The following is a 55,493-nucleotide window of genomic DNA, read 5'->3' as shown; positions in this document are numbered from 1 at the left end:
GCGCGCACGCAGGAGGTGACCGAGTGCCGCAGCTCGGTCACCTGTGCCTGGTCGAAGGCGTCGGCGATCAGGAGGGTGTGTTCGATGGGCACCACCGTACGCGGTGTGCGGGGTTCTGCGTTCGTCATGGCCCCGTCCCGAGAGGAGATCGCAGAGCTTTACGCGGCTTTTACCACCGTACGTCAGGGTTCGGTGCGCCGCATCGCCGAGGACTCCCCGAACGGGCTGTGGCATGGTGACGGGCGTGTCCGCCCCCGGTGGTTTCGAACTCCCCCTCTGGCGGGCCGTCGCGGTCTTCCGGGTGGCCTCGCTGGCGTACGTCTGCGTGGTCGTGCTGCGCGACGCGGACCGCTACGCCCACCCGTTGCTCGCCGGGATGCTGGTGCTGGTGATGGCGGTCTGGACCGCCGTCACCGCGATCGGCTACGCGACTCCGTCCCGGCGCGGCTGGCCGCTGCTCCTGGCCGATCTCGGCGTCGTGGTGGCGATCCTGCTGGCCACCCCGTGGGTGATGGGCCGCGACGCGCTGGACGCCGGACTACCGACCATGGCGGTGGCCTGGCTGAGCGGTCCGGTGCTGGCCTGGGCGGTCTGCGGCGGGCGGCGGCGCGGGGCGCTGGCCGCGCTGGTCGTCGGTGCCACCGACGTGGCCACCCGGGGGATGGCCACCCCGACCGCGATCAACGGCGCGATCCTGATGCTGCTCGCCGGCGTGGTGGTCGGGCACGTCGCCCGGCTCACCGTGACCGCCGGAGAGCGGTTGCAGCGGGCGGTCGAGATCGAGGCCGCCAACCGCGAACGGGAACGGCTGGCCCGCGACATCCACGACTCGGTGCTCCAGGTGCTCGCCCTGGTGCAGCGACGCGGCGAGCGGCTCGACGGCGAGGCCGGTGAACTGGCCCGGCTCGCCGGTGAGCAGGAGGCGGCGCTGCGCATGCTGATCTCCGGTACCGGCCCGTTGTCCGGCGACGACGTGGACTCGCCGGTGGACCTGTGCGCCCTGCTCGGCCGGTACGCCTCGGGCAGCGTGTCGCTGTCCGCGCCGGCCACCCCGGTGCCGCTGCCACCACAGGTGGCCCGCGAACTGGCCGCCGCGATCGGGGCCGCGCTGGACAACGTCGCCCGACACGGCGACGGACGCGCCTGGGTGCTGGTCGAGGACGAGGGGACGGCGGTGACCGTGTCGATCCGGGACGAGGGGCCCGGCTTCACCCCGGAACGACTCGCCGAGGCCGCCGCCCAGGGCCGGCTCGGCGTCACCCACGCGATCCAGGGACGCCTCGCCGACCTCGGCGGGACCGCCCGGATCAGCTCCACCCCGGGCGCCGGCACCGAGGTCGAGCTCACCGTGCCGAGGAGGGGATTGTGAACGGCCTACGCGTGATGGTGGTCGACGACCACCCGATGTGGCGGGAAGGGGTGGCCCGCGACCTCACCGAGGCTGGCCACGAGGTGGTCGCGAGTTGTGGCGAGGGCCGTCAGGCGGTCCGGGTGGTCGCCGCGGCCCGCCCCGACCTGGTGGTGCTCGACCTGCAACTGCCGGACATCTCCGGGGTACAGGTGATCCGGGGACTACGGGCGGAACGACCCGAGGTGCGGGTGCTGATGCTCTCGGCCAGCGGCGAGCAGCAGGGGGTGCTGGACGCGGTGAAGGCCGGTGCCACCGGCTACCTGTTGAAGTCCGCCGGGCTGGCGGAGTTCCTGGACGCGGTCCGGCGGACCGCCGCCGGTGAGCCGGTCTTCACGCCCGGCCTGGCCGGGCTGGTGCTCGGCGAGTACCGCCGGCTGGCCGCCGTCCGGGAGCAGGCCCCGGCCGGTACGCAGGACGCCGCACCCCGGCTCACCGACCGGGAGACCGAGGTGCTGCGGCTGGTGGCCAAGGGGATGTCCTACAAGCAGATCGCCGAGCGGCTCGGACTGTCGCACCGGACGGTGCAGAACCACGTGCAGAACACGCTCGGCAAGCTGCAACTGCACAACCGGGTCGAACTGACCCGGTACGCGATCGAGCGCGGCCTCGACGAGTAAGAGCGACCGGCAACAGGGCGGTGGAGGCGAGGCGGGTCCTGGCCGAGGATGGCAAGGCGGAGGAGGAGGTCATGCCGGTGTTGCATGGCCGACGACGACAACGCCGCCAGCCGATGTGCCAGGGCTCGCCGCAGCCCCGCCAGTCCTATTGCCGGTCGCTCTAAGCGAGGGTAGGCGCTCAGACGGAGTGCGGCGGCCGGGTCTCGTGCACGGCCAACTCCTCCGCGCTGGCCCCGCCACCGGCCGCTCCCGCGTCGTACGCGATGGAGTCGGTCTCCTGGTCGGTGTGCGTACCCTCGTCCGGTTCGACCAGTCGGCCCACCGTGGCGTCGGCGACGGTGCCCAGCCGGTCGTGGTCGTAGAGCGACACCGGGGAGTTCGGGTCGGAGGTCGGGCCCGGGTCGATCACGTCGGCGTCGAGCTGCGCCTGCGCCGCCTGCTCCCGACTGTCCGCCTCGGCCGCGATGTCCGGGTCGACCGGGCCGGCCAGCGGGTCGTCGACCGGCAGCTCGAACTGCTCCCGGCCGAGCTTGTAGTCCAGCGACTCGCCGTCGAGCTGCTCCTCGGCGGTGGTGCCGAACTCGTCCACCGCCACCGGGGTCCGGTCGCCGGGCAACTGGGCCGGCGCCGGGCCGTCCGCTTCCCGGCCGGTCAGCACGTCGTCACCGGCCGTCGAGTCGTCGTCGGCGGTGTCCGGCAGGCCGTCGGCCTCAGGGTCGGACAGGGGAGTCGGGTACTCGTCGTCGCGCATGACTGACCACTACCCGTTGCCCTCCGGCCGTAACCGGTCCCGTCCGCGCCGTTCGGGCAGCCGCCGCTGCCGGGCCACGGCGGCGACCGCACTCCTGACGCCTCAGGTGAGTGCTCAACTCCATGATCGACGCGGGTGGTGGCGGGGTGCCGCGAACGGCGTCACGGTCGCGCTCGAAGCAGGATCGAGTGGCTTCCCGTGCACGCCGGCACCACTCGATCCGGGATCGAGCGTGATCAAGGGCGGCCCGTGGCCCGTGGCCGGTGCCGTGGCGGTTCGGCGAGCTTTCGGGCGAGGGGCATTCCTCATCGGTACCCCCTGGTGTCCGGGTCATGCGCGCCGGACAACGCCGGATCTGCCATGTTTCGGCTCGTCGGAGCCCGGTTAATGGGACGCTCTGACCGGAGACCACCGCCCCATCCGCATGGAGGTGACCCATGCGCGTCGGCCTCGTCTGCGCCCACGCCGCTTCGCCGCCGTCCGGCGACGGAACCGTCGTCGGCACCTACCAGCACATCGCACGGGTCGCCGCCGAACTGGCGGGGAGAGGGCACGACGTTCGGGTCTACACCCGACGGGACGATCCGGAGGCGGTCGAGAGCGACCTCGTCGACGGCTACCGGGTGGAGCGCGCCCCGGTCGGCCCGATCACCCCGATCCCCACCGCCGAGCTGGTGCCGTACGTGCCGGCGTTCGGCCAGTGGCTGGCCGACCGGTGGTCCGGCGACTGGACGCCGGAGGTGGTGCACGGCCACTACTGGGTCGGCGGACTGGCCGCCGCGCAGGCGGTCCGGGAGACCGACATCCCGGTGGTGCAGACGTTCCACTCCCTCGGCATGGAGCAGCTCCGCCACCTCGGTTCGCAGTACGACGGGCCGGGCACCCGCATCCCGCTGGAACGGGCGCTGACCCGGGCGGTGGACATGGCGGTCGCCCAGTGCAACGACGAGGTGGACGAGCTGACCCGGATGGGTCTGCAACGCAGCTCGGTGGCGATGGTGCCGACCGGAGTGGACATCGACCGGTTCCACCCCGACGGCGAGGCGGCCCCCCGGGACCAGCGTCCCCGGATCCTCTCCGTCGGCGGGCTCTCCCGGGGCCACGGGCAGGACGACCTGATCCGCGCGATGCGCCTGGTGGGCGACGCGGAACTGGTGATCGCCGGTGGCCCGCCGGCCGAGGGGCTGGCCCGGCACACCGAGGCCCGTCGGCTGCGTGAACTGGCCGAGCGGATCGGGGTGGGGGACCAGGTGCACCTGGTGGGCGCCGTGCCGCACGAGCAGATGGCCACCTGGTACCGCTCGGCCGACGTGGTCGCCTGCACACCGCACTACTCCTCGGCCGGGCGGGTGTCGCTGGAGGCGATGGCCTGCGGGGTGCCGGTGGTCGGCTACGCCATGGGCGGCATCGCCGACGCGGTGGTGGACGAGGTGACCGGCAAGCTGGTGCCGCCGGGCGACGTCCGGACGCTGGGGATGACGCTGCGCCGGCTGCTCACCGACAACGCGGGCCGGTTCGCGTACGGGCACGCGGCGGTGGACCGGGTCCGGTGCAGCTACACGTGGGAGCGAACAGCCTCCGCACTGGAACGGCTCTACGAGCGGGTGGTCGGCCGGCGTAAGCCCGTCGAGGCGGCCTGAGGCGGCCCGGAGGCGGCCTGGGAGAGCTGGGCGGCCGGCTGCGGCAGTGGGCCCTCCGTGCCGCCCAGACGGGACCCGGTGGGCTGCGGCCCGATCAGTGGCTTGCCGGCGACGACCGCCCGCGAGGTCTCCTGGGCGACGGCGTGGTGGTGCTGGGGCTCGGCGTACCGGGTCAGGCCGATGACCGAGGCGAGGGTGACCAGGAATCCGACTCCGGCCAGCCACTCCCGGCCGGGCCAGATCTTGTCGTTGAGCAGCAGCAGCCCGATGATCGCGGCGGGGACCGCCCCGGCGGCGTCCATCGCGGCCACCGCGGCCGTGGTGGAGCCGCGCTGCATGGCCAGGCCGAGCAGCAACTGCCCGACCACGGAGTGACCGACCAGCAGATAGAGCAGCGGGTCGGCGAGGAACGCGTCCCAGGTCGGTGCGGAGGCGAGCGGGCGGGCGGCGACCGCGGCGGCGGAGAAGGCCAGCCCGGCCAGCGAGCCGAGCGCCACCGAGCCGGGGGCACCGCGCAGCCGGACCGCGAAGAAGCCCAGCACCGCGATCACGCCGAGCGTCACCAGCAGGGCGATCATGCCGGCGGTGCCGAGCGGCTTGGACTGTGCCGGCCGGGCGGAGAGCACCAGCGCGGTGATCCCGGCGAAGAGCAGGAGCAGCAGCACCACCTCGGCGACCGGCAGCCGCCACTTCAGCACCAGCACACCGAGGATCGCGGTGACCCCGAGCCCGGCCGCCACGCTGGCCTGCACCAGGAACAACGGCAGGTCCCGGCGGGCCAGGAAGGCGAGCACGAAGCCACCCACCTGGCAGACCAGGCCGACCAGGTAGGCGCGGTGTCCGGCCAGGCGCAGCAGCAGACCGGGATCGAAGGTGTGCTGCACTGTGGTGCGGGCCGCGGCGACCGACTGCAACAGGTTGGCAACGCCGTACGCGACGATCATCGCCGCGAGAAAACACCAACCCGAGGTAGCCACCTGGCGAGGATAGAGGTAACCCGACGTCAGTGCGCGGCGGGCCGACCGAGCCTGCCGAGGATGTCTGCGTGCAGTGCTCCGTTGCTGGCCACCGCGCTGTTTTCGCCTCCGGCGGGGGCCGGTCGACCGGCCAGATCGGTGAAGACACCCCCCGCCTCGGTCACGATGGGTACCAATGCGGCCACGTCCCAGAGCGACAGCTCGGGTTCGACCATGACGTCCAGTGCGCCCTCGGCCAGCAGCATGTAACCGTAGAAGTCGCCGTAGGCGCGACTGCGCCAGGTGTCGCGCATCAGTTGGAGCATCGGCTCCAGCCGACCGGCCTCCTCCCAGCCGCTGAGGGAGGAGTAGCAGAAGCTCGCGTCGGCCAGCGCCGTCACGGCGGAGACCCGGATCGGCTCGCCCGAGGCGGCGTCCGGACCCGCGTACGCGCCGATGCCGGTCGCCGCCCACCAGCGGCGGCCCAGGGCAGGTGCGGAGACCAGCCCGGCGACCGGTCGGCCGTCCTCCAGCAACGCGATCAGGGTGGCCCAGACGGGCACTCCCCGGACGAAGTTCTTGGTGCCGTCGATCGGGTCCACCACCCACTGCCGGGTGCCGGCGGCCGGCGACGCGCCGTACTCCTCGCCGAGCAGCCCGTCGTCCGGCCGGTGCTCGGTCAGCAGGGCACGGATCGCGCGCTCCACGGCGGTGTCCGCGTCGGAGACGGGGGTGAGGTCGGGCTTCGCCTCCACCCGCAGGTCGAGCGCGCGGAACCGGGCCACCGAGATGGCGTCGGCGGCGTCGGCGAGCCGGTGGGCGAGAGCGAGGTCGTCGGCGTACCCGGTCATGCCGGACACGGTAGCGACGCCGACCCCGGGCCTTCCCGCCGGGCCGGGGTGGCCTCGGCGCGGCTCAGGGGTGGCCGCGCGGCTCGGCCTCACCGCGCGGCTCCAGGTCACCGGCCCGGGAGGCCAGTAACCGGCGGTACGAGGCCAGCCGGCGTGGATCCGCCCGCCCCTGCGCCACCCAGGCGTCCAGCGCGCAGTCGGCCTCGTCGGCGGTGTGCGGACAGTTGGCTGGGCAGTCGACGGTGGCCTCGACCAGGTCGGGGAAGCCGTGCAGCAGGCTCTCGGCCGAGACGTGCGCCAGCCCGAAGCTGCGGACGCCCGGCGTGTCCACGATCCAGCCCGGGTCGTCCGACGCGTCCGGCAGGGCGGGCAGCCGCAACGCCACCGCGCTGGTCGAGGTGTGCCGCCCCCGGCCGATCGCGCTGACCACGCCGACCGCCCGGTCGGCCTCCGGGACCAGCCGGTTGACCAGCGTCGACTTGCCCACCCCGGAGTGCCCGACGAGCACCGACACCCGACCGGCGAGCAGGCCGCGCAGGGCGTCCAGCGACGAGTCCGGCCGGATCAGCACGTACGGCAGTTCCAGCTCGGTGTAGTAGTCGAGCACCGCCTCGGGGCCGGCCAGATCGGCCTTGGTCAGGCAGAGCAGCGGCTCGATGTCCGCGTCGTACGCGGCCACCAGGCAGCGGTCGATGAACCCGGTACGTGGCGGCGGGTCGGCCAGCGCGCTGACGATCACGAGCTGGTCGGCGTTGGCGACGACCACCCGTTCCAGCCGCCCCTCGGCGGTGCTGGCGTCGTCCTCGGCGGTCCGCCGCAGCACGGAGTGGCGGGGCGCGATCCGGACGATGCGGGCCAGCGCACCGTCCGCGCCGGAGACGTCGCCGACCAGGGCGACCCGATCGCCGACCACCACCGACTTGCGCCCCAGCTCGCGGGCGCGCATCGCGGTGACGGTGGGGTCGTCGGGCCCGGCTCCGGTCAGCACGCAGGTGTAGCGGCCCCGGTCCACCGCGATGACGAAACCGTCCTGGGCGTCGGCGTGCCGGGGCCGGGTGCGGGTACGCGGACGCGAGGACTTGCCGGGCCGGACCCGGACGTCGTCCTCGTCGTACTCGCGTCGCCTGGTCGCCAGGTCCGCTCCTCCGTCGTCGGTCAGCTCTTGCCGGTCACCATCGCCGACCATAGTGCCGGAAACTCGGGCATGGTCTTCGAGGTGCACGCCACATCGTTCAACTCGACGCCGGGGACGGCCAGGCCGGTGATCGCCGCGGCGTGCGCCATCCGGTGGTCGTCGTAGGTGTGGAACACCCCGCCCCGCAGCGGTCGGGGACGGATCTCCAACCCGTCGGACGCCTCGGTGACGTCGGCGCCCAGCGCGGCGAACTCCCGGGCGAGCGCCGCCAGCCGGTCGGTCTCGTGCCCCCGGATGTGCTCGACACCGGTGAACACCGACGGGGAGTCGGCCAGCATCGCCAGCGCGGTCAGGGCCGGGGTCAGCTCGCTGACGTCCGAGAGGTCGGCGCGCAGTCCGTGGACCGTCCCGGTGCCGCGTACGGTGAGCCCCTCGGTGGTGAGCGCGACCTCCGCACCCATCAGCTGCAACAGCGAGCGGAGCCGGTCCACCGGCTGCACGCTGCTGCCGGGCCAGCCCTGCAGCGTCACCTCGCCGCCGGTCACCATCGCGGCGGCGAAGAACGGCACCGCACCGGAGAGGTCGGGCTCGATCTGCCAGCCGCGCCCGGTCAGCGGGCCCGGCTCGACCACCCAGACGTCCGGCGTGCTGTCGTCCACCGCCGCCCCGGCCGAACGCAGCATCTGCACGGTCATCCGCAGGTGGGGCGCGGAGGGCACCGGCGGGCCGACGTGGCGTACCACCAGGCCCCGGTCGAAGCGCGGGCCCGCCAGCAGCAGGCCGGACACGAGTTGGCTGGAGGCGGAGGCGTCGATCACCACCTCGCCGCCGGTCACCCGGCCGGTGCCGAGGACCGCCAGTGGCAGGCTGCCCGGACCGGTGGTGTCGATCCGGACGCCGAGCGAGCGCAGCGCCTCGATCAGCGGACCCAACGGCCGGGTGCGGGCGTGCGGGTCGCCGTCGAAGGTGACCCGGCCGTCGGCCAGCCCGGCGACCGGCGGTACGAACCGCATGATCGTGCCGGCCAGGCCGACGTCGACGTGGGCCGGACCGGCCAGCGGATGCGGCCGGACCAGCCAGCGCTCGTCGTCGGCGATCGACACGTGCGCGCCCATCGCCCGCAGCCCGCCGGCCATCAACTCGGTGTCCCGGGCGCGCAGCGGCGCGGCCAGGGTCGAGGGGCCGGTGGCCAGCGCGCTGAGCACCAGGGCACGGTTGGTCATCGACTTGGACCCGGGCAGGCGCAGCGACGCCGACACCGGATCGCTGGCCGTCGGGGCGGTCCACGGCTGTAGCGGCCGGGTCGCGGTCAGGTTCCCCACGGTGCCATTCTGCCGTGTGCGGGGCGTCGGCGGACCTCGCCGTTACCCACTCCCGGTGAACGGGACAGCCGGGCGGGCCGGTGGCGCGCTAGCGTGTCTGGCATGTGCGGGAGGTACGCCACGACCCGGAGCTCCGGTGACCTGAGCGGGCTGTTCGAGTCCGCCGACGAGACCGGTGGCGACCTGGTGGTCGACTACAACGTGGCGCCGACCGATCCGGTGCCGTTGGTGCGGGTCACCTCCGAGGGGCACCGGGTGCTCTGTCTGGCCCGCTGGGGGTTGGTGCCGCCGTGGTCCCGGTCGCCCGCAGGCGCCGCGCGCATGATCAACGCTCGCGCCGAGACGGTCGCCACCAGCCGGGCGTACGCGCCGTCCTTCGCCCGCCGCCGGGCCCTGGTCCCGGCCGACGGCTGGTATGAGTGGGTCCGTCGGTCGGACGGCACGAAGCAGGCGTTCTACCTGACCCCACGCGACGGGTCGGTGCTCGCCTTCGCCGGCATCTGGTCGGTCTGGGGCGGGCCCGACGACCCGCTGCTGACCTGCAGCGTGGTGACCACCGACGCCCTGGGTGAGCTGGCCGAGGTGCACGACCGGATGCCGTTGCTGCTGCCGCCCGAGCGCTGGGCGACCTGGCTGGGCGGGGGCGGCGAGCCGACCGAGCTGCTCGTCCCGCCGTCACCCGAGTGGCTGGCCGGGCTGGAGGTACGCCCGGTGGGCCCGGCGGTCGGCGACGTGCGCAACGACGGCCCCCGGTTGACCGCCCGGGTGCCGCTGTCGGCCCCGACCGGGCCGGAAGAGGCGACCCTGTTCTGATTGCACCCCCATATTGTCGGGAGTGATTTGCCGCAGTTGCGGGTGAAAGGTGCCGGGCTCTTTCTGGCAACTTCCCGGCAGACCCTTGTCCCCGTGCCGGTAAATGCGATAGAACACAGCGCCGGTGGTGGGTGTCGTTCACGTCGGGTGAACGATGCTCATCGATATTGCTGGCCCCACGGGGGAGGTGGGTGGATGACACGGGCGCGTATGCCCCGTCCGCACGAGGTGGCCGCCGCACGGCGTGATCCACGACTGTTGAAAGCGCTGCGTGAGCGGCGACAGGACGAAGCCTGGCGCACCAGGGGGACATGTCAGAGCGTCGATCCGGAGACGTTCTTTCCGGCGCCGAACGAGCCGGCCGACGCGGCGGTGGCGCTCTGCAACAGCTGTGACGTGCAGGGCTCCTGTCTGGCCTGGGCGCTGGAGGTGGGCGACTGCCACGGCGTGTGGGGCGGCACCACGCCCCGCGAGCGGCGGGCGATGCTGGTGGCCTGGCGTGACGAGGTCCAACCGGACCCGGACGCCGCCAGCGAGGCGGGTCCGCCGGTCCGCGACCGGCTGCTCACCCTGGTGCCGCTGAGCTGATCGGAGAAGCCGGTCCGGGGCCGGACGGTACGTCGTCGACGTGGTCGTCCCGCCCCGGTGCCGGCGATCGCGCCATTTCACGCAGCACTGCGACTGCGGTCGACGCGACATCTCCACGGCCGCGTGCAGTCGGCGGCGTGGACGGCAATGCGTGCCGCCGTCGGCCTGGCCGTCGGCGTGCAGTCGGCGGCCCGCAGAATGGAGCCGTGCCGCACGACGACCTCATCGAGACCCCACACGGCCCGGCGCGGGTGGACACCGACCAGCCGACCGGGCCGGCCGGCGCGCTGCTGCTGCTCGGGCACGGGGCGGGCGGCGGAGTCGACGCGCCGGACCTGCTCGCGCTGCGCGACGCGGCGGTGGCCGCCGGGCTGGTCGTGGCCCGGGTGACGCAGCCCTACCGGGTGGCCGGTCGGCGTGCCCCGGCCCCGGCCGGACACCTCGACACGGCGTGGACTGCCGTGTCGACCGTGCTCCGCGAGCGCCATCCGGGCGTACCGGTGGTGGTGGGGGGTCGCTCCAGCGGCGCGCGGGTGGCCTGCCGGACGGCGCGTGGCGTGGGCGCCGCCGGGGTGGTCGCGCTCGCCTTCCCGCTGCATCCGCCCGGCCGCCCGGAGCGCAGCCGGGCCGCCGAGTTGACCACCGGGGTGCCGACGCTGGTGGTCAACGGCGACCGGGACCCGTTCGGGGTGCCCGAGCCGGGGCCGGACGTCCGCGTGGTGATCCGGCCGGGCCAGCGTCACGACCTGCGTGGCGACCCACCCGGGACGGCGGCGCTGGTGATCGACTGGCTGCGCGAGCACGGCTGGGTGCGGTCCTGATCGCCTGCCGTCCGGTCGACTCCGAGGCGGCAGTCGACGGCGCCTGCCGGGTCCGCGCCGTTTCCGGTGGCCGCGCCGGGTCGTTGCATCCGATGGTGTCGCCCGCCCGTTCCGGGCGGTGGCACCGGGCTCCCAGGCCCTTCCTGGTCCCAGCCGTGTGATCCGCGCGGCCGGGACCAGGATCGGGAGTCGGATCCGGAATGCCCTGGCCTGCGGTGGGTGTTGAACCCCTCGGATGACCACTGTGCGAGGGGGTGACCGGTGCCGACCGAGATCCGGAACCGGGAACGCGACGAGCGGGACGCGCGGCAGCTACGGCAGTTGCTGGCGGGCCCGGACTGGCCGGCGACGGTGTCACCGGCCGAGGTGGCGACGGGCACACCCGTCGGAACCGAATCTCCCGGCAGGTCCGTGCGCGTATCCTCGGCGGGGAAGCATCCGACCCGAGGGGATGTGCGGTTGACCACCGAGAAGACGGACGAGCGCAGGGCCCGGTTCGAGCGGGACGCGATGCCATTCGTCGATCAGCTGTACGCGGCCGGCCTGCGAATGACGCGTAACCCGGCGGATGCCGAGGACCTGGTCCAGGAGACCTATCTGAAGGCGTACGCGGCCTTCCACCAGTTCGAACAGGGTACGAACCTGAAGGCCTGGTTGTATCGGATCCTGACCAACACCTACATCAACTCCTACCGGAAGCGGCAGCGGCAGCCGGTGCAGGCGCCCACCGACGAGATCACCGATTGGCAGCTCGCCGAGGCCGAGTCGCACACCTCAAGCGGGTTGCGCTCCGCCGAGACCGAGGCGCTCGACCGGCTGCCCGACAGCGACGTCAAGGAGGCCCTCCAGCAGTTGCCGGAGGAGTTCCGGCTGGCGGTGTACCTGACCGACGTCGAGGGGTTCTCCTACAAGGAGGTCGCCGACATCATGGGTACGCCGATCGGCACCGTGATGTCACGGTTGCACCGCGGTCGTCGTAATCTGCGCAAGCTGCTCGAGGGCTACGCCGCGGAGCGCGGCTTCTCCGCCGCGCCGTCGTCGGCCCGGAGTTCCGCTGCCACCGGCCGGGAGGTGTGACGTGAGCTGTGGAGACCCGCACGAGACGGACTGCCGCGAGGTCCTCGCCGAGGTCTACCTCTATCTCGATCTGGAGTGCGCCCAGGAACGGCGTTCCCGGATCCGTCACCACCTCGACGAATGCGGGCCCTGCCTGCGGGAGTACGGCATCGAGCAGGAGGTGAAGGCGCTGGTGGCCCGGTGCTGTGGCAACGAGTCCGCGCCGGACGAACTGCGTGAGCGACTGCGGGTACGCCTCAGCGAGATCGTGGTCTTCGAGAGCACCGAGTCCCGCGAACTGGCCGACTGACTCGGTCGACGCGCCGGAGACGACGACGCCGGTGGCCCCTGCGGGCCACCGGCGTCTCGCTGTCCGGTCCGGCGGGACCGGAGCGTCGTCGTCAGGAGTTGGGGCGCTTGCCGTGGTTGGCGGCGCTCTTCTTCCGGGCCTTCTTCTTGCGGGCCTTCTTCGCCATACTGACCTCCTCGTGATGATCGCCTGCGCGCGACCTCGACCCCGGGGCACGCTACCGGCCCTCCCGGAGTCAGGGTCCGACCCGTTGATGCTAGTGCGGTCGGCGTCGAAGCATCCCGGCCGGGGCTGCTGCTCGCCGCCCGGGGACGACCGTCACGTGATTGGATGTGGCGCAGGCAGTCGCGAGAGAAGGGGCCGGGAGATGGCCGAGGAGATCCGCGCCGAGATGGTGGCGAACGTCTGGAAGGTCGTCGCGTCGACCGGGGACACCGTGTCCGAGGGGGACACCCTGGTGATCCTGGAGTCGATGAAGATGGAGATCCCGGTGATCGCCGAGTCCGACGGCGTCGTCCAGCAGCTCGCGGTCAACGAGGGCGACGTGGTGCAGGACGGTGACCTGATCGCGGTGATCGGTTGACCGGCGTCCTGGTCCGACCGGCCGCGCCGGCCGACTTCGCCGCGGTGGCCCGGCTGACCGTCGCGGCGTACGAGGCCGACGGCCAGCTCAAGGGCGAGCACGGCTACGCCGAGGTGCTGGCCGACGTCAGCGGTCGGGCGGCGCACGGCCGGATCCTGGTCGCCGTCGACTCCGCCACCGGCCAGGTGCTCGGCACGGTCACCTTTGTGCTGCCCGGCAGCAGGTACGCCGAGATGTGCCGGCCGGACGAGGCGGAGTTCCGGATGCTGGCGGTCGATCCGGCCACCCAGGGTCGGGGTGTCGGTGCCGCCCTGGTCGAGGCGTGCGTGGCGGAGGCGACCGAGCGGGGCTGCACCGCGTTGGCCATCTGCGTACGCGCCGGCCACGCCGAGCCCGCCCACCGGCTCTATCAGCGGCGGGGCTTCGTCCGCGTACCGGAGCAGGACTGGTCGCCGTTGCCCGGCGTCGACCTGCTCGCCCTGCGCCTGGCTCTCACTGCGGCACCGCCGCGCGGCGGTGACACCGGGTCCGGCTCAGCCGATCGCGACGAGTAGGCCGAGTGCGGTGAGTGCGATCGAGACCGGCACCATCACGGCCCGCTCCGAGCGGCTCCTGGAGAGCGCGTTCGGCGCGATGGACAGCGCCGCGTACCCGACCACGAACCACATCGCGATGCGCGCGACCGATCCGGCGAGCACGTCGATCAGCCCCGCGCGATCGAGGGCGATCACGGCGATGACCGCGTACACGACGACCGACGCCGCGCTGCCGAGCCGGAGCGGGCGGGGCAGCACCTCGTGCTGGCCGCCCCAGGCGAACCGGCCGAGCGGCGCACCGAGCGCGAGCGTGATCTGAAAGGCCGCGAGGAGGGCGAGCAGCACGACGAGGGCCAGGGCGGCGAGGGGCATCGGCTCAGTGTAGTGATCTTCGGTGCGCGGTCGATCAGTCTGCGGCGGGGAGGGGTTCGGCAGAGGAACCCGACTGCGCGGCGATCGCGGCGAGCAGTTCGTAGGCGACCTCCAAGGCCACCCGCTTGCGGTCGGCGTCGGTGATCTCCGGCATGCGTACGGCGAACCAACTGCTGTGCACCGCGAACAGGGCCAGCACGGCGCGGAGCTGGGCACCGGCGCTGTCGTCGCCCCGGCAGAGCACGGAGGCCAGCCGGAACATCCGCTCCCGCATGTCCCGGCCGGCGGAGAGGTTCTTCAGGGCCGTCTGGTTCTGCTCGAAGAAGCGCATCACCGAGGGCTGTTCGCCGCCGAACATCGCGTCGGCGTACCGCTCGATCAGCGCCTGACGGGTGGCCAGCGTGTCCGGTTGGGCCTCGGCCCACGAGATCAGCGTGTCCATCCGGCCCAGCCGGTCCTCGACCACGCTGGTGACGATCTCGTCCTTGCTCTTGAAGTGGTAGTAGAGGGCGGCCTTGGTCACGCCGAGTCGTTCGGCGACCTCACGCAGTGAGGTCGCCTCGTAGCCCTGCTCGGTGAAGAGTTCCAGCGCGACGGCCTTGATCCGCTCCCGGGTGCCGCCTGTGCTCTGGCTCACCTACACCACCTAATCCAGTTGACCGTCATCTGCTGTCCAACTTACCGTCCGGCTAGTAAGGTAGCTAGCCGGTCGGCAAGTAAGTGCGTCACGTCTCGGGGGGAGAGCTTACCGATGGCCTCACAGCAACAGGCCGCCGTGCGACCCAACATTCGACTCGTCCTGTTCGGGCTGATGATCGCCATGATGCTGGCGATGCTCGACAACATGATCGTCAGCACCGCGCTGCCCCGCATCGTCGGCGAGTTCGGTGGGCTCAACCACTTCACCTGGGTGGTCACCGCGTACGTGCTGGGCACCACCGTCTCCACCCCGATCTGGGGCAAGCTCGGCGACCTGTACGGCCGCAAGAACGTCTTCCTCACCGCCGTGGTGCTCTTTCTGGTCGGCTCCGCGCTCTGCGGCATGTCCGGCTCGGCGATGTTCGGCGGGCCCGACGACGGGATGGTCCAGCTCATCGCCTTCCGCGCGGTGCAGGGCCTCGGCGCCGGTGGCCTGATGGTCGGTGTGATGGCGATCATCGGTGACCTGGTTCCGCCCCGCGAGCGCGGCCGGTACCAGGGCATGATCGCCGGGATCATGGCCATCGCCATGGTGGCCGGCCCACTGGTCGGCGGCTTCATCACCGACCACCTCTCCTGGCGCTGGGCGTTTTACGTCAACCTGCCGCTCGGCGGGGTGGCGCTGGTGCTGCTGATCGCCACCCTGCGCCTGCCCCGGTACCGCACCGAGCACCGGATCGACTGGCTCGGCGCCGCGCTGCTGTCGGTCGGCATCACCGCGATCGTGCTGATCACCACGTGGGGCGGCAACGAGTACGCCTGGCGCTCCCCGCAGATCCTCGGCCTCGCCGCCCTGGCGCTCGCCGCGCTGGTGGCCTTCGGGTTCGTCGAGCGGCGGGCCCCCGAGCCGATCCTGCCGCTGGGCCTGTTCGCCAACCGGAACTTCGCCCTGATCTCCACGATCGGCTTCCTGCTCGGCTTCGCGATGTTCGGCGCGATGAACTTCCTGCCGCTCTATCAGCAGACCGTGCAGGGCGCCTCGGCCACCAACTCGGGCCTGCTCCTGCTGCCGTTGATGTTCGGCATGCTGGTGGTCTCGCTGGTCGTCGGCCGGGCCATCACCCGGACCGGTCGCTACCGGATCTATCCGATCGTCGGCGGCGCGGTGATGGCCGTCGGGCTCGCCCTGCTGAGCCTGCTGGACGTGCACACCAGCAAGCTCCAGTCGTCGCTCTACATGATCGTGCTCGGCGTCGGCATGGGCTTCCTCATGCAGACGTCGATGCTGATCGCGCAGAACAGCGTGGAGCAGAAGGACCTCGGCGCGGCCAGCGGCGCGGCCACCTTCTTCCGTTCCATCGGCGGCTCGTTCGGCATCTCGCTGTTCGGCGCGATCTTCGCCAACCGGCTCGCCGGCACCGCCGCCGGTGGTGCCTTCAGCGGCGGTGGCGAGGCCGGGGCGGCAATGAACATCGACCAGCTCCGGGACCTGCCGGCACAGGCCCGCGAGGCGGTGCTCGGTGGGCTGGCCGACGCGATCTCGCACGTCTTCCTGTGGGCGGTGCTCTTCGCCGTACTGGTGCCGGTGCTGGCCTGGTTCATCCGGGAGATCCCGCTGCGCACCAGCAACGAACCGACCGGCACTCCCGAGGAGCAGGCCGAGACCGCTCTCGCCCGCAACCCGGCGTAAGGATCGGATGTAAGGAGGGGTCCCCTGCTAACGCCTCGTGCATAGCAGGGGACCCCTCCTTACATGCGTGAGCGCGATATGCGCTGAACAGCCGTGAGCGCGAGGTGCGCGGATCAGGGTGGGCCGGCCAGGCGGGGACGGAACGGGCGCAGCAGCCGGCTCAGCAGGACGCGGAGCGGAGAGCGGTGCCCGCCGCCGGGTGCGCCGGCCAGGGAACGCGCCAGGGTGATGCTGTCGGGGTCGAGATCCGGGGTGGCCAACGCCAGGTGGGCCAGGGAGGCGGCCATCGGCACCGGGCCCTTCCGGGTCGCCTCGGCCACCGTGGCCAGTCGGGCGGCGACCAGCCCGGCCACGTCGGGCCGGACCGACGGGTCCACCCAGGCGGCGGTGACCAGCGCGAACAGGGCGGCCTCGGCGACCTCCTCGGTGTCGGCCAACTCGGTGAGCGCCCGCCGACGCGTCGAGGCGGCCCACGGCTCGTCGGTGCGGTGGTGCAGCAGGCCGAGGCAGGCCCACACCTGCACACAGCGCACCCAGAGCGCGGGGTCCTGCCCGGCGAGCACCCGGCCCAACGCGGTCGGCGGGGCCTGGGGCGGGTGGGCCAGCAGGCCGAGCAGATCCGGCAGGTCGAGCGTGGCCAGCCCGACCGCCGTGTCGTACGCGGCCGGTGGGTGCGGCCAGGCGGGGTGGGCGAGGTGTTGCAGTCGCCGGGCCGCGTCCGCCGACGGCGGGGACGGTGTCTCGTCCGCCTCCTGGACAGGCGGACGGGAGCCGACCGGTGTCACCTGTCCCAACCAGGGTCGGCCCCGGCAGCACTCGGCGAGGTCACCGTGCTCGTGCGAGTCGTCCGGATGGTCGCGGACGAAGTCGGCCAGCGCGACCAGGTGGCGTACGTCGCCGTCGCGCTGGAACCGCAGCCGGTGGGCTGTGTGCACCGCGCAGTCGAAGGACGGGTTGCGGACCAACGCGCGCTCGATCCAGACCAGCGCCTCGTCCAGCCGGCCGTGGTCGGCCAGCGTGCCGGCGATGTCGGCGTACACGGCGAGGTCGTCGGGATCGTGGTCGACGGCACGGCGCAGCGCGGCGAGCGCCTCCCGGGTACGCCCGGCGCTGCGCAACGCGTACCCGAGCCAGACCTCACCGATCTTGGACGGCGCGGCGCGTACGCCCCGGGCGGCCCAGCGGACCGCGAGCGGCACCTCGCCGACCCGCCGGGCCAGCGCGGAGGCCGTGCCGAGCAGCAGCCCGTGTTCGGGGTGGACGGTGACCGCGTTGCGGGCCAGCGTCAGATAGGCCGCCAGCGCCGCTCGGTCGGACGCGGGCACCGGGTCGGGCGCGGCGGCGCAGACCTGCATCAGCACCCGGGCCGCCTGGTCCGGGCCGAGGCGTTGCGCCAGTTCGGGCGAGGTGACCCAGGGCACGCCGGCCCAGTCCGCGCCCGGCGCGTGCGCGGTGGCGGCGACCAGCAGGTCGAGCCCTTCGGCGGGGCGGCCGGCGGCGGCGAGCAGGTGTGCCCGCGCGACGACCGCGCCGATGAAGGTGTGGTGTTGCAGAGGGAAGAGGTCCACCGCGTCGTCGCCGCCGGCCGCGGCCAGCCGGGCCAGGGTCTCGTGGACCTCGGGCAGCGTCGGCGCCCGGGCCAGCGCGGCCGCGACATGGTCAGCGGCGTGTGCCAGGTCGCCGGAGTCCAGGGCCCGCCGGGCCAGGGCCAGTTCCTCGGTCGCCGGCAACGCCCGATCGTCGGTTCCCTCGGCCACGTGGTCCTCTCGGTGGTAGGTACGGGTTGCGCGGTGAGGTCGGGTCAGCGTAGGGGACGCCACCCAGTTTTGGTGATCCACTGCGCAGTGCTGCGCGTTAGGTTGCTGATACGTGAAGAAACCTGCAAGACTGAGCATCAAACGCGCGGCGACCGCGCAGGGGAGGAGTTCGTGTGACGCGCCCAGGAAGTGGCATGGCCGCCGACATCGACGAGCAGCCGGCCGGTTACGAGCGACTGCTCTCCGCCGAGTACGCCGCACCGATCGCCCGGGTCGCCGCCGCCATCGCCGAGCGCCGCCCACGGCACGTGGTGTTCACCGCGCGCGGCACCTCCGACCACGCCGCGCTGTACGGGGCGTACCTCGCCGAGATCCGTCTCGGCCTGCCGGCCGGGCTGGCCTCGCCGAGCGCCGTCACCCTCTTCGGCGCCCGGCCGGACCTCTCCGACGCCCTGGTCGTCGGCGTCAGCCAGAGCGGCGGCTCGCCCGACCTGGCCGAGGTGCTCCGGGTCGCCCGGGACTCCGGCGCCCTCACCCTCGCGGTCACCAACGCGCCGGACTCACCGCTGGCCCGGACCGCCGAACTCTCCGTCGACATCGCCGCCGGGCACGAGCGGGCGGTGGCGGCCACCAAGACGTACACCGCGGAGCTGCTCGCCCTGCTCCTGCTGGTCGAGGGGATCCGGTCCGGCGACGGCACGCTGCCGGACGACGAGCGTCGGGCCCTGGCCGCGCTGCCGGAGCTGGCCGCCCGCACCCTCGCCGACCCGACCGCGACCCAGCTCGCGCCCCGCTACCGCTTCGCCGGTCAACTGGTCACCACCGGCCGGGGGTACGCGTACCCGACCGCCCGGGAGGCCGCGCTCAAGCTGATGGAGACGTCGTACCTGCCGGCGCTGTCCTTCTCCGGCGCCGACCTGCTGCACGGCCCGCTCGCCATGACCGACCCGGACGTGCCGGTGCTGGCCGTGGTCGGCTCCGGGCCGGGCGGTCAGGCGATGCGCGAGGTGCTGCCCCGGCTCGGCGAGCGTCGCGCCGACGTGGTCGTGGTCGGCTCCGCCGAGGTCGAGGGGGCCACCCGGCTCGGCGTCCCCGAGGTCGACGAGCGCTACGCCCCGCTGCTGGACATCCTGCCGCTGCAACGGTTGGCGCTGGCGCTCGCGCTGACCCGGGGCGAGGACCCGGACGCGCCACGGGGCCTGAAGAAGGTCACCGCGACGATGTGACCCTCGGCGTGGCACGCTGGTCGGCGTGTCAACGCTGCGTGATCTCGCCGAGGAGCACACCCGTCTGCGTCCGGCCGACATCGACCACCTGCACCGCATCGCCGGTGACTGGCAGTTGCTGTCCGACCTGTCCTTCGCCGACCTGCTGCTCTGGGTCCCGGTGGACGGCGAGGGGAGCTTCCTCTGCGTGGCCCAGGTCCGCCCGACCACCGCGCCCACCGCATACCAGGACGACCAGGTGGGACGCATCGTCGGCGGCCCGGAGGTGGCGCACCTGGAGGTCGCCTACGGGCAGGGTCGGATCTGGCGGGAGGGCGACCCGGTCTGGTACGGCGACGTGCCCGCCCGACACGAGGCGATCCCGGTCCGGCTACGGGCCGCCGACGGGGAGTCCGACGAGGTGATCGCCGTGGTGGGCCGGGACACCAACCTGTCCACCGCCCGGACCCCCAGCCAGCTCGAATTGAACTACCTGACCACTGCCGACGACCTGGCGCAGATGATCGCCGACGGCACGTTCCCGCCGCCCCGGCACCCCGGCGAGACCACCTCGGCGCCCCGGGTCGGCGACGGCCTGGTCCGGCTGGACGCCGGTGGCAAGGTCACCTACGCCAGCCCGAACGCGCAGTCGGCGTACCGCCGGTTGGGCTACGCCTCCCACCTGGTGGGCGAGGATCTCGCGGCGCTGCACCGCCGGCTGGCCAACGACCCGCTGGAGGGGACCGAGGCCGGTAACGGCATCCTCGCCGCGCTGCGCGGCGAGGCGCCGCCCCGGCGCGAGATCGACGCGCGCGGCGCGACGATGCTCACCCGGGCCCTGCCGCTGATGCCCGCCGGTGTGCCGATCGGCGCGCTGGTCCTGGTCCGGGACATCACCGAGGTACGCCGCCGGGACCGCGCCCTGATCACCAAGGACGCCACCATCCGGGAGATCCACCACCGGGTGAAGAACAACCTGCAGACCGTCGCGGCGCTGCTGCGCCTCCAGGCCCGCCGGGTCGGCATACCGGAGGCGCGGGTCGCCCTGGAGGAGTCGGTACGCCGGGTCGCCTCGATCGCGTTGGTGCACGAGACGCTCTCCATGTCCAGTGACGAGGCGGTCGAGTTCGACGGGATCGTCGACCGGGTGGCCAGCGCGGCGACCGAGGTGGCGGCGACCGAGGTGAGCGTCGGGATGCGGCGTACGGGCAGCTTCGGGGTCCTGCCGGCCGAGATCGCCACCTCGATGGTGATGGTGCTCAACGAGCTGCTGCTCAACGCCGTCGAGCACGGCTTCCCATCGGCCGGTGAGGCCGAGAACGAGGACGGAGTCGAGCCGGAGCCGCCGGGCCAGCCCAGCGTCGACGCGCCCGAGGTGGTGGTGTCGGCGCACCGGGCCCGCAAGATGCTGCACGTCACGGTCGCCGACAACGGTCGGGGGCTGCCGGACGATTTCGACGCGTCCGGCGGGAGCAAGCTCGGCCTGCAAATCGTCCGGGCGCTGGTCACCGGGGAGCTGCGGGGCAGCATCGAACTGCGGCCCGGGGCCGAGGGCGGCACCGAGGCGGTCCTGATCGTCCCGCTGGCCCGCACCGCCCCGGAACGCCCCGGCGCCTGACCGTGCCCCGGCGCCTGACCGTGCCCCGGCGCCTGACCGTGTCCCGGCGCCTGACCGTGTCCCGGCGCCTGACGGTGCCCCGGGGTGTGACCGTGTCCCGGCGACTGACCGTGCCCTGGGCGTGACGGTGCCCTGGGCGTGACCGTGCCCGGGGGCCGACCGGGAGTGTCGCCGGCCGCCCTCGGTGCCGCGCGCGACGGGCGGGTCAGCGGCCGTCGGCGGTGAGCAAGGCGACGGTGAGGCCGGGGCGGGGCCAGACCCGGGTGACGGTGTAGCCGGTCCGCAGCGCGTCGCCCTTGGCACCGGGAACGGCGGCCAGGGGGTCGGCGGGCCGGCCGGCGACCACCAGCCAGACCCGGTCCACCCCGGCCAGGCACTCCGTCGGCCGGTCGCACTCGGCGGCCCACAGGTCGCCCCGGCGCTGCGGGTCCGCCACCGCCAGCACGTCCCGGGGCGTCTGCTCGCCGAGGTGGTAGCGCAGCCCCAGGTCGAGGAAGAGCCAGCTCTCCCGGGGCGAGTAGACGACCGCGTCGTCGGGGCGCAGGTCGTCGGCCACGATCCGGGCCGCGCCCGCGTAGTCGACCGTGGCGCTGCGCGGCCACTCGTGGGTACGCCGCAGGGCGGCCTGGTCCGGCAGGCCGAGCAGCCCGGCCAGGGCCACCACGGCGAGCGCACCGGGTGCCCGGACGGTACGCAGTGCCGCACCGGCCAGCAGGCAGCCGAACGGCACCACGAAGACCAGGTAGCGGGGTACCCAGAGCGGGACCACGGACCCGGCGACGAAGAGCAGCAGCACGGGAAGCAGCACGCAACTGGCCGGCAGCAGCGCCCGCCGACCGGCCCGGACCGTACCGAGGGCGGCGAGCCCGACCAGGAGGCCGCCGACCACCCCGCTCTGCACCACCCCGCCGGGCAGCGCCGCGAGGTCGCCGGGTCGGGCGGCGTCCACCCAGTCCAGTTGCCGGGCCCGCTGTCCCCGGGCCCGCAGCGCCAACGGGGTGACCGCCGCGAACACCGGCACCAACGCGGCCACCCACCCCCACAGCACCCGTCGCCGGAACCGCCGCCGCCCCTCGCCGGCCCCGATGCCGCCTCTGGTCGCGGGGCTGGGGTCCGGGGCCGGAGGCCGGTCCGGTGACGCCGGGTCGGCCGTGCCCTGCCCTGCGGTGCCTGGCGCTGTGGTGCCCTGCGCTGTGGTGCCCTGCGCTGTGGTGCCCTGCGCTGTGGTGCCCTGCGCTGTGGTGCCCTGCGCTGTGGTGCCCGGGGCCGATGGCCGGTCCGGGGGCTCCGGTGCTGCGGTGCCCGGGGTGGGTGGCCGGTCCGGGGGCTCCGGGGCGTCGGGCGGTGCGGTGGTGCCTGGTGTAGCGGTGCGGGGTGCGGCGGTGAGCACGGCGACGGCGTGCGCGGCGAGCAGGGTGAGCGCGACCAGGTGGGTGAGCCCGAGGGCGGCGGTGGTCACGGCGTACCCGGCCCAGCGACGTGGACCGGGCCGGTGCAGCGCGTCGACGAGCAGCAGGGTGCTCAGCACGGCGAGGGCGGTGGCCAGCGCGTACGGGCGGGCCTCCTGACCGTAGCGGGAGGTGCTGGGCAGGATCGCGAACAGCAGTCCGGCGAGGGTGCCGACGCGGGCGTCCCAGAGTCGCCGACCGAGCGCGGCGGTCAGGCCGGCGGCGGCGGCCATGGCCAGTGCGGACGGCAGGCGCAGTGCGGCCACCGAGTCGCCGGCCACCGCGGTCCAGGCGTGCACGAGCAGGTAGTAGGGCGCGGCGGCGGCGTCGATGGTGCCGGTCAGCCGGAGCAGGTCGGTGGCCGGCCGGGTGGCGGCGCTCCAGGTGGCCAACTCGTCCCGCCACGGCTGGGCGGAGTCCAGCCCGGCCAGCGTCACCAGCAGCGTCAGGCCCGCCGGGAGCAGCCACACCGGCAGCGCGCGCAGGCGTAGGCCGCTGAGCCGGACGCCGGTTCCGGCGACCGGTACCGACCTACCGGACAAATCACCCACATTGCGAGCCTGCCACATGATCGCGCTCCGAGTGGCGGCAGCGACCGCCCGTGATGTGGGATGCGGCACGCAGTCATTGGCCGGCCCATACCCGGTGTGGCAACATGACGTTCATGACTGCCGCCGTCGTGCGCCGCTTCGTGGCTCGCCGCCACGTCGATTACGGCCGCGTACGCAGCGCCATCTGTCCGGCCCACTGACGACGCCCGACCACCCTGCCTCGGGCACCCTGGCGCGCCGGCCGTTCCTGACATCGCCGTCCACGGCCCCTTTCCGGGAGCCGATCGCGTCCGCGTACCCCACCGAGGCACAGCAGACAACGGAGGACGCCGCGATGGCGGTCAGCGAGATTCCGGCCCGACCCGGGGACCCCACGGCGCGCCCCGCGCGGGCTCCCCGCCGCCCCCGCGGCGAGGGCCAGTGGGCGCTCGGATACCGCGAGCCGCTCAACCCCAACGAGCGCAGCAAGAAGGACGACAACCCGCTCAACGTGCGGGAACGGATCGAGAACATCTACGCACACGGGGGCTTCGCCTCGATCGACCCGGCGGACCTGCGTGGTCGGTTCCGCTGGTGGGGCCTCTACACCCAGCGCAAGGCCGGCATCGACGGCGGACGGACCGCCGTGCTGGAGCCGCACGAGCTGGAGGACGAGTACTTCATGCTCCGGGTGCGGGTGGACGGCGGCCAGCTCGACCTGGCCCAGTTGCGCACCATCGCGGAGATCTCCCGGGAGTTCGCCCGCGACACCGCCGACATCACCGACCGGCAGAACATCCAGTACCACTGGATCCGGGTCGAGGACATGCCCGAGATCTGGCGTCGGCTGGAGGCCGTCGGCCTGCAGACCACCGAGGCGTGCGGTGACTGCCCCCGCATCGTGCTGGGCAGCCCGGTGGCGGGCGTGGCCGCGAACGAGCGGATCGACGCCACCCCGGCGATCGACGAGATCGTCCGGCGGTACGTCGGCGACCCGGCGTACTCCAACCTGCCCCGTAAGTTCAAGTCGTCGATCTCCTGGCTGGTGGACACCCCGTACCAGGCCAACGACATCGCGTTTCTCGGCGTCGACCACCCCGAGCACGGCCCCGGCTTCGACCTCTGGGTCGGCGGCGGGCTCTCCACCAACCCGATGCTCGCCCAGCGGCTCGGCGTCTGGGTGCCGCTCAACGAGGTGCCGGACGTCTGGGTCGGTGTGGTCGGCATCTTCCGTGACTACGGGTACCGCCGACTGCGCCACCGCGCCCGGTTGAAGTTCCTGGTGGCCGACTGGGGGGTGACCAAGTTCCGCGAGGTGCTGGAGAAGGAGTACCTCGGCCGGACGCTGCTCGACGGCCCGGCCCCGGAGCTGCCGGAGCGGCCGGTCGACCACATCGGCGTGCACGCCCAGCGGGACGGTCGCAACTACGTCGGCGCGACCCCGGTGGTCGGGCGGGTCTCCGGCACCCAGCTCGCCCAGCTCGCCGACGTCGTCGAGGCGCACGGCAGCGGCCGGATCAGCCTCACCCCGTACCAGAAACTGCTGGTCCTCGACGTCCCGCCGGAGCGGACCGACTCGCTGGTCACCGCGCTGCGCGGGATCGGCCTGGAGGCCAACCCGTCGAGCTGGCGGCGCGGCACCATGGCCTGCACCGGCATCGAATACTGCAAGCTCGCCATCGTCGAGACCAAGGCGCGCGGCGAGGAACTGGTGGCCCGCCTGGAGCAGCGGCTGCGTGACTTCGACACGGACATCTCCATCCACATCAACGGCTGCCCGAACGCCTGCGCCCGCACCCAGGTCGCCGACATCGGGCTCAAGGGACAACTGGTGACCGGGCCGGACGGCCAGCAGGTCGAGGGCTACCAGGTGCACCTCGGCGGCGGGCTGGGCATGGCCGAGGGCCAGACCGCCGGGTTCGGGCGCAAGCTGCGCGGTCTCAAGACCACCGCCGACGAGCTTCCCGAGTACGTCGAACGGCTCGCCCGGCGCTACCTGGACGGGCGGACCGAGAACGAGACGTTCGCCAACTGGGTCGTCAGGGCCGACGAGGAACTACTGCGATGAGCGAGGTGACGCGATGAGCAGCGAGACCCGTGCCGCGCCGTTGTACTGCCCGTACTGCGGTGAGGAGGACCTGCGGCCGAGCGAGACCGGGCACGGCGCCTGGGAGTGCCACGGCTGCGCCCGGGTGTTCACGGTCCGCTTCACCGGCCTGCTTCCCCAGGCGGTGCGGCGATGAGCGCGCTGATCTCCGCCGCCGGACTGGGACTTGTCGACACCGCACCCGCCCCGGTCGCCGCGCCGGTCGACCCGACCCGACGCAGCCCCGAGCAGTTGCGGGAACTGGCCGACCGGGCGGGCCGGGAGCTGGAGGGCGCGCCCGCGCTGGAGATCGCCCGGTGGGCCGCGGAGACGTTCGGCGACCGGTTCTGCGTGACCAGTTCGATGGCGGACGCGGTGCTCGCCCATCTCGTCTCCCGGGTGGCACCCGGGGTGGACGTGGTCTTCCTCGACACCGGCCTGCACTTCCCGGAGACCCTCGCCGTCCGCGACGAGGTCGCCCGCACCCTGCCGGTGAACGTCCGGTCGATCCGGCCCCGGCTCACCGTCGGTCAGCAGGACGGCGAGTACGGGCCACGGCTGTTCAACCGGTCACCGGACGAGTGCTGCCGGTTGCGCAAGGTAGAGCCGCTGGAGCGGGCGCTGGCCGGCTACGAGGCGTGGGCCGCCGGACTGCGCCGCGACGAGTCGCCGACCCGGGCCAACACGCCGGTGGTGGCGTTCGACCCGCGTCGGGGCCGGGTGAAGGTCAACCCGATCGCGGCCTGGAGCCAGGCGGACGTCGACGCGTACATCGCGCGCTGGAAGGTGCCGGTCAACGAGCTGTTCCGGCGCGGCTACGGCTCGATCGGCTGCTGGCCGTGCACCCGCCGGACCTCGACGGGGGAGGACCCGCGCGCCGGCCGCTGGGCCATGTTCGAGAAGACCGAGTGCGGACTGCACCTCTGACCGAGGCGGCGGACACCGACGGCGGCCCGACCCGCCCCGGCCCACCCGGGTCGGGGCGGGACCCGCTGCTCCTGGTCGCCCACGGCAGTCGCGATCCCCGGGCCGCCGAGGCCACCCGGGCGCTGGCGCGGGCGGTGTCGGCCGCCCGGCCCGGCACACCGGTGCTGGCGAGCTGGCTGGACCACACCGAGCCCGGTCCGACCGAGGCGCTGCGCGGGCTGGCCGCCGCCGGGCACTCCCGGGCGGTCCTGGTGCCGCTGTTGCTGACCGCCGCGTACCACCGGCGGGTGGACATCCCGGCAGCGGTGGCGGCCGCCCAGGAATCCGGCCCGTCGATCGCGGTGACGGTCACCGACGTGCTCGGTCCGGTCGGCCACCACGTGGACCGTTCGCTGCTGGCCGGGCTGGTACGGCGACTGGACGAGGCGGAACCGGGAGAGTTCGACGCAGTGGTGCTGGCGGCGGCGGGTACCCGGGACTCGTCCGCCCGTGCCTCGGTCGGCCGGGTGGCCAACGCGCTCGGTGTGACCCTCGGCACCCCGGCCCGGGTCTCGTACGCCTCGGCGGCACCACCGGCCGTCGGTGCGGCGGTGGCCCGGTTGCGTACGCGCGGCGCGCGGCGGGTCGCCGTGGCCGCGTACTTCCTGGCGCCCGGGTTGTTCCACGACGCGGTGGCGGCGGCGGCGCGGGAGGCCGGCGCGGTCGCGGTGGCGGCGCCGCTGACCGACGCGCCGGAGCTGGTGGGGCTGGTGCTGGACCGGGCGGACGTTCAGGCGCCCTCGACGCGCTGAGCGGCTTGGTGTAAGGAGGGGTCCCCTACTAACGCCTGGTGTATAGGAAGGGTCCCTTCCTTACATCTGGTGCGTGTGGGCAGCAGAACGCCCCGGCGGGCTGAGCCCGGCCGGGGCGTGTCGCTTCGGTGCGGTTGTGGTCAGGCGGAGTGAGCGCGCAGCACCCGGAGGCCACCGCGACGCTTGACAGCGCGGCGCTCCTCCTCGCTCATCCCGCCCCAGACGCCAGCGTCCTGACCGGACTCCAGCGCCCACTGCAGGCACTGGTCGGTCACGGAGCAGCGCCTGCAGACGGCCTTGGCCTGCTCGACCTGCAGGAGAGCCGGACCGGACGTCCCGATCGGGAAGAACAGCTCCGGGTCCTCGTCGCGGCAGACAGCATGGTGACGCCAGTCCATGGCGGCAACACTCCTCATTCTGGATGGGTGGCAGATGTTGCTTGTTCGTGCTTTTCCTATATGCATCCGCATTGCCGATGGTGACGTTTCGCGTTCGCCAATTCGGCAGTGCGTGAGCAGGCTGTTGGCCCGGGGGACCTGCTGGAACAGCTCAACCTGCCGAGCATATCCAGGCAATGTCCCGGTAACTCAAGTTCGCTTGTGAATACTTTCACGAACTCTGGCGATGTCAAGGGTGACGCTCGGAAAAACTCCGGGCGGTGAGCAAGCCCACAACCCATTTGTCCGGGTTCCAGAGGGTGCTGGTTACCCGGCGTACCACAGTCGAGGATCAATATAGTACAGTCCCGCGCACATTGCCGACATTTCCGGCACGAGTCCCGGGTGTCGCAGTCGTCGCGTGTCGGGGGCGCGCCGACTTCTCCGCCCGGGGGTGCCGGAGGCCTAACAGATTACTCTGAGTGCGGCCGGAACGGAGGCGAATCCAACTTTTTCTCGCTCACCAAGGTAGTCGCCGTCGAGCTGGAACGCCTGCGGACGGCTCGCGACCAGCGTGAACTCGGCAACATCGTGCCGACGAAGAACTTGGCGACCGTGTGGATCCGGCGTGGCGGACAGGAATTGCCTCACTGTCCGTGTCGTGCTGGCGACGCCTAGCTGGCGAAGGGCCATCACGTCGAGGCCTAGATCGAAGGATGCCTCCGGGTTCGGGTTGGCCTCCCGGTCGCCGACGAACGTCCACGGGGCGGTGTTCTGGACGATCGCGGTCGCCAGATCGCCCTCCGTGGTCTCGCCCGGCTGCTCCAACCGGATAGCCGGGTTGCGCCGCTCGGCACCGAACAGGAACTGCGCGGTGAAGGCCCGGAAGTAAAGCCCCGGCGAGGAGACCCGGCCACGGCGACGAGCCTCCTCGACCCGGTGGATGACCGCCGCGTCGAGCCCGAAGCCGGCGCAGAAGGTGAAGTAGCGGTCGTCGGCCCGGCCGAGGCCGACGGTCCGGTGCCGGCCCAGTCGCAGCCCCTCCAGAAGCATGCTGGCCGCCTCGGGCCACTCCTTTGGCAGGCCCAGCGCCCGCGCGAAGACGTTCGTCGAGCCGCCCGGCACGGTGGCCAGCGCGGGCAACCGCTCGGCGGTCGGTGCCGCACCGCCGGCGCTGGTCGCCGTCATCAGGCCGTTGACCACCTCGTTGACCGTGCCGTCACCACCGAGCGTGACCACCACGTCGACGCCCTCGACCGCGGCCTCCCGGGCCAACGCGGTGGCATGACCACGGCGCCGGGTGTAGCGCACGGAGAGATCCACCTCGCTGCGCAGCGCGCGGACGAGCACATCCCGCGCACGCTCGCTGGTGGTGGTGGCCTTCGGATTGACCAGCAGGACGGCCCGCATGGGCGGCACTGTACCCCGACCCGCCACGGGTATCGTGACCGCGTGGCAATCGACTCCGACCCGACTCCGGTGACCCTCCGGTGGGCGGTCTTCCTGCTGCGGGGTCAGGCGGTCGCCGTCGGGCTGATCGCGGCCTGGTTGGTCGTCGCCGACTTCACCGCCACCACCACCGACCTGGTGTCGGCACTGCTGGTGACGGCGTTCGCCATCGGCGCGGCGATCGCGCTCTGGGCGCTGGGCAGTGCGCTGCTGCGCCGCCGGGCCGGTGCCCGGGCGCCGGCCATCGTGCTGCAACTCATGCTGCTGCCGATCGGCTGGTTCATGATCCAGGGCGGGCTGGGCTGGCTCGGCGTACCGCTGATCGCGCTCGGGCTCGGCGTCACCTGGTTGCTGGTGAGCCCGCCCACCACCCGGGCCCTCGGCTTCGAGTGAGCTCCGCTCACCAGCCGGAGGCGCGGCGGGTGAGCAGCGAGATGGTGGCCCGGCCGTCGGCGGCCCCCGCCGAGGCCGAGGTGGTCAGCGCGGTGAGCACCTTCCAGGCGAACGACGACTCCGCCGGGAGCCGCGCGCCGGGCACCGTCGGCACCGTCACCTCGACGGTCAGCGCGTCCTCGGTGACCGCGAAGCGGCAGTCCAACTCCGCGCCCCGGGGCGCGATGGCGAGCAGCATGGCGCACGCCTCGTCGACGGCGATGCGCAGGTCCTCGATCTCGTCGAGGGCGAACTGGAGACGCGCCGCGAGACCGGCGGTGGCGGTGCGCAGCACGCTCAGGTAGCCGCCGTCGGCGGGCACGGTGAGGTGCACCACGTCGTCGTCGGTGGTCGGTTGTCCGGTCAGTTGAGTCACGACTCATCCCCCCGGTCGGGGACTCTACCCGCTCAGGCGGCGGGGCGGCGGAGGGCCGTCAGCGCGGCGGACGGCGAGCCGGGCGGCCCGGTACGGACCGGGTGCCCGGCCGGAAACGCGTCGGCGACCGGCCCGCCCCGAAGGGGGCAGGGCCGGCCGCCGACGACAGGCGTGGACGGGCCACGTCACGCCTGCTTGGTCTCCCAGAAGATCTTCGAGATCTCGTCGATCTTCTGCAGCAGCTCGTCGGCCTTGGACGGGTCGGTGGCGCCCTTGGCGCCCGCCGCGCCGGCCAGCTTGGTGGCCTCGTTGAACAACTGGTGCAGGTGCGGGTACTTCTCGAAGTGCGGCGGCTTGAAGTAGTCGGTCCACAGCACCCACAGGTGGTGCTTGACCAGCTCGGCCCGCTGCTCCTTGATCAGGATGGCGCGGGTGCGGAACTCGGGGTCGGTGTTGGCCTGGTACTTCTCGCAGATCATTTTCACCGACTCGGCCTCGATCCGAGCCTGCGCGGGGTCGTAGACGCCGCAGGGCAGGTCGCAGTGCGCGCTCGCGGTCACCCGGGGCGCAAGGATGCGTGGAAGTCGCATCGGGATCCTCCATGGGAAGTTTGCGATGATCCATGACGACATTACTCCTGGACGTGGTCCCCGAGGCCGCAGGAGGTGAAACCACATGCCGGTGCCACACCTCCGGCGACCGCTCTCGGCCGTACTCGTGACCGGTCCGTCGATGGCGCCGACCCTGCGGCACGGCGACGCGGTGCTGGTCCGGCCGGGTGGCCGTGCCACCCGACCCGGGGACGTGGTGGTCGCGGTCTTCCGCAGCCGTCCCGATCTGCTCGTGGTCAAACGCGCCGTCCGACCCGCCGACGGCGGTTGGTGGCTGTACGGTGACAACGAGTTGGTCACCGACGACTCCCGGGCGTACGGGGTGGCCGACGTCCTCGGTCGGGTGGTGCTCCGCTACTGGCCCCGCCCCGGCCGATTGCCGCCGCAGCCGTTATGACCCTGCTCACCTCTGGCTCCCCGTGGCGTGACTATGCTCGGAAAGTGCCTGGGTGACCCCCGCACTTCGTGCCGCCGCTCGCTTGCCTCACCGTGCGCCCCGACCGGCCGGCCCAGCTGCTGAAACGACACTGGAGTCACCATGCCTTCGTCCACCGTGGACCCCGCTGATCCCGTCTTCCAACTGCACCGGGGCGGCAAGATGGCCGTCCTCTCGACCGTTCCGCTGACCAGCCGCGAAGACCTCTCCCTCGCGTACACGCCGGGTGTGGCCCGGGTGTGCGAGGCGATCGCCGCCGACCCGTCGCTGACGTACGAGTACACCTGGGCGTCGAACACCGTCGCGGTCGTCACCGACGGTTCGGCCGTACTCGGACTGGGCAACATCGGCCCGCGCGCCGCGCTGCCGGTGATGGAGGGCAAGGCCGTGCTGTTCAAGCAGTTCGGCGGCGTCGACGCGGTGCCGGTCTGCCTGGACACGCAGGACGTCGACGAGATCGTGGCGACGGTCAAGGCGCTCGCGCCGTCGTTCGGTGGGATCAACCTGGAGGACATCAGCGCGCCGCGCTGCTTCGAGGTGGAACGCCGCCTCGACGAGGCGCTGGACATCCCGGTCTTCCACGACGACCAGCACGGCACCGCGATCGTGGTGCTGGCCGCGCTGCGCAACGCCGCGACCCTGCTCAACCGCAAGCTCGGCGACCTGCGGGTGGCGGTCAGCGGTGCGGGTGCGGCCGGCGTGGCGGTGACCAAGATGCTGGTGGCCGGGGGAGTGGACCCGCAGCGGGTGGTGGTCTGCGACTCCCGGGGCATCGTCTCCCGTCAGCGCGACGGCCTCACCGGCACCAAGGTCGAGCTGGCCGAGCTGACCAACGCCGACGGCCGGCAGGGCGACATCACCGAGGCGCTGCGAGACGCCGACGTGCTGATCGGCGTCTCCGGCGGGCAGATCCCGGAGGCGGCAGTGGCCGGGATGGCGTCCGGCGGGATCGTGTTCGCGCTGGCCAACCCCACCCCCGAGGTGCACCCGGACGTCGCCGCACGGCACGTCGCGGTGGTCGCCACCGGCCGCAGCGACTACCCCAACCAGATCAACAACGTGCTGGCCTTCCCGGGTGTGTTCCGGGGTGCGCTCCAGGCCCGGGCCACCCGGGTCACCGAGTCGATGAAGGTGGCCGCCGCCGACGCCATCGCCGCCGTGGTGGCCGAGGCGCTCACGCCCGACGCGATCGTGCCCTCGCCGCTCGACCCCCGGGTCGCCCCGGCGGTGGCCGAAGCGGTCGCCGAAGCCGCCCGCCGCGACGGTGTCGCCTGCGCCTGACGTGAAAGGAAGGGTCCCCTCCTAACGCCTCGTGTCGAGGAAGGGACCCTTCTTAACGGCCGCTCAGCTTGTTACGGTGCGGATCATGCGTGCCGCCTTCGCCTCCCGTTTCGACGACGCCGATCCGCTCGCCGCGCTCACCGTGGGTGAGCAGCCCGAGCCGAGCCTGCCCGACGACGACTGGGTGACCCTGCGCGTCACGGCCAGTTCGCTCAACCACCACGACATCTGGTCACTGCGCGGCGTCGGACTGCGCGCCGAGCAGTTGCCGATGATCCTGGGCTGCGACGCCGTCGGCGTCGACCCGGAGGGCAACGAGGTGGTCGTCTATCCGGTGGTGCCCACTCCGGGTGACCCGCGCGGGATCTCCATCCTCTCCGAGCACTTCCCCGGCACGCTGGCCGAGCGGGTGGCCGTACCCCGGTGGAATCTGCTTCCGCTGCCGGCGGGCCTGTCGGCGGCGAACGCGGCGTGCCTGCCGACGGCCTGGCTGACCGCGTGGCGGATGCTGACCGCCAAGGGCCGCATCGACGAGGCCGAGGCGGTGCTGGTCCAGGGGGCCGGGGGAGGGGTGGCCACCGCCGCCGTCGTGCTGGCCACCGCGATGGGCAAGCGGGTGTACGCGACCAGCCGCGACGCCGCCAAGCGGGAGCGGGTCGCCGGGCTGGGGGCGACCGCGCTGGAGACGGGTGCCCGGCTGCCCGAGCGGGTCGACGTGGTGATCGAGACGGTCGGCGCGGCCACCTTCGACCACTCGCTGAAGTCGGCCGCGCCCGGCGCGCGGATCGTGGTCTCCGGGGCGACCGCCGGGCACGAGCCGGCGGTCAACCTGCGCCGGGTCTTCGCGATGCAGTTGGAGATCCTGGGCACCTCGATGGGTACCCCGGCCGACCTGGCCGACCTGCTGGCGTTCTGCGCCGAGCGGAAGGTGCGTCCGGTGGTGGACAGCGTGGTGCCGTTCAGTCGGGTCGAGGAGGCGTTCGCCCGCCTGCACTCCGGACAGGCGTTCGGCAAGGTCGTCATCGACCACACGAGCTGACGCACGGCGGTTGGGGCGCACGGCGTTGGGGCGCACGGCGTTGGGGCGCACGGCGTTGGGGCGCACGGCGTTGGGGCGCACGGCGTTGGGGCGCACGGCGTTGGGGCGCACGGCGTTAAGAAGGGTCCCCTGCTATACGCGAGGCGTTAGCAGGGGACCCTTCCTTACACCAAACCTGGGGTGTTACAGGTTGTTGTCGAGGGTGGCGATGTCGTCGCGGGCGGCGGCGGTGGGGATGCGCTCCTTGGCCTCGGCGTCGCCGTAGAGCGTCCAGCGCAGGAACTCGGCGGTGGTGTTCGCCACCACGCCCAGCGACGTGTCGTCTCTCAGCAGCTTCCGGCCGTGGTCGCCCTCGGGCAGGCTGAGCATCGCCTTCGGCCAGGGCACCAGGTCGTAGACCGCCTTGCCGGCGGTGTACTGCACCACCTCGTCGGCCTCGCCGTGCACGAACAGTTGCGGCGCGGCGGCACCGGCGAAGGCGGTGCCCACGCCGAGCGCGGTGCCGGCGAAGACGATCCCGGCGGCCAGCCGCTCGTCCCGGCCGGCGGTGAACAGCCCGATGGTGGTCACCCCGCCCGCCGAGTGCCCGGCGGCGGCCACCCGGTCGGTGGCCAGCCGACCCCGCAGCACGTCGCCGTCGCGGGCGTCGAGCGCGAGCACCTCGGTCAGCGCGTACGAGACGTCGGCGGGCTGGTTGAGCACGTCGAGCACGTTGTTGTCGCCACCGGCCTTCGAGGTGTTCGGGAACGTCGGCGCGGCCACCACGAAACCGGCGGCCGCCCACCGGGTGAGCAGCGCCTGGTAGTCGGCGGGTCGACCGCCGAGGCCGTGGCTGAACATGACCACCGGGAACCGCCCCTCGGCGGCGTCCGCCGACGACTGCGGCTTCCCGCCGGCCCGCCCGGCCGCCGGATACCAGACGGTCACCGGCAGCGGCCGGTTGCCGTCGCGGTTGAGCTTGAGCTGTCGTACGCCGACGGCGAAGGTCTGCTCCGGCGCGCTGCCGGCGGGGATGGCCGGTGCCGACGTGACCCCGGCCGGTGCGGAGGCGGTCGCCGAGGGGGCGGGCGCCTCGGCCCGCTCGTCCGGGTCACGGTCGGTGGAGCAGCCGACCAGCATGCCGGTGGTCAGCGTGCTGGCGAGCAGGAGTGAGAGGGCGCGGCGCGACATGACTCCGATTCTGCCTCGCCCGCCGAACGGCCCGTCCGGCGCCGCACATCCTGCGCCCGGGTCCGCACCGAGCGTGCGCAGTCGGCACGGACGGGCAGGTCAGCCCGCCGGTCGGGTCTCGAAACTGGTGACGCCGGCCAGCAGCGCCCGGCCGGGCAGCCGCCGTCCGGCCTCCTGGTCGCCGTAGAGCGTCAGGCGCAGGAAGTCGGTGGTGGCGCCGAGGACCTGGGCGAAACCGGGCCGGCCGGGGACGAGGTACTCGCCGTGGCCCTGCCCGAGCAGGCTGAGGAAGGAAGCCGGCCCGGGGGTACGGCCGTACGCGGCCCGGCCCACACTGAGCGGCACCACCGCGTCGGCGGTGCCGTGCACGAAGAGGATCGGGGCGCTCGGGCCGGCGAAACTGCCCGCCATCCCGCCTCCGGCGATCACGATGCCGGCCCGCAGCCGGGCCGGGTGCCCGGCGGTGAACATGCCGGCGGTGGTGAAGCCGCCCGCCGAGTGTCCGGCCGCCGCCACGCGCTGCACGTCGAGGTGACCGGCGAGCGGGTCGCCGGAGCGGCCGTCGAGCCGGACCAGGTGCCGGATCACCCGCCACCCGTCGGCCGGCTGGTGACGGACGTCGGCCCGGGAGAACCGCTTCGCGCCGCGCCGGGTGTGCGGGTACGTCGGGGCGGCCACCACGAATCCGGCGGCGGCCCATCGGGCGGTCAGTCCGGAGTGCAACTCGGGCAGGCTGGCCAGACCGTGGCTGTAGATCACCACCGGGAACCGCCCCTCGGCGACCCGGCTGCCCTGCGTCGGATACCAGAGTGTGACCGGCAGTGGACGTTCCGAGGCCGGGTCGACGGTGAGGGTGCGCACACCCACCGCGTACGGCACCTCCGGCGCCTGCCGGCCGCCGAGTGCCTGGCCGGACTGCTCGCCGCTCGTCGCGCAACCGGCCGACAGCGCCATCAGCAGCGCCGACACCAGTGCGGTGAACCCCCGTGCGATTCCCACGACATCACGGTAGGACCCCGGGTCACCCGTCCGGGTCCGGTTGACCGGTGCCGTACGCCACCCGTTCGGACGGCGCGCACGGACCGTCCGACTGGACCGCTTTCGCTAAGGTCACGGCATGACTGAGAACTACACCGATCCGAGCGGCAACACCGAGGCGTTCCGCGCCTTCGCCGGCACCCCGGACGCCCCCGCCGAGACGGCCTCCCGTAACGGCCTGATCATCGGTGCCGCCGTGGTCGCCGTGGTGCTGGTCGCGCTCGCGAGCTGGCTCGCCTTCGCCTGATCGGTTTGCCCCCCGGCCGCCGACCGATCAGGCGGTGGCCGAAACCACCGCGCGTGCCGCCCGGGCGATCTCGCGCTCCTCGTCCGTGCCGACCACGCAGACCGCGACCTCCGCGCCGTCCGGTGAGATGAACCGGTCACCGCTGCCCACGTTGCGCTCCGGGTCGACGGTGATGCCGAGCCGTTCCAGCCCGGCCAGCGCCGCCGCGCGTACCGGTGCCGCGTGCTCGCCGACACCGGCGGTGAAGGTGACCGCGTCGACCCGGCCGAGCAACGCGTAGTACGCCCCCACGTAGCCGGTGATCCGCCGGCAGTAGACGTCGAAGGCGAGCGTCGCCGCCTCGTCCCCGGCCGCCCGCCGGGACAGCACCTCCCGCATGTCGTTGACGCCGGATAGCCCGAGCAGCCCGCTGCGGTGGTTGAGCAGGTCGTCGATCTCGTCCACGCCCAGTCCGCCCTCGCGGCGCAGGTGGAACACCACGGTCGGGTCCAGGTCGCCGCTGCGGGTGCCCATCACCAGCCCCTCCAGCGGGGACATTCCCATCGAGGTGGCCACGCTGCGTCCCTGCGCGACCGCGCACGCGCTGGCGCCGTTGCCCAGGTGCAGGGTGATCGTGTTGACCTCCGCGTACGGGCGGTCCAGCAACTCGGCGGTACGCCGGGAGACGTACGAGTGCGAGGTGCCGTGGAAGCCGTACCGCCGGATGCCGTACCGCTGCGCGACGTCCCGGTCGATCGCGTACGTGGCGGCGGAGTCGGGCAGCGTGTGGTGGAACGCGGTGTCGAAGACGGCGACCTGCGGCACCTCGGGCAGGACGGCGCGCGCCTCGGCGATGCCGGCGAGGTTGGCCGGGTTGTGCAGCGGTGCCAGCGGCACCAGGTCGGTGATGGCGGCCAGCACCGCGTCGTCCACCAGCGTCGGCGCGGTGAACCGCCGGCCGCCGTGCACCACCCGGTGCCCGACCGCGGTGAGCCCGGTCAGGTCCAGCCCGGCCAGGATCCGCCGGACCGCCCCGGCATGGTCGGGCGCGTCGCCACCGGCCTCACCGACCCGCTCGACGGTGCCCTTGTCGAGCACCCGGTCACCGTCGTACAGCCGGTACTTGACCGAGGACGACCCGCAGTTCAGCACCAGCACCTTGTCGGTCATCAGGCACCTCCGGGTGGGGGAGCGTCGGTGAGGGCGGCGGCCTGGATGGCGGTGATCGCCACGGTGTTGACGATGTCCGGCACGGTGGCCCCTCGGGACAGGTCGTTGACCGGCCGGCGCAGGCCCTGCATGACCGGCCCGACGGCCACCGCCCCGGCCGAGCGCTGCACCGCCTTGTACGTGTTGTTGCCGGTGTTCAGGTCCGGGAAGATGAAGACCGTCGCGCGGCCGGCGACCGTACTGTCGGGCAGCTTCGTCGCCGCCACCGCCGGGTCGATCGCCGCGTCGTACTGGATCGGACCCTCCACGGCCAGGTCGGGCCGGCGTTCGCGGACCAGCGCGGTGGCCGCCGCGACCTTCTCCACGTCGGCACCGGCGCCGGAACTGCCGGTCGAGTACGACAGCATCGCCACCCGGGGCTCGATGCCGAACCGGGCCGCGGTGTCGGCCGAGGAGATCGCGATGTCGGCGAGCTGGGCGGCGTCCGGGTCGCGGTTGACCGCGCAGTCGCCGTACACCAGCACCCGGTCGGCGAGCAGCATGAAGAAGACGCTGGAGGCGACGGAGACGTCCGGCAGGTTCTTGACGATCTCGAAGGCAGGGCGGATGGTGGCGGCGGTGGTGTGGGTGGCGCCGGAGACCATGCCGTCGGCGTGACCGGCCCACACCATCATGGTGCCGAAGTAGTTCGGCTGGGCCACCACGTCGTACGCCAGCTCGACGGTGACGCCCCGGTGGGCGCGCAGCTTCGCGTACGCCTCGGCGAACTCGTCCCGCCACTGACTGGTCGCCGGGTCGACGATCGTGGCCCCGGTGATGTCGACGCCCAGTTCCCGGGTCCGCCGGGCCACGTCGTCGGGTCGACCGAGCAGGGTGAGGTCGGCCACGCCCCGGTGCAGCAGGATCTCGGTGGCCCGCAGGATCCGTTCGTCGGTGCCCTCGGGCAGCACCAGGTGGCGGCGCTGGGCGCGGGCCCGGTCGATCAGGTCGTACTCGAACATCAGCGGGGTGACCCGCTCCGAGCGGGTGACCGCGAGCCGGCGGGCCAGTTCGTCGGTGTCCACGTTGGCCTCGAAGGCACCGAGGGCGGCCTCCACCTTCCGGGTGTTGGCCACGCTGGGCCGTCCCTCGATCCGGCTGGACGCGGCGACCGTGTCGTAGCTGTCGCTGGTGACACTGAGCACCGCCAGGCCGGTGTTCAGCCCGTCGAAGAGGCGCAGGGCGCGCGGGTCGGGTTGTTCGCCGAGGGTGAGCACCAGCCCGGAGATCGAGACCTGGCCGGAGACGTGCGCGGCACCGGCGGCCACCAGCAGGTCGTCCCGGTCGCCCGGCGTGATCACCAGGCAGCCGTCGGTCAGGTGTTCCACGAGCGTCGGTACGTGGGCCGCGCCGACCACGTAGTCGAGCACGTCGCGACCGAGCGCCGCCTCGTCGCCGGTGAGCAGTGTCGCGCCGAGTGCGGCGGCCACCTCGGCCACCGTCGGCGCCGACACGGTCGGCACCTCCGGGATGGCGTACGCCGGCACCGGCAGGTCGGGCAGGTCCATCGGCTCGGGCACCCGGTTGGCGATGACCGCGAGCACCGTCGCGCCGAGGTCCACCAGGTCGTGGTACGCGCCCCGGGCCGCCGCCGCGATCGCCTCCGGTGACTGGCCCTGCCCGTCCACGACCGGCACCACCACGCTGCCGAACTCGGTCGCCAGCCGGGCGTTGAAGGCGAGTTCCCGTGGCGTGGTCCCGTCGCCGGAGTCGGCGAAGTCGCTACCCACCACTACGACGGCCGGGCACTGCCGCTCGACCGCTCGGTAGCGCTGCACCACCCTGGAGATCAATTCTTCCCGCCGTCCGTCTGATACCAGCGCCGTGGCCTCGGCATATGTGGCTCCGGCCAGGTCGGACGGGTTAACCTGCACGCGATAGCGCTCGCTGAGCAGGGCGAGGATGTGGTCGGGCCTGGTCGACGGCACCAGCGGCCGGAACACGCCGATCCGTTCGACCTGCCGGGAGAGCAGCTCGGCGAGACCCAACGCGATGGCGGATTTGCCGCCGCCGGATCCCACGCTGGTGAGGTAGACGCTGCGAGCCATGCGGCCAAACCTACTCGGTCCGATTGGTTGCCTTCGGACAACCACCTAGGGGTGGTTCGGCCCGTTTTCGCATGTCAGATGGGACACTTGGGCGAGAATGTGAGAGGTTTTCACGTTTAGACTCGCGCAGGTGGAGGGACCAACACAGCTCATTCCTGTCGCCCCGGAACCATCCCCCGTCTTCGTCGATCCGAGTGGCCGTCGCCGCCGATGGTTACGGCGGACCGCGTACGCCCTCGGCCTGGCCGGGGTGGCGTACACCATGATGGTCGGCATCAGCTTCGCCGGCGGACCGGTCCGTCCCGACACGATCATCCCGTTCGTCGAGCCCGCCGAGACCTGGGAGGCGCCGCCCGTCTCCCCGGCCCCCTCGCCCAGCCGGTCGACCTCACCGACACCGTCGCCCACCCAGGTCACGCCGCAGCTCCCGGTGCCTCCCTCCGCCACGCCCGGCACCGGCGCGACCTCCAGCAGTCCCACCCCCACCCCCAGCCCGTCCCGCACGACGACGGCGCCGACCAGCCCCCGTCCCAGCGGGACGCCGGCGGCCAGCCCGTCCCGGAGCACCCCGCCGTCCAGCACCCCTCCGCCGAGCAGCCCGACGCCCACGACAACGCCGTCGCCGGAACCGAACGACACGAATGAGGCGACCGCTCCCTGATGAGCCACCCGTACCCGCCCCGCCGACCGGCACACACGCCCCCCACCCGTACCTCCGAACGACCCCGACAGCACGCCCGGCCGGGTCCGACCGCCCGCGCCCGACGGTTCATCCCCCGTCCGAGCTGGACCGTGTACGCCATGGTCTTCGTGCTGCTCGGCGGCATCCTCTTCGTCCAGGCGTACGCCAACGGCTCGTTCATCCCGGACTACCGGGCGGAGAACACCTTCGGCAGCGGCCAGGACGACGTCCCCGACGAGATCCTCGAAGGCGGCCCGATCGTCAACACCACCGCCGACCGGCCGCAGTCGTACCGGCTGCCGGCGCGGACCATCGCGTTGACCTTCGACGACGGCCCCGACCCGGTCTGGACCCCGGCCGTGCTGGAGGTGCTGGAGAAGCACCAGGTCCCGGGCACCTTCTTCGTCCTCGGCAACCAGGTGGTCCGCAGCCCCGACCTGGTCCGTGAGCTGGCCGAGAAGGGGCACGAACTGGGCGTGCACACCTTCACCCACCCGCACCTCACCCAGATCCCGGGGTGGCAGCGGCGGATGGAGTACACCCAGACCCAGCTCGTCATCGCCGGGGCCACCGGCCAGAGGTCCAACCTGCTGCGGTTCCCGTACTCGTCGCGGGCGGACGCCTTCGTCGACCAGGACTGGCCGCTGCTGCAACAGGCCGGTGAGCTCGGCTACCTCAGCGTGGTCAACGACCTGGACAGCCGGGACTGGGAGCGGCAGGGCCCGGAGGGGATGATCGAGCGGACCGTACCGGAGGGCTACTCCGGCGCGGTCACGCTCTGGCACGACTCCGGCGGCGACCGCTCGCAGACCGTCGAGGCGCTGGACCGGTACATCCCGATGATGAAGGACCGGGGATACACCTTCACCACGATCAGTGAGGGGTTGAACCGGGCGCTGGCCGAGGCCGGTGCCACCGGGACCGCGGCCGGGCCGACCGAGGCGACGTTCAGCGAGCGCTGGCGCGGGCAGATGCTGATCATGGCGGTGCGCGCCGCCGACGGCACCTTCGTCCTCTTCGGCGTGCTCTTCGTGCTGGTCGGGACGCTCACCATCGGGCGGACCGTGCTGCTGTTCGTGCTGGCGCGGCGGCACGCGCGCAAACGACGCCGCAAGGGCTTCGCCTGGGGGCCGCCGGTCACCGAACCGGTGTCGGTGATCGTGCCCGCGTACAACGAGAAGGAGGGCATCGCCGAGGCGGTCCGCTCGCTCGCCACCGGCGACCATCCCGGCGGCATCGAGGTGGTGGTGGTCGACGACGGGTCGACCGACGGCACCGCCGACATCGCCGCCGGGCTCGGCCTGCCGAACGTACGGGTGGTCCGCAAGCCCAACGGCGGGAAGCCGAGCGCGCTGAACACCGGCGTGGCCCTGGCCCGACACGACCTGATCGTGATGGTCGACGGGGACACCGTCTTCGAGCCCGACGCGGTCCGTCGCCTGGTCCAGCCGTTCGGCGACCCGCAGGTGGGTGCGGTGGCCGGGAACGTCAAGGTCGGCAACCGGCGCAGCATGATCGCCAAGTGGCAGCACATCGAGTACGTGATCGGCTTCAACCTCGACCGCCGGCTCTACGAGACGCTGCGCTGCATGCCGACCATCCCCGGCGCGATCGGCGCGTTCCGTCGCGAGGCGCTGGAGTACGCCGGTGGGATGACCGACGAGACGCTGGCCGAGGACACCGACATCACCATGGCTCTGGGCCGCGCCGGCTGGAAGGTGGTGTACGAGGAGAGCGCCCGCGCCTGGACCGAGGCGCCGGCCAGCTTCGGGCAGTTGTGGAAGCAGCGCTACCGGTGGAGCTACGGCACCATGCAGGCGATGTGGAAGCACCGCCGCTCGGTGCTCGACAAGGGCGCGTCCGGCCGGTTCAGCCGCCGCTGCCTGGCCTTCCTGACGCTGTTCGGGGTGCTGCTCCCGTTGACCGCCCCGGTGATCGACCTGCTCGCGATCTACGGCCTGATCTTCCTGAACCGCACCGAGACGGCGCTGGCCTGGGCCGCCATGCTGGGGTTGCAGTTCCTGACCGCGATCGTGGCGTTCCGCCTCGACAAGGAGAAGCTCGGCGTTCTCTGGGTGCTGCCGTTGCAGCAGTTCGTCTATCGCCAACTGATGTACCTGGTGCTGCTCCAGTCGGTGGTCACCGCGTTGACCGGCGGCCGGCTGGGCTGGCAGAAGCTCAAGCGGACCGGACTGGCACCTCCCGGCGGCCCGGCGGGTACGCCCTCGCCGGTGCCCGCTCCGGCCGCCCCCACCGCCCAGCGGGTACGCCGCTGACCTGCGGCCCGCCGCCGCCCGCCCAGCCCGGTGGACGCCCCTGACCTGCGCCCTGCCGCTGCCCACCAGGCCCGGCGAGCGGGCGTGTGGGGAGCGGCGGCGGGTGTGTCAGTCGGCGCGTCGGGCGAGGCCGAGCGCGTACTCGGGCCACCAGACGCCGCTCTCCGGCTCGCCCGGGCGGCAGGCACCGTCGGACTCGCCCGGGTACTTGACCCAGAGCAGGGCGTCGACCCGGTCCAGGCCGGTGTCGGTGGTGGGGTCCGCGCCGAGCGCCCGGCCCGGCGGGTTGCACCAGCTCGGCGCGGAGCGCACGGTCTCGCCCGGGTACGCACCCCGGCCGTTGCGGCTGGTGTCGATGACGAACGTGGTGGTGCCGCCGAGGGCGTCGGAGATCTCGTGGCCGTAGGTCACGTTCTGCGGCGTGCCGACGAAGTTGGCCACGTTGAGCGCGAAGCCGTCGGCCTCGGTGACACCGGCACGGCGCAGCGCCGCCGCCAGCCGGGCGCGGTCGGTGATCCAGCCGGGATGCCCGGCGTCCAGATAGATCCTGGCGCTGCCGGTGCTGCCCAGCACCGTCACCGCGTCCCGCAGCAGGTCCAGCCGCTCGTCGACGTCGTCGACGCAGCGGTCCACGGCGTCCGGCACCGCGCCCGGTTCCACCACGATCGTGACCGGACGTCCCTGCACACCGGCGGCCACCCGCCGGATCCAGTCCTGGTACGCCCCGGCCGACTCGGCACCGCCCTGACCCTGCCGCCCGCAGTCGCGCTGCGGGAGGTTGTGGGTGACCAGCACCGGCGTCTGGCCGGAGCGGCTGGCACCGGCGAGGAACTCCGACACCTCCGCGGTGACCGTGGCGGAGTCGCCGACCAGCCACCGGGCGGTCGGGCGGGTGCTGATCCGGCGCAGCGTGGCGGCGTCCTCGTCCCGGCCCTCCTGCGCCCACTCGGTGACCTGCCAGGACGCCGCGCCACGCGGGTCGACGTAGAAGACCGGCGGCAGCGGCGGTGACGAGCGGTCGGCGCTGACGGTCTCCGTCGGCGGACGCTCGGGTGCCTCGTCGCCGCACCCGGTCAGCAGAACGGTCAGCGCGATCCCCACCACCAGGGCAGGGCGGCGGGAGCTGCGAAGCATGGCCGCCACCATACCCGCCATCCCGGCCGGTCCGGACCTGGCCTACCAGGGCTTTCGTCGGCGCGGATGCCCGCTGTCGGGGCGATCCGGCCGCGTGGCGGGTCGGTGGCGGTTCCGGCGACTACTCGTCGTCGGGGTCGTCGAGCCGGGCGAGCCAGGTGGCGAAGCGCTCGATCGGGGTCTCGAACTCGGGATTGAGGTCGACGAAGTCCCGCAGCCGCTCGCCGAGCCACTCCAGGGTGACGTCCTCGTCCCCCCGGCGCTGGACCAACTCCTCGATGCCACGGTCGGTGAAGTACATCAGGTCTCCTCGGACATGCTCACCGGGGCGGGCCACCGTCTCCGATGGCCCGCCCCGGTGTTCGCGGTCGGTGCGGTCAGGGGCGGGGCAGCGCCGCCTCGATGAGCGCGTTCTGCTCCACCTCGTGCATCTTCGCCGAGCCGACGGCCGGGGCGGCGGCGGCCGGGCGGGAGATGCGACGCAGGCGGACCCCGTCGAGGTGCTCCAGCAGGTTGAGCGCGACGAACGACCAGGAGCCCTGGTTGGCCGGCTCCTCCTGCACCCAGGCGAAGTCCTCCGCGTTCGGGTACTGGGCGAGTGCGGCGCGGATCTCCTCCACCGGTATCGGGTAGAGCTGCTCCAGCCGGATCAGCGCGGTGTCGGTGACGCCGCGCTCCTGCCGGGCCTGGAACAGGTCGTAGTAGACCTTGCCCGAGCAGAGCAGCACCCGCTTGACCTGATCGGCGGCGGGTGCCGCCTGGTCGGCCAGGACCGGTGCGAAGGTGCCGGAGGTGAAGTCCTCGACCGAGGAGACACAGAGCTTGTGCCGCAGCAGGGACTTCGGCGTGAACACCACCAGCGGCTTGCGCTTCGGCGAGAGCGCCTGGCGACGCAGCAGGTGGAAGTAGTTCGCCGGGGTGGTCGGGATGGCCACCCGCATGTTGTCCTCGGCGCAGAGCTGGAGGAACCGCTCGGGACGGCCGGAGGTGTGGTCCGGGCCCTGTCCCTCGTGGCCGTGCGGCAGCAGCAGGGTGACCGCGGAGCGCTGGCCCCACTTCACCTCGCCGGAGGAGATGAACTCGTCGATCACCGACTGGGCGCCGTTGACGAAGTCGCCGAACTGGGCCTCCCAGCAGACCAGCGCGTTCAGGTTCTCCACCGAGTAGCCGTACTCGAAGCCCATCGCGGCGTACTCGGAGAGCAGCGAGTCGTGCACGAAGAGGCGGGACCGCTCGCCGTCGCCGGTCAGCGACTGCAACGGCAGGTAGTCGTCACCGGTCTCGGCGTCCACGATCGAGGCGTGCCGCTGCACGAAGGTGCCGCGTCGGGAGTCCTGTCCCGCGAGCCGGACGGTGACCCCGTCGTGCAGCAGTGCCCCGAAGGCGATGATCTCGCCGAAGCCCCAGTCGATGTTGCCCTCGACGGACATCCGCGACCGCCGGTCGAGCAACTGCTGGATCCGCTTGTGCGGGGTGAAGCCGTCCGGCAGGTTGACGTGCGCCTCGCCGATGGCCTTGACCACCGACGCGTCGGTGGCGGTCTCCACCTCCGGCTCCGGCTCGTCCTGCCGGGCCGGGCGGCTGACCTGACGCGGGCTGCTGGCCGCGTCGCGGGTGGCCTTGAAGACCCGCTCCAACTGCGCCTGGTAGTCGCGCAGCAGCTCCTCGGCGTCCTCCACGGTGATGTCACCCCGCCCGATCAGCTCCTCGGTGTAGAGCTTGCGGACCGAGCGCTTCGAGTCGATGATCTTGTACATCTGGGGGTTGGACATCGAGGGGTCGTCGCCCTCGTTGTGCCCGCGCCGCCGGTAGCAGACCAGGTCGATCACGACGTCCTTGTTGAACGTCTGGCGGTACTCGAAGGCCAGCCGGGCGACCCGGACCACGGCCTCGGGGTCGTCCCCGTTCACGTGGAAGATCGGTGCCTGGATCATCCGGGCCACGTCGGTGCTGTACAGGCTGGACCGGGAGTACTCCGGGGCGGTGGTGAAACCGACCTGGTTGTTGACCACCACGTGCACCGTCCCGCCGGTGCGGTAGCCGCGCAGCTGGGAGAGGTTGAGCGTCTCGGCCACCACACCCTGACCGGCGAAGGCGGCGTCGCCGTGCACCGCCAGCGGCAGCACGGTGTAGCCCTCCAGCTTGAGGTCGATGCGGTCCTGCTTGGCGCGGACGATGCCCTCCAGCACCGGGTCGACCGCCTCCAGGTGCGACGGGTTCGCCACCACCGAGACCTTGACCGAGTGGTCGCCGTCCGGGGTGGTGAACTTGCCGTTCTGGCCCAGGTGGTATTTCACGTCACCGGAACCCTGGGTGGAGCGCGGGTCGAGGTGCCCCTCGAACTCCGAGAAGATCTTCTCGTACGGCTTGCCGACGATGTTGGCCAGCACGTTGAGGCGGCCCCGGTGGGCCATGCCGATCACGACCTCGTCCAGGTCGTTCTCGGCGGACGCCTCCAGCACCTCGCCGAGCAGCGGGATCAGCGACTCGCCGCCCTCCAGCGAGAAGCGCTTTTGGCCGACGTACTTGGTCTGCAGGAACGTCTCGAACGCCTCGGCGGCGTTGAGCCGGTTCAGCACGTGCTTCTGCTCGTCGGCCGGCGGCTTCTCGTACTTGCGCTCGACCCGCTCCTGGATCCAGCGGCGCTCGGCCGGGTCCTGGATGTGCATGTACTCGATGCCGACCCGGCGGCAGTACGAGTCGCGCAGCACCCCGAGGATCTCCCGCAGCCGCATCCGCTGCCGACCGTTGAAGCCGTTCACCGGGAAGGTGCGGTCCAGGTCCCACAGGGTCAGCCCGTGCTGGAGGACGTCCAGGTCGGGGTGCTTGCGGATCTTGAACTCCAGCGGGTCGGTGTCGGCCATCAGGTGGCCCCGGACCCGGTAGGAGTGGATCAGCTCGTGCACCCGCGCGGTCTTGTTGATCTGCCCTTCGCTGTCGACCGCGACGTCGCGCATCCAGCGCACCGGCTCGTACGGGATGCGCAGCGAGGTGAAGATCTGGTCGTAGTAGCCGTGCTCGCCGAGCAGCAGCTCGTGCATGACCTTGAGGAACTCGCCGGACTGCGCGCCCTGGATGATCCGGTGGTCGTAGGTGCTGGTCAGCGTGATGACCTTGCTGACCGCCAGCTCGGCCAGGGTGGCTTCGCTCATGCCCTGGTACGGCGCCGGGTACTCCATCGCGCCGACGCCGATGATCGCGCTCTGGCCCTGCATCAGACGCGGCATCGAGTGCACGGTGCCGATGCCGCCGGGGTTGGTCAGCGAGATGGTGGTGCCGGAGTAGTCGTCCATGGTCAGTTCGTTGCGGCGGGCACGCCGGACGACGTCCTCGTACGCCTGCCAGAACTGCCGGAAGTCCATCTGCTCGCAGCCCTTGATGGACGGCACCACCAGGGTCCGGCTGCCGTCGGGCTTGGCCAGGTCGATGGCGATGCCCAGGTTGACGTGCTCGGGGCGGACCATCGCCGGCTTGCCGTCGACCTCGGCGAAGGAGTTGTTCATCTCCGGGTGCGCGACCATCGCCCTGACCAGCGCGTAGCCGACCAGGTGAGTGAAGCTGACCTTGCCACCACGCCCCCGGGCGAGGTGGTTGTTGATCACGATGCGGTTGTCCACCAGCAGCTTGGCCGGCACCGCGCGCACGCTGGTCGCGGTCGGCACGGCCAGCGAGGCGTCCATGTTCTGCACGATCCGGGCGGCGACGCCGCGCAGCGGCGTGGTCTGCGGCCCGGTGGCGGTCGGGGCGGACTTCGGCGGGGCGGACTTCGTCGCGGTCGCCTTGGCCGGTTCGGACTTGGCGGCCGGCTTGGCCTTCGCCGGAGCCGTGGACTTGGCCGGAGCCGGCTCGGCCTTGGTCGCGGGGGCGGCCTTGGCGCTCGGCTCGGCCTTGGCCGGGGTCTTCGGGGCGGATTCGGTGGTGGTGGCCTGGCCGTCACCGTCGGCGGAGCGGGCCTTGCCCGCACCGGGCCGGTAGTCGGCGAAGAAGTCGTGCCAGGCCGGGTCGACGCTGCTGGGATCAGCGAGGTAGCGCTGGTACATCTCCTCGACGATCCACTCGTTCGGGCCGAAACCCGCCAGTGGGTTCTCCTGCGAAGTCTGCTGGGTCGACACGGCCGGTAATCGCCTCTTTCACGCGGGTTTGGTGTGTCACGCGGTGTCCGTCCGCGCCAGGACGAGCGCACACAGGACGGATCCAAGGCTACGCCGTACTGATCGCCGAGGCATTTCCACCTCCGTCCCGTGGTCCGATTCACAGAAGATGCCAGAAGTTCCGTAAGCCCAGCGTGTCGCCCTGCTAGCTGCTATGACACAGGCCCGGTCCGACCGGCTCGTCGCCGATCGGACCGGGCCCGGCCCGGTCGCTGCGGTGCCTGCGAGATCAGGAGATGTCGCGACGCCGAGTAATCAGGATGCCGACCACGCAGCTCGCCACGGCGTAGCCGATCAGCACCACCGCGCCGACCCACCAGGAGGGCAGCATCTCGTTCTCACCTGGGGTGATCATGATTTGGGAGGCCGCCGCAGGCCAGATCACCTGCCACTTGATCACGGCCATGCTGTCCAACAGGTTCGACAGCAGGAGGAACAGCAGACCGACAACTTGTGTACCAATTAGGTAAAGCACCGAGGCGGTGATCACCGCGCCGAGCTGGTTGGTGATCAGAGTGCCGATGCCCACGCCCAGCACGGTCCAGATGGCGTACGCCATCAGGTTGAGCAGCAGGGCCCGTTGGACCTCCCACTCGCCGAGCATCGTGCCGTGGTCGTTGAGGCTCAGGAACACCGCTCCGGCAGCGAGGTCGATCACCGTGGTCACCAACCAGAACGCGAAGCCCAGCAGGCTGGCCGCGATGAGCTTGCTGACGATCACCGCGGTCCGCCGCGGGGTGGCCAGGAAGGTGGTGGTCGCGGTCTGGTGGAAGAACTCGTTGGTGACCATCAGGATGCCGATCAGCATCACGAACATCAGGCCGAGGTACTGACCCGAGGTGTAGATGTTCGCCGCCTGGGCCGGCGCGGAGGCGGCGTCGCCGGTGTAACCGAACTCCTCCCCGCCACCGCTGAGCGTCTCGTTGGCCAGCCAGGCGTTGAACGGGAAGGCCATGGCGATCGACAGGAACGCCGCGAGCGCCAGCCACCACCAGGTGCTGGTGGTGCGGATCTTGAGCAGTTCGGCGCGGACCAGGTTGCTCATCGGATGCCCGCCTTTCCGGCCGTCAGCTCCAGGAACACGCGTTCCAGGTCGGGGCGTTCGGTGCTCAGCTCGTGCAGCTCGACCCCGGCGGTCAGCGCCGCCCGGCCCACCGTCGGGGCGTCCACCCCGCCGATCAGCAGCGCGCCCTGTTCGTCGACCTGCACGGTCGCCGGTCCACCGGCCAGCGCCGCGGTCAGCGCGTCCGCCTGCGGGGTGCGGACCCGGACCCGGGCCCCCTGTTCCATCGACCCGATCACCTGCTCGACCGGTCCCTGCCGGACGAGCTGTCCGGCCGCGATGATCACCACGTCGTCGGCGAGCAATTGCATCTCCGACAGCAGGTGACTGGAGACCAGCACGGTGCGGCCCTCGGCGGCCAGGCCCTTGAGGAACCCGCGCATCCACCGGATGCCCTCTGGGTCCAGACCGTTGGCCGGCTCGTCGAGGATGAGCACCCGGGGGTCGCCGACCATCGCCGCGGCGATGCCGAGGCGCTGCTTCATACCCAGTGAGTAACCCTTGAACTTGCGCTTCGCCGCCGGGGTCAGGCCGACCATGGCGAGCGCCTCGTCGGCCCGCTGCCGGGGCAACCCGGCCGCCGCGCAGATCACTCGCAGGTGGTTGATTCCGGTACGCCCCTTGTGCGCGCTGGACGCCTCCAGCACCGCGCCGACGTGCCGCAGCGGGTCGACCAGGTCCGGGTACCGGCGGCCACCGATGGTGGCGGTGCCGGCGCTCGGGGTGACCAGGTTCAGCAGCATCCGCAGCGTGGTGGTCTTGCCAGCGCCGTTCGGACCGAGGAAGCCGGTGACCCGGCCCGGCTCGATCGTGAACGACAGATTGTTGACCGCCAGCATGTTGCGGTACTGCTTGGTCAGACCGGAGACCACGATCTGCGCGTCGTTGGTGGGGCGTGACTGCCCGTCGGACATCATTCTCCTCCCGTGGCGCCGGGGTGCGCCGTTGCACAGCGTGACGGTAGTGGTCAAGCAAATCAATCGGGCGCGTTCCGGAGATCGTGCTCCGTCCCAGGCATGAGCTGCCTCATCCCCAGGTACGACCCGATCGACGGTCGTCCTACACCGCGATCCAGGTGGCCCGGGCATGGGCCAGCAGATCACCGTCTGCGGTGTACAGGCCGGTGTGCACCAGCGCCTTGCGTCCTTCGGTGACGATCACCACACCGGTCACCACGCACTCGGTGCCCGGCTCGGGCAGTGCCTCGACCCGCGCGGCGATCCGCCCGAGCAGATACGGCCGGTCCGCGCCGAGCACCGTCCATCCGCCCGGGCAGTCCAGCGCGGCCCAGACCGTGGCCACGCCCACCTGCTCCGGCACCCGCCACGGCGCGGCCGTCCGGCCGCCCGGCAGCGGCCCGGGGAAGATCCGCAGGCCGTCGGCGCGCTCCGGGCCGCAGACGAAACAGCCGGGGAACGGGTGGTCGACCAGACCCGGGTACGCCGTCGAGGCGGACCGGGCGGTGGCCGGGTCCACCGCCGACGCCACGACGTCGAACGGCTCGGCGGGACGGACCTGCGCGACCACCTCGCCGGCCGGGTCGTGCACCCGGCCCTCGGTCGACGTCAGCGGTGTGTCCAGCGGCGGCGGTCGACGCAGAGTCACCTCCACCGGACCGGACCCGCCGTACGCCGAGGCGAAGACGCCGGCACTCCACCCGCCGTTGCCGGAGCCGGGCGGCCCGTTGTAGCGCGCCTCGATGATCATCGGACTCCTCCCGCCGCGCCCGGCCCCGTCGCCGGGCACACACCCCGCAGCCTCGCACGATTCCCGGGCCGGACCGGGCGGCGGGTCGGCCACCGGTCGCCCACCGGCGTTCACCGGATCGACACCGGTCGCCACCGGAGCCGGCAACCCATCGGGCGCTACACAGAGGGCATGGCTGTTCTGCCCGCCGCGGACGTACCTCTGACGACCAGCGGCTACACCCTCTCGATCGCCGACGGACCCCGCCAGGTCGAGGCCGCGCAACGCCTGCGTCACGAGGTGTTCGCCGGTGAGCTGGGCGCGACCGTCGCGCCGGACACACCCGGCCTGGACACCGACGCCCTCGACCCGTACTGCGACCACCTGCTGGTGCGCCAGGAGCACACCGGGGCGGTGGTCGGCACGTACCGCCTCCTGCCGCCGGGCCGGACGGACCGTCGCTACGCGGCGGGGGAGTTCGACCTGGCCCCGCTCGACCCGCTGGACGGGCACCTGGTCGAGGCGGGTCGGTCCTGCGTACACCCGGACCACCGCACCGGCGCGGTGATCAACCTGATGTGGGCGGGCATCGCCCGCTACCTGCACCTGCGCGGCCTGCGCTGGCTCGGCGGCTGTGCCTCGGTGCCGGTGGCCGACGGTGGCCTGGCCGCCGCCGCGGTGTGGGCCCAGGTCCAGTCCCGCCACCTGGCGCCGCCGCCGCTGCGGGTCCGCCCGCTGCGGCCCTGGTTCGCCGAGCCGGGCGTGCCGCGCACGCCGGTGGAGGGCACGGCCGGGCTGATCCCGCCGCTGCTGCGCGGATACCTGCGGCTCGGCGCCTGGGTCTGCGGTGAGCCGGCGTACGACCCGGACTTCGGGGTGGCCGACTACTACGTGCTGCTCGACCTGAACCGCATGAACCCCCGCTACCTGCGGCACTTCCTCGGCGGTCGACCGTGACCGCGCTCGCCCACCCGCTGTGGCGGCCCGGTTCCGCCTGCGGCCCGGACTGCCTGCCCCGCGCCGACGAGACTCCCACCGTCCCGGTGGCCCGACGGTTGCTCCGGGCCGTTGCCCTGCTCGGCATGCTCGGGCTCGGTGTCGGGGTGGCCGTGCTGCTGCCGCTGCTGCCCGCCCGCGAGTGGTCGGCGTTGACCCGCGTCTGGGCGCGGGCCACGGCCCGGGCCTGCGGGGTACGCCTGCGGGTGCGTGGGCGGCTGCCCCGGCGGCGGGTCCTGCTGGTCGCCAACCACGTCTCCTGGTGGGACGTCCCGGCGCTGCTGGCGGTCGCGCCGGCCCGGCTGGTGGCCAAGCGTGAGGTCGCCCGGTGGCCGCTGGTGGGCCTGCTGGCCCGCGCGGCGGGCACGGTCTTCGTGGACCGCACCCGCCCGCGCCGCCTACCGGCCACCGTGGACCGGGTGGCGGCGACGCTGCGGGCGGGCCGCTCCGTCGCGGTCTTCCCGGAGGGCACCACCTGGTGCGGTACGGGTGCCGAATGTCGCCCCCGCACCGGCTTCCGGCCGGCGATGTTCCAGGCCGCCATCGACGCCGGGGCACCCGTGGTGCCGCTGCGGATCGGCTACCGGCTCGGTGCCACCGGTACGCCCACCACGGCACCGGCCTTCCTCGGCGAGGAGAGCCTGCTGCGGTCGATGTGCCGGGTGCTCGCCCTGCGGGAGCTGACCGTCACCGTGGAGATCGCCGCGCCGCTCTACCCGACCCCGACCGCCGACCGTCGGGCGCTCGCGCGGGTCGCCGAATCGGCGGTGCATCTCGTACCGTCGTCGGCGGCTGCGCCGCCCGCCGCGCCGGTGCCGGTGCGGCCGGTCCGGACGCCACCGCAGCTCGTGGTCGGACCCCCGCCCACCGGTACGCCCGGACCCGAGTTGCCGCTGGCCGCCTGAGCCGCCTGCTCACAGGGTTTTTTCAGTGACCGCCCAGCATGGGCGCAGCGACTGCACGGATGATGGGCGGCATGGCGGCTACCCAGACCGAGGCCCGACTACTCGTCGTCGAGGACGATCCCAACATCCTCGAACTGCTCTCCGCGAGCCTGCGGTTCGCGGGTTTCGACGTGGCCACCGCCACCAGCGGCAGCGCGGCGCTCAGCGCGGCCCGGGATCACCGGCCCGACCTCGTGGTGCTCGACGTGATGCTGCCGGACCTAGACGGCTTCGAGGTGATCCGGATGATGCGCGAGGGCGGCACCCGTACGCCGGTGGTCTTCCTCACCGCCCGGGACGCCACCGACGACAAGATCCGGGGACTGACCCTCGGCGGCGACGACTACGTCACCAAGCCGTTCAGCCTGGAGGAGCTGACCGCCCGGATCCGGGCGGTGCTGCGCCGCACCAGCACCGGCGAGCAGGCGCCCGCCCGCCTCACCTTCGCCGACCTGGAGCTGGACGAGGAGACCCACGAGGTGTACAGGGCCGGTCAGCGGGTCCAGCTCTCGCCGACCGAGTTCAAGCTGCTGCGCTACCTGATGCTCAACGCCAACCGGGTGCTGTCCAAGGCGCAGATCCTCGACCACGTCTGGAACTACGACTTCCGGGGCGACGACAACATCGTCGAGTCCTACATCTCCTACCTTCGGCGCAAGGTCGACACCACCGAGCCCCGGCTCATCCACACCCTGCGGGGGGTCGGGTACGTGCTCCGCAAGCCGGCGGCGTGAACCCGGTACAGCAAGGCAAGACCCGACTCCGCTCGGTATCGCTGCGGGTCAAGCTCGTCGCGGCCGTACTCGCGTTGGTCGCCGCCGCGCTGCTGGTGATCGCCTCGCTGACCACGATCTTCCTCCGCAGCTATCTGGTGGACCAGGTGGACGCCGAGCTGCGAGGTGCCGCCCTCACCATCGAGACCGCCGTCATCGCGCAGCAGGGCACGGTCGGCATCCCGACCGACTACCTGGTGGTCTTCACCAACCGCAACACCGGCCTCGTGGAGGGGGTGGGGTTCGACACCCGGCGGTTCGACTCCGCCGACGTACCGGCCTGGCCCAACGACGCCGCCGGGTTCGAGCGGCTGGCCGGAGAGCCGTTCACCACCCGTGCCCGGGGCAGCGAGGTGCGCTGGCGGATGCTCTACACCGAGCTGCCGAACGGGCAGTGGGCGGTGATCGGGCAGCACCTCACCGACGTCGAGATGGCGGTCAAGCGGCTGATCCTGATCGACCTGCTGGTCGGTGGAGCGGTGCTGATCCTGCTCGCCTCGATCGGCGCGGCCATCGTCCGGACCAGCCTCAAACCGTTGGTGGAGATCGAACGTACCGCCGCCGCGATCGCCGGTGGCGACCTCAGCCGCCGGGTGCCCGACCCCGAGTACGGGCAACCCTGTCCCACCTCGGAGCTGGGTCGGTTGTCCCGCGCGCTGAACGCGATGCTCAGCCAGATCGAGATGGCCTTCACCGCCCGTGCGGCGTCCGAGTTCGCGGCCCGTTCCGCCGAGTCCGCCGCGCGGGAGGCGGCGGAGGCGGCCCGTGCCTCCGAGGCGCGGTCCCGCCGGTCGGAGGAGCGAATGCGGCAGTTCGTCGCGGACGCCTCGCACGAGCTGCGGACCCCGCTGACCACGATCCGGGGCTTCGCCGAGCTGTACCGGCAGGGTGCGGCCCGCGCTCCCGAGCAGACCTCCGACCTGCTGCGCCGGATCGAGGACGAGGCGTCCCGGATGGGCCTGCTGGTGGAGGACCTGCTGCTGCTGGCCCGGCTGGACCAGGAGCGGCCGTTGTCGCTCGCCCCGGTCGAGCTGCCGGTGCTGGCCACGGACGCGTTGGAGGCGGCCCGGGCGACCGCACCGGACCGACGGATCGAGCTGGAGATCGAGCCGGGTTCCGGGCCGCTCGTGGTGCGCGGCGACGACGCCCGGCTGCGGCAGGTGATCGGCAACCTGATGACGAACGCGGTGCGGCACACCCCGCCGGAGGCGTCGGTGACGCTGCGGCTGCGTGCCGAGCCGGGCGACCTGGCGGTGATCGAGGTCGCCGACACCGGGCCGGGGCTCACCGGCGAGCAGGCGGAACGGGTCTTCGAACGCTTCTATCGAGCGGACGCCTCGCGGACCCGGCGGACCGGAACGTACACCGGCACCGGTCTCGGGCTGGCCATCGTCGCGGCCCTGGTGTCGGTGCACCAGGGCAGCGTGGAGGTGACCGACACGCCGGGCGGGGGCGCCACCTTCCGGGTCCGGCTGCCGCTGGCCCCCGCCACGGACATCGATGACGAATGATTTTCAGCGAACGCTCAGGCCCGGCTAAGGCGGATCGCAGTGCGATGGGTAAAGGTAGAGGCATGAGCGAGTACGAGTCCGACCCGCGCCGGCCGGCACCGACCGACGCCGAGCCGTCGAATCCCGAGCTGTCCCGCGCCGAGTACGCGCGGACCGACTCCCCCTCCCTCCCGGCGTCCGGCGGCGGCGCCGACCGGACCGCCGAGGCGCCGACCGTCCCGGTCCGGGCGGTCGACGCGCCGGGCACCGGTGGGCAGGAGAACGAGCCCACGATGACCGGCCTGCCCACCGCCGGATCGGCTCCGCCGGCCTCCGGTCGACCCACCTGGTCGCCGTCGAGCGGGCAACCGCACCAGCCCGGCCAGCCGGTCTCCGCCCAACCCGGCTACGGCGCCGGATACGCCGCGCAGTCCGGTTACGGCGGCCAGTCCGGATACGGCGGGCAGTCCGCATACGGCAGCCAGTCCGGCCAGTCGGGCTACGGCGGCCAGCCCGGCCAGTCCGGGTACGGCAGTCAGCCCGGCTACGGCCAGTCCGGTGCCGGATACTCCGGCGCGTCGTGGTACCCGAACCAGTCGAGCTGGAGCGGCGGCACCCAGAGCGGCACCTCCGGGCATCCGGGCTACCCCGGTCAGCCGGGAACGTCCGGCGGTTACCCGGGGCAGCCCGCGCCGTGGGGACCGACTCCGCCGCAGGCGTCCAAGCCGGGCCGGGTCGCCAAGTTCATCGGTGCCGGTGTGGCGGTGTTCGCGTTGATGCTCGGCAGCGGGGTGGCCGGCGGGACGCTCGCGCTGGCACTCAACGGTGACGGAGGCGTGACCCGTACCTTCTCCGCCGCGCCGGTGATCGACGGCGCCGACCTGCCGCGTATCGCCGCGTCCGTGCAGGACAGCGTGGTCTCGATCAGTACCGGCAGCGGCGAGGGCTCCGGCGTGGTGCTCAGCGCCGACGGCTTCGTCCTGACCAACAACCACGTCATCGCCAACGGCGGCGACAACGTCCGGGTGATCTTCGCCAACGGCACCACCGCGCGGGCCGAGATCGTCGGCACCGACCCGAAGACCGACCTGGCGGTGCTAAAGGCGGGCGGGGTCAACGACCTCCAGGCCGCCAAGTTCGGCGACAGCGACGCCATGCAGGTCGGCGACACGGTGCTCGCGCTGGGCAGCCCGCTCGGCCTCCAGGGCTCGGTGACGGCCGGCATCCTCAGCGCCCGGGACCGCACCATCCAGGCGGGCAGCGGCCAGCCCGGCCAGTCGGCCAGCTCGATCTCCGGGCTGTTGCAGACCGACGCGCCGATCAACCCCGGTAACTCCGGCGGTGCGCTGGTCAACACTCGGGGCGAGGTGATCGGCATCAACACCGCCATCGCCACCGCCGGGCAGGGCAGTTCCGGCAACATCGGCGTGGGCTTCGCGATCCCCAGCAACAAGGCCAAGGACGTCACGGACAAGCTGCGACGCGGCGAGAAGATCAGTCACCCGTCGCTCGGGGTGAGCGTGAACGCCGCGCCCGGCGGCGGTGCGATGGTCGGGTCCCTGCTTCCGGGCGGTGCCGCCGAGCGGGCCGGTCTGCAACAGGGCGACGTGATCATCCGCTTCGGCGACAAGCCGATCAACGACTCCACCGACCTGGTCGGGGCCGTGCAGGCCGGCAAGGTCGGTGACCAGGTCGAGGTGGCCTACGTACGAAACGGCACCGAGGCGACGGTGACTGTCACGCTCGCCGAGGCGTCCTGACGCAAGGACCTGCTTCCTCCCTCCGGGGCGGCGGGTGGCGCGGCCAAGGGGGTTGGCCGCGCCACCCGCCGCCCCTCTTTTCCCGCTCGGGACGGTTCACCCGCATCGGGTGACCCGCACTCACCCGGTGCGCGGGCAACCTCGGCGATGCGAGAGCAGGTCAGGCGGACGGGGGGAGCCATGACCACGGCAGCGACGGCCCGGACCGACGACCGGGTCCAACGGGACGTACTCGACGAACTCGACTGGGACCCACGGGTCCGCGGGACCGACCTCGGGGTGACCGTGCACGACGGGGTGGTGACGCTGACCGGTGCGGTGGACAGCGCGGCCCACAGGTGGGCGGCGGTCGGCGCGGCCCGACGGGTACGCGGCGTACGTGCCGTCGCCGAC

The 55,493-nt window shown here is 72.6% G+C and carries 55 protein-coding genes (2 of these 55 cut by a window edge); 30 read left to right on the top strand and 25 right to left on the bottom strand.

Annotated elements, in window-relative coordinates; translation table 11 throughout:
• Positions 1–128: the start of an ATP-binding protein gene (locus tag ABT008_RS01130; RefSeq protein WP_350692594.1), read on the bottom strand. The gene continues 343 nt to the left of window position 1, outside the view; the window shows 128 of its 471 coding nt (coding positions 1–128); its start codon is at positions 126–128; the stop codon falls past the left edge of the window.
• Positions 129–244: 116 nt separating this feature from the next.
• Here ABT008_RS01130 and macS point away from each other — a divergent pair, with 116 nt between their 5' ends.
• On the top strand, positions 245–1,369 hold the full coding sequence (macS, locus tag ABT008_RS01125; protein WP_502890311.1) for a MacS family sensor histidine kinase: 1,125 nt from the start codon (positions 245–247) through the stop codon (positions 1,367–1,369).
• 14 nt (positions 1,370–1,383) lie between these two features.
• The gene (locus ABT008_RS01120) at positions 1,384–2,028 is read left to right on the top strand and encodes a response regulator (RefSeq protein WP_350693154.1); all 645 of its coding nucleotides are present in this window, start codon (positions 1,384–1,386) and stop codon (positions 2,026–2,028) included.
• A gap of 178 nt (positions 2,029–2,206) precedes the next feature.
• Here ABT008_RS01120 and ABT008_RS01115 read toward each other — a convergent pair whose 3' ends face one another.
• A complete protein-coding gene (locus ABT008_RS01115; RefSeq protein WP_350692591.1) occupies positions 2,207–2,779 on the bottom strand; it encodes a DUF5709 domain-containing protein in 573 nt (190 codons plus the stop codon).
• A gap of 437 nt (positions 2,780–3,216) precedes the next feature.
• Between ABT008_RS01115 and ABT008_RS01110 the strand changes: the two genes are divergently transcribed.
• A complete protein-coding gene (locus ABT008_RS01110) occupies positions 3,217–4,419 on the top strand; it encodes a glycosyltransferase (protein ID WP_350692590.1) in 1,203 nt (400 codons plus the stop codon).
• Here ABT008_RS01110 and ABT008_RS01105 read toward each other — a convergent pair.
• The 4 genes from ABT008_RS01105 to aroA all read right to left on the bottom strand — a co-directional run bounded on the left by ABT008_RS01105 (position 4,374) and on the right by aroA (position 8,683).
• The gene (locus ABT008_RS01105) at positions 4,374–5,363 is read right to left on the bottom strand and encodes a DMT family transporter (RefSeq protein ID WP_350693153.1); all 990 of its coding nucleotides are present in this window, start codon (positions 5,361–5,363) and stop codon (positions 4,374–4,376) included. The genes ABT008_RS01110 and ABT008_RS01105 overlap by 46 nt on opposite strands.
• A gap of 59 nt (positions 5,364–5,422) precedes the next feature.
• A complete protein-coding gene (gene hisN / locus ABT008_RS01100; RefSeq protein WP_350692588.1) occupies positions 5,423–6,226 on the bottom strand; it encodes a histidinol-phosphatase in 804 nt (267 codons plus the stop codon).
• 64 nt (positions 6,227–6,290) lie between these two features.
• Positions 6,291–7,412 carry a ribosome small subunit-dependent GTPase A gene (rsgA, locus tag ABT008_RS01095; RefSeq protein ID WP_350692586.1) on the bottom strand — a complete coding sequence of 374 codons (1,122 nt, stop codon included), beginning with the start codon at positions 7,410–7,412 and terminating at the stop codon, positions 6,291–6,293.
• The gene (gene aroA, locus ABT008_RS01090; protein ID WP_350692584.1) at positions 7,382–8,683 is read right to left on the bottom strand and encodes a 3-phosphoshikimate 1-carboxyvinyltransferase; all 1,302 of its coding nucleotides are present in this window, start codon (positions 8,681–8,683) and stop codon (positions 7,382–7,384) included. The genes rsgA and aroA overlap by 31 nt, the downstream gene beginning before the upstream one ends.
• Positions 8,684–8,785: 102 nt before the next feature.
• Here aroA and ABT008_RS01085 point away from each other — a divergent pair, with 102 nt between their 5' ends.
• From ABT008_RS01085 to rsrA, 5 genes are all read left to right on the top strand, one after another.
• Entirely contained in the window at positions 8,786–9,496 is a 711-nt protein-coding gene (locus ABT008_RS01085; RefSeq protein WP_350692583.1) for an SOS response-associated peptidase, read from the top strand.
• A 195-nt stretch (positions 9,497–9,691) separates the two neighbouring features.
• A complete protein-coding gene (locus tag ABT008_RS01080; protein WP_350692582.1) occupies positions 9,692–10,084 on the top strand; it encodes a WhiB family transcriptional regulator in 393 nt (130 codons plus the stop codon).
• 206 nt (positions 10,085–10,290) lie between these two features.
• Positions 10,291–10,905, top strand: a complete 615-nt coding sequence (locus tag ABT008_RS01075) for an alpha/beta hydrolase family protein (protein WP_350692580.1) — start codon at positions 10,291–10,293, stop codon at positions 10,903–10,905.
• A gap of 261 nt (positions 10,906–11,166) precedes the next feature.
• Entirely contained in the window at positions 11,167–11,982 is an 816-nt protein-coding gene (locus ABT008_RS01070) for a sigma-70 family RNA polymerase sigma factor (protein WP_350692578.1), read from the top strand.
• Position 11,983: 1 nt separating this feature from the next.
• Positions 11,984–12,271, top strand: coding sequence for a mycothiol system anti-sigma-R factor (gene rsrA / locus ABT008_RS01065; RefSeq protein WP_131054331.1), 288 nt, complete (start codon positions 11,984–11,986; stop codon positions 12,269–12,271).
• Between the two features lie 91 nt (positions 12,272–12,362).
• Here rsrA and ABT008_RS30425 read toward each other — a convergent pair whose 3' ends face one another.
• Positions 12,363–12,437 carry a 50S ribosomal protein bL37 gene (locus tag ABT008_RS30425; protein ID WP_370461611.1) on the bottom strand — a complete coding sequence of 25 codons (75 nt, stop codon included), beginning with the start codon at positions 12,435–12,437 and terminating at the stop codon, positions 12,363–12,365.
• 201 nt (positions 12,438–12,638) lie between these two features.
• Between ABT008_RS30425 and ABT008_RS01060 the strand changes: the two genes are divergently transcribed.
• Both ABT008_RS01060 and ABT008_RS01055 read left to right on the top strand, forming a co-directional pair.
• Positions 12,639–12,854, top strand: coding sequence for a biotin/lipoyl-binding carrier protein (locus ABT008_RS01060; RefSeq protein ID WP_139582225.1), 216 nt, complete (start codon positions 12,639–12,641; stop codon positions 12,852–12,854).
• Complete coding sequence (locus ABT008_RS01055; protein ID WP_350692576.1) at positions 12,851–13,408, top strand: GNAT family N-acetyltransferase; 558 nt, start codon at positions 12,851–12,853, stop codon at positions 13,406–13,408. Before ABT008_RS01060 ends, ABT008_RS01055 begins: the two co-directional genes overlap by 4 nt.
• Here the strand turns inward: ABT008_RS01055 and ABT008_RS01050 are convergent.
• Positions 13,388–13,762, bottom strand: a complete 375-nt coding sequence (locus tag ABT008_RS01050; RefSeq protein ID WP_350692574.1) for a hypothetical protein — start codon at positions 13,760–13,762, stop codon at positions 13,388–13,390. The genes ABT008_RS01055 and ABT008_RS01050 overlap by 21 nt on opposite strands.
• A 34-nt stretch (positions 13,763–13,796) precedes the next feature.
• Complete coding sequence (locus tag ABT008_RS01045) at positions 13,797–14,399, bottom strand: TetR/AcrR family transcriptional regulator (protein WP_350692572.1); 603 nt, start codon at positions 14,397–14,399, stop codon at positions 13,797–13,799.
• Positions 14,400–14,513: 114 nt separating this feature from the next.
• On the opposite strand from ABT008_RS01045, the gene ABT008_RS01040 reads away from it, so the two are divergent.
• On the top strand, positions 14,514–16,091 hold the full coding sequence (locus tag ABT008_RS01040) for an MDR family MFS transporter (RefSeq protein ID WP_350692570.1): 1,578 nt from the start codon (positions 14,514–14,516) through the stop codon (positions 16,089–16,091).
• A gap of 113 nt (positions 16,092–16,204) precedes the next feature.
• Here ABT008_RS01040 and ABT008_RS01035 read toward each other — a convergent pair whose 3' ends face one another.
• Positions 16,205–17,848: a tetratricopeptide repeat protein gene (locus tag ABT008_RS01035; protein ID WP_350692569.1), complete on the bottom strand. Its 1,644-nt coding sequence runs from the start codon at positions 17,846–17,848 to the stop codon at positions 16,205–16,207.
• 194 nt (positions 17,849–18,042) lie between these two features.
• On the opposite strand from ABT008_RS01035, the gene ABT008_RS01030 reads away from it, so the two are divergent.
• Together ABT008_RS01030 and ABT008_RS01025 are read left to right on the top strand one after the other, a co-directional pair.
• Entirely contained in the window at positions 18,043–19,074 is a 1,032-nt protein-coding gene (locus tag ABT008_RS01030) for an SIS domain-containing protein (RefSeq protein WP_350692567.1), read from the top strand.
• 25 nt (positions 19,075–19,099) lie between these two features.
• Entirely contained in the window at positions 19,100–20,671 is a 1,572-nt protein-coding gene (locus tag ABT008_RS01025; RefSeq protein ID WP_350692566.1) for a histidine kinase N-terminal domain-containing protein, read from the top strand.
• A 205-nt stretch (positions 20,672–20,876) separates the two neighbouring features.
• Here ABT008_RS01025 and ABT008_RS01020 read toward each other — a convergent pair whose 3' ends face one another.
• The gene (locus ABT008_RS01020) at positions 20,877–22,670 is read right to left on the bottom strand and encodes a glycosyltransferase family 39 protein (RefSeq protein WP_350692564.1); all 1,794 of its coding nucleotides are present in this window, start codon (positions 22,668–22,670) and stop codon (positions 20,877–20,879) included.
• A 334-nt stretch (positions 22,671–23,004) separates the two neighbouring features.
• On the opposite strand from ABT008_RS01020, the gene ABT008_RS01015 reads away from it, so the two are divergent.
• The 4 genes from ABT008_RS01015 to ABT008_RS01000 are packed head-to-tail and all read left to right on the top strand — an operon-like array spanning position 23,005 to position 26,453.
• Complete coding sequence (locus tag ABT008_RS01015; RefSeq protein ID WP_350692562.1) at positions 23,005–24,717, top strand: nitrite/sulfite reductase; 1,713 nt, start codon at positions 23,005–23,007, stop codon at positions 24,715–24,717.
• Between the two features lie 13 nt (positions 24,718–24,730).
• A complete protein-coding gene (locus tag ABT008_RS01010) occupies positions 24,731–24,892 on the top strand; it encodes a hypothetical protein (protein ID WP_162854390.1) in 162 nt (53 codons plus the stop codon).
• On the top strand, positions 24,889–25,662 hold the full coding sequence (locus ABT008_RS01005; protein ID WP_350692559.1) for a phosphoadenylyl-sulfate reductase: 774 nt from the start codon (positions 24,889–24,891) through the stop codon (positions 25,660–25,662). Before ABT008_RS01010 ends, ABT008_RS01005 begins: the two co-directional genes overlap by 4 nt.
• Entirely contained in the window at positions 25,659–26,453 is a 795-nt protein-coding gene (locus ABT008_RS01000) for a sirohydrochlorin chelatase (RefSeq protein ID WP_502890329.1), read from the top strand. The genes ABT008_RS01005 and ABT008_RS01000 overlap by 4 nt, the downstream gene beginning before the upstream one ends.
• A 140-nt stretch (positions 26,454–26,593) precedes the next feature.
• Here ABT008_RS01000 and ABT008_RS00995 read toward each other — a convergent pair whose 3' ends face one another.
• A complete protein-coding gene (locus ABT008_RS00995; RefSeq protein WP_007072794.1) occupies positions 26,594–26,851 on the bottom strand; it encodes a WhiB family transcriptional regulator in 258 nt (85 codons plus the stop codon).
• 444 nt (positions 26,852–27,295) lie between these two features.
• Complete coding sequence (locus tag ABT008_RS00990; RefSeq protein WP_350692557.1) at positions 27,296–28,240, bottom strand: diacylglycerol/lipid kinase family protein; 945 nt, start codon at positions 28,238–28,240, stop codon at positions 27,296–27,298.
• Between the two features lie 42 nt (positions 28,241–28,282).
• On the opposite strand from ABT008_RS00990, the gene ABT008_RS00985 reads away from it, so the two are divergent.
• Complete coding sequence (locus tag ABT008_RS00985; RefSeq protein WP_350692555.1) at positions 28,283–28,672, top strand: hypothetical protein; 390 nt, start codon at positions 28,283–28,285, stop codon at positions 28,670–28,672.
• A gap of 7 nt (positions 28,673–28,679) precedes the next feature.
• On the opposite strand, the gene ABT008_RS00980 is transcribed toward ABT008_RS00985, so the two are convergent.
• Positions 28,680–29,087, bottom strand: coding sequence for an ATP-binding protein (locus ABT008_RS00980; RefSeq protein ID WP_131055293.1), 408 nt, complete (start codon positions 29,085–29,087; stop codon positions 28,680–28,682).
• 185 nt (positions 29,088–29,272) lie between these two features.
• Positions 29,273–29,677 carry a superoxide dismutase, Ni gene (sodN, locus tag ABT008_RS00975; protein WP_131055291.1) on the bottom strand — a complete coding sequence of 135 codons (405 nt, stop codon included), beginning with the start codon at positions 29,675–29,677 and terminating at the stop codon, positions 29,273–29,275.
• Positions 29,678–29,762: 85 nt separating this feature from the next.
• Here sodN and ABT008_RS00970 point away from each other — a divergent pair, with 85 nt between their 5' ends.
• The 3 genes from ABT008_RS00970 (at position 29,763) to ABT008_RS00960 (ending at position 32,454) form a co-directional block, all read left to right on the top strand.
• Positions 29,763–30,095 (top strand): S24/S26 family peptidase, encoded by a 333-nt coding sequence (locus tag ABT008_RS00970; RefSeq protein WP_350692553.1) that lies wholly within the window; start codon positions 29,763–29,765, stop codon positions 30,093–30,095.
• Between the two features lie 141 nt (positions 30,096–30,236).
• Entirely contained in the window at positions 30,237–31,415 is a 1,179-nt protein-coding gene (locus ABT008_RS00965) for an NAD(P)-dependent malic enzyme (protein WP_350692551.1), read from the top strand.
• A 76-nt stretch (positions 31,416–31,491) separates the two neighbouring features.
• Positions 31,492–32,454, top strand: coding sequence for a zinc-binding dehydrogenase (locus tag ABT008_RS00960; protein ID WP_350692550.1), 963 nt, complete (start codon positions 31,492–31,494; stop codon positions 32,452–32,454).
• A 183-nt stretch (positions 32,455–32,637) separates the two neighbouring features.
• Here ABT008_RS00960 and ABT008_RS00955 read toward each other — a convergent pair whose 3' ends face one another.
• Complete coding sequence (locus ABT008_RS00955) at positions 32,638–33,624, bottom strand: alpha/beta hydrolase family protein (protein WP_350692549.1); 987 nt, start codon at positions 33,622–33,624, stop codon at positions 32,638–32,640.
• Between the two features lie 99 nt (positions 33,625–33,723).
• A complete protein-coding gene (locus tag ABT008_RS00950) occupies positions 33,724–34,578 on the bottom strand; it encodes an alpha/beta hydrolase family protein (RefSeq protein ID WP_350693150.1) in 855 nt (284 codons plus the stop codon).
• A gap of 163 nt (positions 34,579–34,741) precedes the next feature.
• On the opposite strand from ABT008_RS00950, the gene ABT008_RS00945 reads away from it, so the two are divergent.
• A complete protein-coding gene (locus ABT008_RS00945) occupies positions 34,742–34,909 on the top strand; it encodes a hypothetical protein (RefSeq protein WP_162854353.1) in 168 nt (55 codons plus the stop codon).
• A 27-nt stretch (positions 34,910–34,936) separates the two neighbouring features.
• Here the strand turns inward: ABT008_RS00945 and ABT008_RS00940 are convergent, their stop codons facing one another.
• Positions 34,937–36,058 (bottom strand): acetate/propionate family kinase, encoded by a 1,122-nt coding sequence (locus ABT008_RS00940; protein ID WP_350692547.1) that lies wholly within the window; start codon positions 36,056–36,058, stop codon positions 34,937–34,939.
• Entirely contained in the window at positions 36,058–38,145 is a 2,088-nt protein-coding gene (gene pta / locus ABT008_RS00935; RefSeq protein ID WP_350692546.1) for a phosphate acetyltransferase, read from the bottom strand. Before pta ends, ABT008_RS00940 begins: the two co-directional genes overlap by 1 nt.
• Before the next feature lie 130 nt (positions 38,146–38,275).
• Here pta and ABT008_RS00930 point away from each other — a divergent pair, with 130 nt between their 5' ends.
• Both ABT008_RS00930 and ABT008_RS00925 read left to right on the top strand, forming a co-directional pair.
• Entirely contained in the window at positions 38,276–38,806 is a 531-nt protein-coding gene (locus ABT008_RS00930; protein WP_350692545.1) for a hypothetical protein, read from the top strand.
• Positions 38,806–41,103: a bifunctional polysaccharide deacetylase/glycosyltransferase family 2 protein gene (locus tag ABT008_RS00925; protein ID WP_502890310.1), complete on the top strand. Its 2,298-nt coding sequence runs from the start codon at positions 38,806–38,808 to the stop codon at positions 41,101–41,103. The genes ABT008_RS00930 and ABT008_RS00925 overlap by 1 nt, the downstream gene beginning before the upstream one ends.
• Positions 41,104–41,211: 108 nt before the next feature.
• Here the strand turns inward: ABT008_RS00925 and ABT008_RS00920 are convergent, their stop codons facing one another.
• From ABT008_RS00920 to ABT008_RS00895, 6 genes are all read right to left on the bottom strand, one after another.
• The gene (locus ABT008_RS00920) at positions 41,212–42,237 is read right to left on the bottom strand and encodes a glycoside hydrolase family 6 protein (protein WP_350692543.1); all 1,026 of its coding nucleotides are present in this window, start codon (positions 42,235–42,237) and stop codon (positions 41,212–41,214) included.
• A gap of 121 nt (positions 42,238–42,358) precedes the next feature.
• Positions 42,359–42,538: a DUF6104 family protein gene (locus tag ABT008_RS00915; RefSeq protein ID WP_117226038.1), complete on the bottom strand. Its 180-nt coding sequence runs from the start codon at positions 42,536–42,538 to the stop codon at positions 42,359–42,361.
• A 76-nt stretch (positions 42,539–42,614) separates the two neighbouring features.
• The gene (locus ABT008_RS00910) at positions 42,615–46,349 is read right to left on the bottom strand and encodes a multifunctional oxoglutarate decarboxylase/oxoglutarate dehydrogenase thiamine pyrophosphate-binding subunit/dihydrolipoyllysine-residue succinyltransferase subunit (RefSeq protein WP_350692542.1); all 3,735 of its coding nucleotides are present in this window, start codon (positions 46,347–46,349) and stop codon (positions 42,615–42,617) included.
• A 268-nt stretch (positions 46,350–46,617) separates the two neighbouring features.
• Positions 46,618–47,433, bottom strand: coding sequence for an ABC transporter permease (locus ABT008_RS00905; RefSeq protein WP_350692541.1), 816 nt, complete (start codon positions 47,431–47,433; stop codon positions 46,618–46,620).
• The gene (locus tag ABT008_RS00900) at positions 47,430–48,365 is read right to left on the bottom strand and encodes an ABC transporter ATP-binding protein (RefSeq protein ID WP_350692539.1); all 936 of its coding nucleotides are present in this window, start codon (positions 48,363–48,365) and stop codon (positions 47,430–47,432) included. Before ABT008_RS00900 ends, ABT008_RS00905 begins: the two co-directional genes overlap by 4 nt.
• Before the next feature lie 145 nt (positions 48,366–48,510).
• The gene (locus tag ABT008_RS00895) at positions 48,511–49,158 is read right to left on the bottom strand and encodes a hotdog fold domain-containing protein (protein ID WP_350692537.1); all 648 of its coding nucleotides are present in this window, start codon (positions 49,156–49,158) and stop codon (positions 48,511–48,513) included.
• 171 nt (positions 49,159–49,329) lie between these two features.
• On the opposite strand from ABT008_RS00895, the gene ABT008_RS00890 reads away from it, so the two are divergent.
• From ABT008_RS00890 to ABT008_RS00865, 6 genes are all read left to right on the top strand, one after another.
• Positions 49,330–50,094: a GNAT family N-acetyltransferase gene (locus tag ABT008_RS00890; protein ID WP_350692536.1), complete on the top strand. Its 765-nt coding sequence runs from the start codon at positions 49,330–49,332 to the stop codon at positions 50,092–50,094.
• The gene (locus tag ABT008_RS00885; RefSeq protein WP_350692534.1) at positions 50,091–51,038 is read left to right on the top strand and encodes a lysophospholipid acyltransferase family protein; all 948 of its coding nucleotides are present in this window, start codon (positions 50,091–50,093) and stop codon (positions 51,036–51,038) included. The genes ABT008_RS00890 and ABT008_RS00885 overlap by 4 nt, the downstream gene beginning before the upstream one ends.
• A gap of 71 nt (positions 51,039–51,109) precedes the next feature.
• A complete protein-coding gene (locus tag ABT008_RS00880) occupies positions 51,110–51,811 on the top strand; it encodes a response regulator transcription factor (protein ID WP_137780828.1) in 702 nt (233 codons plus the stop codon).
• The gene (locus ABT008_RS00875) at positions 51,808–53,361 is read left to right on the top strand and encodes a HAMP domain-containing sensor histidine kinase (protein WP_350692533.1); all 1,554 of its coding nucleotides are present in this window, start codon (positions 51,808–51,810) and stop codon (positions 53,359–53,361) included. The genes ABT008_RS00880 and ABT008_RS00875 overlap by 4 nt, the downstream gene beginning before the upstream one ends.
• A gap of 62 nt (positions 53,362–53,423) precedes the next feature.
• The gene (locus ABT008_RS00870) at positions 53,424–55,100 is read left to right on the top strand and encodes a trypsin-like peptidase domain-containing protein (protein ID WP_350692531.1); all 1,677 of its coding nucleotides are present in this window, start codon (positions 53,424–53,426) and stop codon (positions 55,098–55,100) included.
• 180 nt (positions 55,101–55,280) lie between these two features.
• Positions 55,281–55,493, top strand: partial view of a BON domain-containing protein gene (locus ABT008_RS00865; protein WP_350692530.1) — the 5' end (the start) only. The gene runs 459 nt beyond the window's last position; the window shows 213 of its 672 coding nt (coding positions 1–213); its start codon is at positions 55,281–55,283; its stop codon lies beyond the right edge, outside the window.

This window comes from Micromonospora sp. NPDC002389, assembly GCF_040296095.1.
GTDB lineage: Bacteria > Actinomycetota > Actinomycetes > Mycobacteriales > Micromonosporaceae > Micromonospora.
Note: the sequence above shows the minus strand (reverse complement) of the source record. Positions and strands in the feature narration are given on the sequence as shown.

Excerpts from the sequence above, each read along its gene's own strand:
- ABT008_RS01120 (WP_350693154.1), top strand. The coding sequence starts at position 1,384 with ATGGTGGTCGACGACCACCCGATGTGGCGGGAAGGGGTGGCCCGCGAC.
- ABT008_RS01115 (WP_350692591.1), bottom strand. The coding sequence starts at position 2,779 with ATGCGCGACGACGAGTACCCGACTCCCCTGTCCGACCCTGAGGCCGAC.
- ABT008_RS01110 (WP_350692590.1), top strand. The coding sequence starts at position 3,217 with ATGCGCGTCGGCCTCGTCTGCGCCCACGCCGCTTCGCCGCCGTCCGGC.
- ABT008_RS01105 (WP_350693153.1), bottom strand. The coding sequence starts at position 5,363 with ATGATCGTCGCGTACGGCGTTGCCAACCTGTTGCAGTCGGTCGCCGCG.
- hisN (WP_350692588.1), bottom strand. The coding sequence starts at position 6,226 with ATGACCGGGTACGCCGACGACCTCGCTCTCGCCCACCGGCTCGCCGAC.
- rsgA (WP_350692586.1), bottom strand. The coding sequence starts at position 7,412 with ATGGTCGGCGATGGTGACCGGCAAGAGCTGACCGACGACGGAGGAGCG.
- ABT008_RS01085 (WP_350692583.1), top strand. The coding sequence starts at position 8,786 with ATGTGCGGGAGGTACGCCACGACCCGGAGCTCCGGTGACCTGAGCGGG.
- ABT008_RS01080 (WP_350692582.1), top strand. The coding sequence starts at position 9,692 with ATGACACGGGCGCGTATGCCCCGTCCGCACGAGGTGGCCGCCGCACGG.
- ABT008_RS01060 (WP_139582225.1), top strand. The coding sequence starts at position 12,639 with ATGGCCGAGGAGATCCGCGCCGAGATGGTGGCGAACGTCTGGAAGGTC.
- ABT008_RS01050 (WP_350692574.1), bottom strand. The coding sequence starts at position 13,762 with ATGCCCCTCGCCGCCCTGGCCCTCGTCGTGCTGCTCGCCCTCCTCGCG.
- ABT008_RS01040 (WP_350692570.1), top strand. The coding sequence starts at position 14,514 with ATGGCCTCACAGCAACAGGCCGCCGTGCGACCCAACATTCGACTCGTC.
- ABT008_RS01030 (WP_350692567.1), top strand. The coding sequence starts at position 18,043 with ATGGCCGCCGACATCGACGAGCAGCCGGCCGGTTACGAGCGACTGCTC.
- ABT008_RS01015 (WP_350692562.1), top strand. The coding sequence starts at position 23,005 with ATGGCGGTCAGCGAGATTCCGGCCCGACCCGGGGACCCCACGGCGCGC.
- ABT008_RS01010 (WP_162854390.1), top strand. The coding sequence starts at position 24,731 with ATGAGCAGCGAGACCCGTGCCGCGCCGTTGTACTGCCCGTACTGCGGT.
- ABT008_RS01005 (WP_350692559.1), top strand. The coding sequence starts at position 24,889 with ATGAGCGCGCTGATCTCCGCCGCCGGACTGGGACTTGTCGACACCGCA.
- ABT008_RS00995 (WP_007072794.1), bottom strand. The coding sequence starts at position 26,851 with ATGGACTGGCGTCACCATGCTGTCTGCCGCGACGAGGACCCGGAGCTG.
- ABT008_RS00990 (WP_350692557.1), bottom strand. The coding sequence starts at position 28,240 with ATGCGGGCCGTCCTGCTGGTCAATCCGAAGGCCACCACCACCAGCGAG.
- sodN (WP_131055291.1), bottom strand. The coding sequence starts at position 29,677 with ATGCGACTTCCACGCATCCTTGCGCCCCGGGTGACCGCGAGCGCGCAC.
- ABT008_RS00970 (WP_350692553.1), top strand. The coding sequence starts at position 29,763 with ATGCCGGTGCCACACCTCCGGCGACCGCTCTCGGCCGTACTCGTGACC.
- ABT008_RS00965 (WP_350692551.1), top strand. The coding sequence starts at position 30,237 with ATGCCTTCGTCCACCGTGGACCCCGCTGATCCCGTCTTCCAACTGCAC.
- ABT008_RS00955 (WP_350692549.1), bottom strand. The coding sequence starts at position 33,624 with ATGTCGCGCCGCGCCCTCTCACTCCTGCTCGCCAGCACGCTGACCACC.
- ABT008_RS00950 (WP_350693150.1), bottom strand. The coding sequence starts at position 34,578 with ATGGCGCTGTCGGCCGGTTGCGCGACGAGCGGCGAGCAGTCCGGCCAG.
- ABT008_RS00945 (WP_162854353.1), top strand. The coding sequence starts at position 34,742 with ATGACTGAGAACTACACCGATCCGAGCGGCAACACCGAGGCGTTCCGC.
- ABT008_RS00940 (WP_350692547.1), bottom strand. The coding sequence starts at position 36,058 with ATGACCGACAAGGTGCTGGTGCTGAACTGCGGGTCGTCCTCGGTCAAG.
- pta (WP_350692546.1), bottom strand. The coding sequence starts at position 38,145 with ATGGCTCGCAGCGTCTACCTCACCAGCGTGGGATCCGGCGGCGGCAAA.
- ABT008_RS00925 (WP_502890310.1), top strand. The coding sequence starts at position 38,806 with ATGAGCCACCCGTACCCGCCCCGCCGACCGGCACACACGCCCCCCACC.
- ABT008_RS00920 (WP_350692543.1), bottom strand. The coding sequence starts at position 42,237 with ATGCTTCGCAGCTCCCGCCGCCCTGCCCTGGTGGTGGGGATCGCGCTG.
- ABT008_RS00915 (WP_117226038.1), bottom strand. The coding sequence starts at position 42,538 with ATGTACTTCACCGACCGTGGCATCGAGGAGTTGGTCCAGCGCCGGGGG.
- ABT008_RS00905 (WP_350692541.1), bottom strand. The coding sequence starts at position 47,433 with ATGAGCAACCTGGTCCGCGCCGAACTGCTCAAGATCCGCACCACCAGC.
- ABT008_RS00900 (WP_350692539.1), bottom strand. The coding sequence starts at position 48,365 with ATGTCCGACGGGCAGTCACGCCCCACCAACGACGCGCAGATCGTGGTC.
- ABT008_RS00895 (WP_350692537.1), bottom strand. The coding sequence starts at position 49,158 with ATGATCATCGAGGCGCGCTACAACGGGCCGCCCGGCTCCGGCAACGGC.
- ABT008_RS00890 (WP_350692536.1), top strand. The coding sequence starts at position 49,330 with ATGGCTGTTCTGCCCGCCGCGGACGTACCTCTGACGACCAGCGGCTAC.
- ABT008_RS00880 (WP_137780828.1), top strand. The coding sequence starts at position 51,110 with ATGGCGGCTACCCAGACCGAGGCCCGACTACTCGTCGTCGAGGACGAT.
- ABT008_RS00870 (WP_350692531.1), top strand. The coding sequence starts at position 53,424 with ATGAGCGAGTACGAGTCCGACCCGCGCCGGCCGGCACCGACCGACGCC.